This is a genomic window from Megasphaera vaginalis (ex Bordigoni et al. 2020) (assembly GCF_900240295.1).
In the GTDB taxonomy this organism is placed as follows: Bacteria; Bacillota; Negativicutes; order Veillonellales; family Megasphaeraceae; genus Megasphaera; species Megasphaera vaginalis.
The window spans coordinates 1-52,555 of record NZ_OEQB01000009.1 but is presented as its reverse complement, the minus strand read 5'-3'; the positions used below and the strand labels follow the sequence as shown (position 1 = coordinate 52,555).

44 protein-coding genes, 1 rRNA gene and 1 riboswitch are annotated in these 52,555 nt (G+C 49.0%); of the genes, 39 read left to right on the top strand and 6 right to left on the bottom strand.

The window, feature by feature from the left end; translation table 11 throughout:
- Nucleotides 1–8 precede the first annotated feature (8 nt).
- The 3 genes from rrf to C0977_RS10220 all read left to right on the top strand — a co-directional run bounded on the left by rrf (nt 9) and on the right by C0977_RS10220 (nt 3,591).
- A 5S ribosomal RNA gene (gene rrf / locus C0977_RS10230) occupies nt 9–125 on the top strand.
- A gap of 210 nt (nt 126–335) precedes the next feature.
- On the top strand, nt 336–2,699 hold the full coding sequence (locus C0977_RS10225; RefSeq protein ID WP_101913318.1) for a glycyl radical protein: 2,364 nt from the start codon (nt 336–338) through the stop codon (nt 2,697–2,699).
- Nucleotides 2,686–3,591: a glycyl-radical enzyme activating protein gene (locus C0977_RS10220; protein WP_101913317.1), complete on the top strand. Its 906-nt coding sequence runs from the start codon at nt 2,686–2,688 to the stop codon at nt 3,589–3,591. The genes C0977_RS10225 and C0977_RS10220 overlap by 14 nt, the downstream gene beginning before the upstream one ends.
- Nucleotides 3,592–3,834: 243 nt before the next feature.
- Here the strand turns inward: C0977_RS10220 and C0977_RS10215 are convergent, their stop codons facing one another.
- Nucleotides 3,835–5,142 carry a hypothetical protein gene (locus tag C0977_RS10215; protein ID WP_101913316.1) on the bottom strand — a complete coding sequence of 436 codons (1,308 nt, stop codon included), beginning with the start codon at nt 5,140–5,142 and terminating at the stop codon, nt 3,835–3,837.
- 282 nt (nt 5,143–5,424) lie between these two features.
- On the opposite strand from C0977_RS10215, the gene C0977_RS10210 reads away from it, so the two are divergent.
- The 6 genes from C0977_RS10210 (at nt 5,425) to C0977_RS10185 (ending at nt 10,425) form a co-directional block, all read left to right on the top strand.
- Nucleotides 5,425–6,072 carry a nucleoside recognition domain-containing protein gene (locus C0977_RS10210; RefSeq protein ID WP_101913315.1) on the top strand — a complete coding sequence of 216 codons (648 nt, stop codon included), beginning with the start codon at nt 5,425–5,427 and terminating at the stop codon, nt 6,070–6,072.
- A 2-nt stretch (nt 6,073–6,074) separates the two neighbouring features.
- Complete coding sequence (locus C0977_RS10205) at nt 6,075–6,572, top strand: nucleoside recognition domain-containing protein (protein WP_101913314.1); 498 nt, start codon at nt 6,075–6,077, stop codon at nt 6,570–6,572.
- A gap of 13 nt (nt 6,573–6,585) precedes the next feature.
- A complete protein-coding gene (locus C0977_RS10200) occupies nt 6,586–7,764 on the top strand; it encodes a M20/M25/M40 family metallo-hydrolase (RefSeq protein WP_101913313.1) in 1,179 nt (392 codons plus the stop codon).
- Between the two features lie 32 nt (nt 7,765–7,796).
- Nucleotides 7,797–8,498: a DUF5058 family protein gene (locus tag C0977_RS10195; protein ID WP_101913312.1), complete on the top strand. Its 702-nt coding sequence runs from the start codon at nt 7,797–7,799 to the stop codon at nt 8,496–8,498.
- Nucleotides 8,499–8,519: 21 nt separating this feature from the next.
- Nucleotides 8,520–9,203 (top strand): hypothetical protein, encoded by a 684-nt coding sequence (locus C0977_RS10190; protein WP_200814265.1) that lies wholly within the window; start codon nt 8,520–8,522, stop codon nt 9,201–9,203.
- Nucleotides 9,204–9,852: 649 nt separating this feature from the next.
- On the top strand, nt 9,853–10,425 hold the full coding sequence (locus C0977_RS10185) for a helix-turn-helix domain-containing protein (protein WP_036242523.1): 573 nt from the start codon (nt 9,853–9,855) through the stop codon (nt 10,423–10,425).
- Nucleotides 10,426–10,898: 473 nt separating this feature from the next.
- Here the strand turns inward: C0977_RS10185 and C0977_RS10180 are convergent, their stop codons facing one another.
- Genes C0977_RS10180 through C0977_RS10170 form a run of 3 tightly spaced genes read right to left on the bottom strand, consistent with a single transcriptional unit; the run spans nt 10,899 to nt 14,271 of the window.
- Nucleotides 10,899–12,332: a VWA-like domain-containing protein gene (locus C0977_RS10180; RefSeq protein WP_101913311.1), complete on the bottom strand. Its 1,434-nt coding sequence runs from the start codon at nt 12,330–12,332 to the stop codon at nt 10,899–10,901.
- A 5-nt stretch (nt 12,333–12,337) separates the two neighbouring features.
- The gene (locus C0977_RS10175; RefSeq protein ID WP_101913310.1) at nt 12,338–13,453 is read right to left on the bottom strand and encodes an ATP-binding protein; all 1,116 of its coding nucleotides are present in this window, start codon (nt 13,451–13,453) and stop codon (nt 12,338–12,340) included.
- A gap of 8 nt (nt 13,454–13,461) precedes the next feature.
- Nucleotides 13,462–14,271: a hypothetical protein gene (locus C0977_RS10170; protein ID WP_101913309.1), complete on the bottom strand. Its 810-nt coding sequence runs from the start codon at nt 14,269–14,271 to the stop codon at nt 13,462–13,464.
- A 152-nt stretch (nt 14,272–14,423) separates the two neighbouring features.
- Here C0977_RS10170 and C0977_RS10165 point away from each other — a divergent pair, with 152 nt between their 5' ends.
- The 17 genes from C0977_RS10165 (at nt 14,424) to C0977_RS10085 (ending at nt 31,984) form a co-directional block, all read left to right on the top strand.
- A complete protein-coding gene (locus C0977_RS10165) occupies nt 14,424–15,017 on the top strand; it encodes a DNA-3-methyladenine glycosylase I (RefSeq protein ID WP_101913308.1) in 594 nt (197 codons plus the stop codon).
- A 98-nt stretch (nt 15,018–15,115) separates the two neighbouring features.
- Complete coding sequence (locus C0977_RS10160; protein ID WP_200814264.1) at nt 15,116–15,631, top strand: hypothetical protein; 516 nt, start codon at nt 15,116–15,118, stop codon at nt 15,629–15,631.
- A gap of 447 nt (nt 15,632–16,078) precedes the next feature.
- Complete coding sequence (locus C0977_RS10155; protein ID WP_101913307.1) at nt 16,079–16,582, top strand: hypothetical protein; 504 nt, start codon at nt 16,079–16,081, stop codon at nt 16,580–16,582.
- Between the two features lie 146 nt (nt 16,583–16,728).
- A complete protein-coding gene (gene pyrF / locus C0977_RS10150; RefSeq protein ID WP_101913321.1) occupies nt 16,729–17,442 on the top strand; it encodes an orotidine-5'-phosphate decarboxylase in 714 nt (237 codons plus the stop codon).
- Nucleotides 17,443–17,445: 3 nt separating this feature from the next.
- Nucleotides 17,446–18,033, top strand: coding sequence for an orotate phosphoribosyltransferase (gene pyrE / locus C0977_RS10145; protein WP_023053234.1), 588 nt, complete (start codon nt 17,446–17,448; stop codon nt 18,031–18,033).
- Between the two features lie 18 nt (nt 18,034–18,051).
- Entirely contained in the window at nt 18,052–18,990 is a 939-nt protein-coding gene (locus tag C0977_RS10140; RefSeq protein ID WP_101913306.1) for a hypothetical protein, read from the top strand.
- Between the two features lie 99 nt (nt 18,991–19,089).
- Nucleotides 19,090–19,989 carry a DMT family transporter gene (locus tag C0977_RS10135; protein ID WP_234987646.1) on the top strand — a complete coding sequence of 300 codons (900 nt, stop codon included), beginning with the start codon at nt 19,090–19,092 and terminating at the stop codon, nt 19,987–19,989.
- Nucleotides 19,990–20,000: 11 nt separating this feature from the next.
- A complete protein-coding gene (locus C0977_RS10130) occupies nt 20,001–20,609 on the top strand; it encodes a sugar O-acetyltransferase (RefSeq protein ID WP_101913305.1) in 609 nt (202 codons plus the stop codon).
- Between the two features lie 266 nt (nt 20,610–20,875).
- Entirely contained in the window at nt 20,876–21,823 is a 948-nt protein-coding gene (locus C0977_RS10125; RefSeq protein WP_101913304.1) for an aspartate carbamoyltransferase catalytic subunit, read from the top strand.
- The gene (locus tag C0977_RS10120; RefSeq protein WP_101913303.1) at nt 21,807–23,096 is read left to right on the top strand and encodes a dihydroorotase; all 1,290 of its coding nucleotides are present in this window, start codon (nt 21,807–21,809) and stop codon (nt 23,094–23,096) included. Before C0977_RS10125 ends, C0977_RS10120 begins: the two co-directional genes overlap by 17 nt.
- Complete coding sequence (locus C0977_RS10115) at nt 23,093–24,151, top strand: carbamoyl phosphate synthase small subunit (RefSeq protein WP_101913302.1); 1,059 nt, start codon at nt 23,093–23,095, stop codon at nt 24,149–24,151. Before C0977_RS10120 ends, C0977_RS10115 begins: the two co-directional genes overlap by 4 nt.
- A 1-nt stretch (nt 24,152) precedes the next feature.
- Nucleotides 24,153–27,359 (top strand): carbamoyl-phosphate synthase large subunit, encoded by a 3,207-nt coding sequence (gene carB / locus C0977_RS10110; protein WP_101913301.1) that lies wholly within the window; start codon nt 24,153–24,155, stop codon nt 27,357–27,359.
- 195 nt (nt 27,360–27,554) lie between these two features.
- On the top strand, nt 27,555–28,499 hold the full coding sequence (gene argC, locus C0977_RS10105; RefSeq protein ID WP_101913300.1) for an N-acetyl-gamma-glutamyl-phosphate reductase: 945 nt from the start codon (nt 27,555–27,557) through the stop codon (nt 28,497–28,499).
- A gap of 17 nt (nt 28,500–28,516) precedes the next feature.
- A complete protein-coding gene (locus C0977_RS10100; RefSeq protein WP_101913299.1) occupies nt 28,517–29,200 on the top strand; it encodes a hypothetical protein in 684 nt (227 codons plus the stop codon).
- Between the two features lie 28 nt (nt 29,201–29,228).
- A complete protein-coding gene (gene argB, locus C0977_RS10095) occupies nt 29,229–30,134 on the top strand; it encodes an acetylglutamate kinase (protein ID WP_234987645.1) in 906 nt (301 codons plus the stop codon).
- Entirely contained in the window at nt 30,134–31,303 is a 1,170-nt protein-coding gene (locus tag C0977_RS10090; RefSeq protein WP_101913319.1) for an acetylornithine/succinylornithine family transaminase, read from the top strand. The genes argB and C0977_RS10090 overlap by 1 nt, the downstream gene beginning before the upstream one ends.
- 204 nt (nt 31,304–31,507) lie before the next feature.
- Complete coding sequence (locus tag C0977_RS10085; RefSeq protein WP_159459059.1) at nt 31,508–31,984, top strand: FMN-binding protein; 477 nt, start codon at nt 31,508–31,510, stop codon at nt 31,982–31,984.
- A 151-nt stretch (nt 31,985–32,135) separates the two neighbouring features.
- On the opposite strand, the gene metF is transcribed toward C0977_RS10085, so the two are convergent.
- On the bottom strand, nt 32,136–32,996 hold the full coding sequence (gene metF / locus C0977_RS10080) for a methylenetetrahydrofolate reductase [NAD(P)H] (RefSeq protein WP_101913296.1): 861 nt from the start codon (nt 32,994–32,996) through the stop codon (nt 32,136–32,138).
- A gap of 100 nt (nt 32,997–33,096) precedes the next feature.
- Nucleotides 33,097–33,930: a MetQ/NlpA family ABC transporter substrate-binding protein gene (locus tag C0977_RS10075; protein ID WP_101913295.1), complete on the bottom strand. Its 834-nt coding sequence runs from the start codon at nt 33,928–33,930 to the stop codon at nt 33,097–33,099.
- Nucleotides 33,931–34,010: 80 nt separating this feature from the next.
- A riboswitch (SAM riboswitch) is annotated at nt 34,011–34,105 on the bottom strand.
- Nucleotides 34,106–34,244: 139 nt separating this feature from the next.
- On the opposite strand from C0977_RS10075, the gene rhaD reads away from it, so the two are divergent.
- The 13 genes from rhaD to C0977_RS10010 all read left to right on the top strand — a co-directional run.
- The gene (rhaD, locus tag C0977_RS10070; protein WP_234987644.1) at nt 34,245–35,096 is read left to right on the top strand and encodes a rhamnulose-1-phosphate aldolase; all 852 of its coding nucleotides are present in this window, start codon (nt 34,245–34,247) and stop codon (nt 35,094–35,096) included.
- Between the two features lie 451 nt (nt 35,097–35,547).
- Nucleotides 35,548–36,366 (top strand): energy-coupling factor ABC transporter ATP-binding protein, encoded by an 819-nt coding sequence (locus C0977_RS10065; protein WP_101913293.1) that lies wholly within the window; start codon nt 35,548–35,550, stop codon nt 36,364–36,366.
- Nucleotides 36,363–37,049, top strand: a complete 687-nt coding sequence (locus tag C0977_RS10060) for an energy-coupling factor transporter transmembrane component T (RefSeq protein ID WP_023053634.1) — start codon at nt 36,363–36,365, stop codon at nt 37,047–37,049. Before C0977_RS10065 ends, C0977_RS10060 begins: the two co-directional genes overlap by 4 nt.
- Before the next feature lie 12 nt (nt 37,050–37,061).
- Nucleotides 37,062–38,531, top strand: coding sequence for a tryptophan transporter (locus C0977_RS10055; protein WP_101913292.1), 1,470 nt, complete (start codon nt 37,062–37,064; stop codon nt 38,529–38,531).
- A gap of 59 nt (nt 38,532–38,590) precedes the next feature.
- Nucleotides 38,591–39,205 carry a GDSL-type esterase/lipase family protein gene (locus C0977_RS10050; RefSeq protein WP_101913291.1) on the top strand — a complete coding sequence of 205 codons (615 nt, stop codon included), beginning with the start codon at nt 38,591–38,593 and terminating at the stop codon, nt 39,203–39,205.
- A 129-nt stretch (nt 39,206–39,334) separates the two neighbouring features.
- A complete protein-coding gene (tyrS, locus tag C0977_RS10045) occupies nt 39,335–40,588 on the top strand; it encodes a tyrosine--tRNA ligase (RefSeq protein ID WP_101913290.1) in 1,254 nt (417 codons plus the stop codon).
- Nucleotides 40,589–40,817: 229 nt separating this feature from the next.
- A complete protein-coding gene (gene rpoB, locus C0977_RS10040; RefSeq protein ID WP_101913289.1) occupies nt 40,818–44,525 on the top strand; it encodes a DNA-directed RNA polymerase subunit beta in 3,708 nt (1,235 codons plus the stop codon).
- Between the two features lie 56 nt (nt 44,526–44,581).
- On the top strand, nt 44,582–48,790 hold the full coding sequence (gene rpoC / locus C0977_RS10035) for a DNA-directed RNA polymerase subunit beta' (protein ID WP_419177928.1): 4,209 nt from the start codon (nt 44,582–44,584) through the stop codon (nt 48,788–48,790).
- A 279-nt stretch (nt 48,791–49,069) separates the two neighbouring features.
- Nucleotides 49,070–49,312, top strand: coding sequence for a ribosomal L7Ae/L30e/S12e/Gadd45 family protein (locus C0977_RS10030; RefSeq protein ID WP_023053651.1), 243 nt, complete (start codon nt 49,070–49,072; stop codon nt 49,310–49,312).
- An 82-nt stretch (nt 49,313–49,394) separates the two neighbouring features.
- On the top strand, nt 49,395–49,766 hold the full coding sequence (rpsL, locus tag C0977_RS10025; RefSeq protein ID WP_023053658.1) for a 30S ribosomal protein S12: 372 nt from the start codon (nt 49,395–49,397) through the stop codon (nt 49,764–49,766).
- A 53-nt stretch (nt 49,767–49,819) separates the two neighbouring features.
- A complete protein-coding gene (gene rpsG, locus C0977_RS10020) occupies nt 49,820–50,290 on the top strand; it encodes a 30S ribosomal protein S7 (RefSeq protein WP_023053645.1) in 471 nt (156 codons plus the stop codon).
- 36 nt (nt 50,291–50,326) lie between these two features.
- Nucleotides 50,327–52,399 (top strand): elongation factor G, encoded by a 2,073-nt coding sequence (gene fusA, locus C0977_RS10015; RefSeq protein ID WP_023053641.1) that lies wholly within the window; start codon nt 50,327–50,329, stop codon nt 52,397–52,399.
- A 32-nt stretch (nt 52,400–52,431) separates the two neighbouring features.
- A partial coding sequence (locus tag C0977_RS10010) for a GTP-binding protein (RefSeq protein WP_234987620.1) occupies nt 52,432–52,555 on the top strand: 124 nt, incomplete at its 3' end.

The following is a 52,555-nucleotide window of genomic DNA, read 5'->3' as shown; positions in this document are numbered from 1 at the left end:
GAGAGGAATTCAGTGACGATAGCTGTAGGGATCCACCTGTTCCCATACCGAACACAGCAGTTAAGCCTACAAACGCCGAACGTACTTGGGGGGAGGCCCCCTGGGAGGATAGGAAGTTGCTGATTACGAAAAAAGAGAGACACACAATCGTGTGTCTCTCTTTTTTTGTCACCAATGGGGTGTTGATCGTTACTATCGTGTCGATTCGATGGGATGCTATAACATATTATTTATGCAATAATTATTGACATATATTATATGCAATGGTATATTGAACGAAACACATAGTCATATGTGGGTTTAAGCGTAGAATTATATGTCAGGAGGGGATACTCATGTTGACGGAAAGAATTCGGAAAGCTAAGGATGCGTATGTAAACGATATGCCTGCTATATCTTACGAACGAGCACGCATATGGACCGAATCGTATAAAAAGTCTGAAGGGCAATCAGCAATTATGAGAAGGGCAAAAGCGTTTAAAGATGTTTGCGAACAAATTGAAGTCCATATTTTTGAAGGAGAACTCATTGTCGGCGCGATTGGAGAGTTCAGAAAGTGTGGTATTTTAACTCCGGAATTCTCTTGGACTTGGGTGGAGAAGGAAATGGATAATTTTTCTACCAGAGAGCAGGATCCTTATCAAATGAGTGCTGAACAAAGAGATTTTGTTCGTAAAGAGATATTTCCCTATTGGAAGGGGAAATCGGTAGAAGAAGCATTTCTGTCGCAAGTATCTCCTGAAACGGCAAAAGTAGGCGTAGATACGGGAATTGTTGACACCGATTCAAAATGGAGACAATCGGTTGGCGAAATAACACCGGACTATCAGGATGTGCTTTTTAAAAAAGGTTGGCAAGGGATTATCGATGAATGTAAGGATAAGCTTAACCAAGTTAAATTCACCAGTCCTGATGGACTGGAAAAGCGTGATTTCTATCAATCTGTGATTCTTTGCGGTGAAGGGATGATTACGTTAGGAAAGAGATATGCGTTAGAAGCGAAGCGACTTGCTGCGCTTGAAAACGATCCCGTACGTAGAGCTGAGCTAGAACAGATTGCACAAATTTGCGATAAAATTCCCGCAGAAAGACCGACTACCTTCCAGGAAGCTCTCCAAATGATTTGGTTTTATCAATGGGGAGGGATTATCATGGAAAATCCCTTGTCTCTCAATCCGGGTAGATTTGATCAATATATGTATCCGTATTATCAATATGATATGGTTCATAAACTTCACGATAAAGAGGGAATTCTGGAATTAATAGAATGCTATTGGTTAAAATTGTCTGAATGGGTTTGGACCATATCCGCCAATACGGCAGATTTTTTCGCCGGTTACAATCAGTTTCAAAATTTAACCGTCGGCGGCTGCGATCGTTCCGGTAAAGATGCCACCAATGAATTGTCATATCTTGCCTTACAGGCGACAAGTGAAGTCAAGACGCATCAACCGGGGTTATCCGTAAGAATTTCTCACGACAGCCCGAGAGAATTTGTCGATAAAGTCATGGAACTCGTTGCACAGGGGACTGGTTTTCCTGCCATTCATAGTGATAAAACCGGATATATGATGTTGAAAAATTTAGGGTATGAAACGGAAGATGCCCGTGATTGGAACAACTGCGGGTGTGTGGTCCCGCACTTCCGTAAGACTTTTGAATGGACAAGTACCGCTAATGTCAATTTCAGTGCGGCAATGGAATATGCGACAAACTGTGGGAAAAGCCGTCTGGATGGCAAACAGATGGGTATTCCTATGGATAGAAATTTTAAATCGTATGAAGAATTGGCTGATGCTTATTACAAACAGTTTGATAATTTAATCGCTGTAGCTGTAGAGTCTTCTATACTTGCCCAAAAATTACAACGCGCGTATATTCCTCGGCCGTTCTTCTCGGCTTTGTCCGAGTCTTGCATCAGGCAGGGCAAAGATATCGTCGATGGTGGTGCCAAATATAATATCGGACCTGTTCTTACGGGGATAGGATTGGCCGAGTCGGCAAATAGCTTGGCGGCAATTAAAAAACTTGTTTTTGAAGATAAGGTGTGTACTATTGAAGAACTCTTCGATGCTTGCGATAAGAACTGGGACGGATATGAATTATTGCAGAAGCAGGCGCTGGATTGCCCGAAATATGGAAATGATGATGATTATGTAGATGATATTGCGAAACGGATAGAAAATCACTATTATGAAGAAACCATAAAATATCGTGATTACTATGGAAATTCGTTTACGACGGCCTTTATGGGGATTTCCAATTTTATTCCAACCGGTAAGGTTTTGGGGGCATCGGCGTCCGGCAGAAATGCGATGGATCCGATCTCGGAAGGGGTATCCCCTGTGGGAGGGACTGACACCTCCACCCCATTGGCAGCGATGAAATCTTGCGCCAAAATGAATCAAGATATCCATTCTGGCGGAACTCTTTTAAACTTGCGATTAAGTCATGATTTAGTGGAAACAAAACGGGGACGTAGTAATTTGGCGGCGGCAGTACAATCGTTTTTTGATATGGGCGCCTTCCATGTACAATTTAACACTTTATCTACGGAAACATTACTTGACGCACAAAAAAATCCGGATAATTATAAGGACTTATTGGTTCGTGTAGCGGGATATAGCACACAATTTGTGCATCTATCTAAGCGACTTCAGGATTCCATTATCAGGCGGTCAGTTCATGATGCCTTCTAACGGGAAAATTTTGCAACTCCAGAACTTTTCCGTCAATGATGGCGAAGGATTAAGGACAACGATATTTTTTTCCGGTTGTCCTCTTCGCTGTCAGTGGTGTGCGAATTCAGAAGGGTACACTTCTGGGAATAAGATTCTGTATATCTCTTCCCGTTGCGTTTCCTGTGGACGGTGTAAGGAGGTATGTCCGGAAGGTGTAGGAATTGATTTGAATACTCCTGACGAACGCAAGAAATGCACCGCTTGCGGAAAGTGTACCGCAGTTTGTTTGGAAAAGGCCAGGAAAAATACAACTACTGAGGTTACGGTAGAAGAAGTAATTAAACAATTGGAATCGCAAATGCAATTTTTTTACGGATCCAGAGGTGGAGTAACTTATTCTGGTGGAGAGTGTACGATGCAGCCCGTATTTTTGAATGAGCTGGTTAATGCCGTTTACGATTTAGGTTTAAACCAGGCAATAGAAACGAGCGGCTACTTTTCATTGGCTGAGATGGAAGAAACCTTTGCTAAACTGGATTTAGTTTTCATAGATATAAAATTGATGGATTCAGCTAAGCATAGATTTTTTACAGGTGTCGATAATGATCTGATCTTGAATAACATCTCGCGATTGGGGGAAAAAAGGAAAGGAATTGTGGTTAGAGTCCCTACTATTGTAGGTGTTAATGCGGATATTGATAATATCCGAGCAACCGCTAAATTTGTCAGAAATAATGTACAAGACCCTTGCATGGAATTGTTGCCTTACCATCATTATGGAGAAGATAAATTCAAACAATTAGGAATGGATCGTGATTTTTCTCGTTTTGATACACCGGATAGAGACTACATGAATTCCTTGGTTACAGTAATAGAAAATGAAGGAGTACGTGTCATCTCGTATAAATGACTCCTTTCTTTCTAAATAGGAGCGATCTAATCTGAGATGGATTGGCAGTGTATTCTGTTATGACAGTTAAAGCAGCGCCATATTGTGAACTTGTTGTTCGCAATATGGCGCTGCTTTTATTTTAGCTTACATGAGGAAATAATCGCAGAAAATTAATAGGTTCTGAAAGGTAAGCGAAAGTGGGGGCGCCATCAAGCCGATATTACGTTAAAGAAGAGGAATCTCTCAGGAGTTTTTTACAGATTATATTTTGAACTTTAAAATTCTGGAAGGTCTACCGGCTTTATGATGATATTGTCGGCCTATTTCGATGCAGTAGTTATTGTCCAGCAATTTTAAAACAATCCTATTAACGGCTCGTTTAGAAATCTGTAAATAATCGGAAAGCTGAGCTACTGTACATTCTTGAATTCCTCTTTCTGTTAACAATTTATGTATTTGGCTTAATGTAAATGGGCTGATACCGACTCTGCTGGAGATTTCTTGAAAATGGTCATAAATAATCGGGTCTAATTTAGGCGGAGTATTCAAGGGGCCACGAATCGTATTTTTATCGTATACGAGGAAAATTTGATTACCGCCTGATTCTTGAGATCTTTTCAAACCGATGTAGGCATGATTTTTGGCTTCAGTAGCGGTCTTTCCAAAGCCTAATCCGATACTGAGCGTTCTTGCCGTGTGTTTTTTTACATCATGCGCTAAAGTAAAATCATTAAATTTATTTGTCTGATGTTCAACAATTGAACGCGTAGAAAAAATCAAATATTCAGTTTCTCTGATTGCAAAAACGGCTCCTTGTATTTTTCGAGCAAACGAATAAATATATTTAGCGATATTTAAATTCTCCATTGCCATCTGGTATTCGTCTTCAATAATAGGCGAAAAGGTGTTGAGTTCATCTATGGCCGCATGAATAATAATAATTTGGCTTTCCCGGCTGGCATGTAATAAAAAATTTGTATGGGCCTTTTCAATACTGTTAGAGATATCTGTTAAAGAAGAACTGGCAAATAGAATTGGAATTCCTCGGTTTTGTAATTTTTTATATACATCGGAGTATATCGTTATATATGTGGAATTTGTATTATGTTTGTAATCATTTATATAGAAATCAGTTAAATGATTATAAAATACTTCATCAAAAATAAATGTAGGAGGTTGAATCAAGGTTAGCTTTTGGAGGGGAATATTTGATTCGCTATAGGCATCTTTTATGATGGTCAATTCATTTTCAGGCATATCCGTAACTAATCTGTATAAATTATAGCCTGTGAGAGAAATCTTAAAAAGAAGTTGGAGTAGGCTTGCCGTATCTCGGGGAATTACGTACCAGGGGATTGTCGGTGTAAGTTTCGAGGCGACGTAATTTAACGTTGTTTTTCCAAAAAATAATACTGCATCATATTCTTTTTGTTGGCCTGAAAAGATGTTGGGGATTTTGAAAACAGAAGAATAGAATATGAAATCCAATAATAATTCTGGGAATTTCTCTTTTAATAGCGTTATTTCCGTAGATAACATTTTTTCGGGGACCAATAGAGCTATGCGCATTGTAAGGCCTCTTTCTAAAAAAAATAGAGACGAAATAAAGAATGATAAAAGAATATAATTCAACAATTAAACACTATAAAAGACATAAGCCCTAATATAGAATGAGCTTAAGTAAAATCATAAATTACCTTGTATCATAAATAGGAATTGTTGAAAATATTTGTGAGAAATTACATTTATAAGTTATTTTATAATATTTTTGATGAATGATAAAGGGATAGAAATAGCTATTTAAGTGAGTTCTAAGTCCGGGATATTGATGCTAGTCGGGAGGTGATTCTGATGAATAAACAAGAGCGGAGTAAGTTAACATGGAAAAGTTGGTTCTCCCTTATGCTTTTGGTAGTCGCTTTTTCTGGTATTTTTACTCATTCTGATTCGCCGTTAAGAGCTGTTGACTTTCAGGTTCTTATCGGAAATTTTGGTCATATCGGACAAGGGGATACTTTCATTGGAAAGGGAGGAACAGGAGCTAGTGGCGGATTCCTTTTTGCATTAACATTATTTCCAACAGTGATGTTTTCTTTGGGGCTAATTAATGTTGCGGAACATTTAGGCGCATTGCTTGCAGCGGAAAAGGTATTTAAGTATATCCTAAAGCCACTGATGGGTATCCCTGGAACGACAGGGTTAGCATTCGTCAGTAGTTTTACTAGTACGGACGCAGCAGCGGTAATGACTAAAAATTTATCAGATAACAACTTGATTACAGATGACGAACGAGCCATTTTCGCTTCATATCAGATTGCAGGATCCGGGCTGATCAGTAATATTTTTGGTAGCGGCGCCGCACTTATTCCTATTTGTATTTGCCCTATTGGAATTGTTATTGCGAGCATTTTTATCGTTAAAGTTATTGGGGCCAATGTCGTCCGCGGTTATATTCTCATTAAAAAGAAGCATCAATTTGCCAAGAAAGGGGCGACATAATAATGGGACAGTCAGAGGGCATAGTCAATAAAGAACATAATCCCAATATAATAGGGCTGTTTATGGCAGGAGCTAAAAAGGGCTTTTATTTATGTGCAGAAATTGTGACGCCTGCGTTAATTTTGGCGTACGTTCTGGTTCAATTTTTAACTATTACGGGGTTAATGGTAATTATTGGGAATCTGGTGGCGCCGCTCATGGCTGTATTTGGATTGCCTGGAGAAGCAATTGTAGCATTAATAGCGGCCTTTTTTGCTAAGGCGGCAGGCGTCGCCACTGTAGCGACTATGGTTGAAACAGGACAATTAACAGCGCTGCAGGCGACTATACTGTTTCCCGCCGTTATCACCATGGGGACATTATTGGCAGGTTTTGTTCGAGTCATCATCGTAGCTGAGGTGAATGAAAAATGGCATAATCTTTTATTGTTTTTGCCTATTTTTGATGCATTTATATCTATGTGGCTTATGCGAGTGTTTTTGATGATGATAGGAATATAAGGAGGCTTTATAAATGGAAAAAGAAGTGTTAAACAGAATTGAGCAGTATGTTGATTCGCATCAAGATGAAATGATTGAAAAGTACCAGGAATTGATTAATCTTAAGGATTTTTGGCGAGATGCCGATGCTGTGAGTGCAGTGGCAGTCTGGTTGAAAAAAGAATTTGAAGATGAAGGGTTTCTTTGTGAACTTGTCGATGTTGCTCCGGAATACGGGAAATTACTGATGGGAACATTAGGCGAAAATCGGGATAAAGAAGCTATTTTATTTAGCGGACATATGGATACCGCATTGGCTTCTGATTTATACCCGGAGGAACCGTTTACGGTTAAGGATGGGAATGCATATGGACCGGGAGTATTAGATATGAAAGGCGGTATTTTAATTTCATTGTATGTTGTTAAAGCATTGAATTCCATTGGATATAATGAGCGACCACTAAAAATTTTATTTGCGCCGGACGAAGAGGGGCTACACCATTTTACAAATGTGGCAGATCTTATTAAGGAGAATTCAAAACATTGTCTTTTTGCATTGAATATGGAAACTGGTCTCATGGATAACGGTTTGGCAGTAGGAAGAAAAGGTCGTTTGGGCATTGACGTATTTGTCAAGGGAAGGTCAGCGCATGCTGGAGCAGCATTCTTGGACGGGATTAGTTCTATTGAGGAAATGGCGCATAAAGTACTTGCATTTCAATCATTAACAGATATTGAAAAAGGGACTACCGTTAATACCGGGGTTATAAAAGGCGGTACCATTCCCAACGCAGTCCCGGCAGAGTGTATGTGCCAATTAGATATTCGCTTTAAAACAGTAAAAGAATTGAATCGAGTTAAAGAGGCTGTAAGACAAATTTGCGAAAAGAACTACGTAGGAGGAACAAGTTGCACATATACGGAATTGAATTTATTTACTCCTCTTGAAACTGATCACAAAATTATGGCATTATATGATTTTATGGCTGATGTAGCCCGAAAATATAATTATCCCGATACAACACCTGTGCAAGTTGGTGGCTGTTCGGATGCTACCTTTATACAACAAGCGGGAACGCCTGTGTTGTGTTCTTGTGGCGTGAGAGGAAATTGGAACCATACGCTTCGGGAATTTGCTGTCGTAAGCTCTCTTTATGACAGGGTTAAGTGGTTTACAGCCGCTATTGTTGATGCAGGAGCTTTGAATTTTTAAATCATGAAAATTTTTGATAGGGAGTGAATTCAATGGAAGAAACGGCAATCCTGAATAGTCCTGGATTATGGGCAATTTCGAGTTTGATGATTATCGTTTTACTCATATCCGCTATAGTATATTTGAAGGTATCGTTTGCAGAGGCTGAAAAAATAGGATTAGAGAAAAGACGCTGTATAGCTGGTTTGAGATCGGCTATGATTACTGCCATTGGGCCGTCTCTATCTCCTGTTATTATCGCTTTTGCTTTAATTGCGGTGGTGGGAGCGCCAACCACATGGATGAGATTAAATGATGTTGGCGCAGCGAGGACCGAGATTGCTGCAATTTCTTTGGCTGCCGGGGTAGTGGGACTTGACCCACAGTCGGCTGGGTTCGGCATAAAAGGCTTTGCTTATGCGTTATGGGGAATGGCATTAAATAATTTTGGCTGGATTTTAGTTACACTTATTTTGACTCCAGGTATGAGTAAATATGTTACAAAGTTAAATAAGAAATACGATCCTGTTTGGGTGAAACTAGCTTTATCAGGTGCAACGGTGGGGCTTTTTGCCTATTTGACGTCTCGACAACTAGTTTCTCTAAAGCCGGGATTATGGTGTGCAACTGCAATATCCGCAATTTCTATGTTAATTATTTCGAAAATTTTCGCAAAGCATGCGAGACTGCAAGAGTTAGCGCTGGGATTATCGATGTTGATAGGAATGTTAGTTACGACGGCTGTTTTTGGATAGTATTAGAGGAGAGGATACTTCATGTCCGATTTAATTGGTATGAGCTATAATCAAAAGGCTATTCGTATTGGTACTATTGCCATGATTTGTTCGGGAATAGCAAACTTTGCTCCGGCACTGTATGTGTATTTAATATATGGAATTATGCCTCCTGCAGGAGATGTTTTAAAAATTTGGGCTGTTTTGGCTGTTACCTTTGGCGCATCTTGGTTAGTACAGCCAATTACCTATTTTAGCTTATTAGGTGTTAGTGGCTCTTACTTGGGATGGATTGCCGGCAGTAATGCTGATATTCGTTGTCCCAGTGCGACAATGGCACAAAAGGCCGCGAACGTAGAACCCAGTACGCCTGAAGGCGATGTCATTTCGACTATTGGGGTAGCTGGCAGTATCATTACGTCGGTTATCATGGTCACGATATTTGTGTTTGTCGGACAAGGAATATTAGATGTTTTACCTCCGTTCATTCAACATTCTTTTAAATATGTGTTGACGGCTGTATTTGGAGCCGTATATGTTCAACTGGCATGTAAAAATCTAGGGATGGGCGCTTGGACCATTATTTTTGCGATAGTGACGTCCTATCTATGGGAATTAGTGCAGTTACCAGGGTGGCTTCTGAATATTTTTATTATTGTAGGTGGGGTTATTATTGCGAGAGTTTATTTTAATCTGTCTATAAAGAATCCGTCTAAACAAAACTAGCAGCTATACTTTCAAGTCAGATAGGTTATAATTAAATATAGTTCAGAAAAGAGACAGCGAGCGGTGCGATGAAGAATAAGATTCTGAGCATCGCTCTGTTTTTATACAATTAAATTGTATTTTATTAAGCATCATGGGAAATATTGATTAAGTTTGCTGTGTTTTTTGTTATTTTCCATATCGTTTTATGGACGTGAGTATCTTTCATTCGATATACACGGAAAGAATAGACAATGCTTTAGGTACAGATGATGAATCGGCAAAGGGATATTAGTTACTCTATCCTTAGTAAAGGGGAACCAGAGTCATTATATATCTAAAGTTGTTTGCTTTTGCTTAATTTATGGGTTCCATAGTTGTTTTACAATGACGGGTATAGGAAGAAAAAATCATGCCCTTCTGAATAGGAGGAACGATCTTGCGCCGAATTTGTTTTGCGCCCCCATCAATTTATTCTTACTATTCTTGACGGCGTATTTCTGTAAGAGGTAAAATTAAAAAAGTATATCAACTGGCAATCTTTTTATAAACAAATGGCGTATATTGTTGAGAAGAATATCGTTAATTGTTCTTGTTTTAATTAGGTTGAAAGATAGGAAAAGAAAGGAACATGATAAGGTGTCTTTACTCGTTATCATGCATGTGGAAAATGGAAAAAAATCTTTTTATCGATGATGATCCTACCAGAGAAATAGGGAAGGTACTGAAGAAAATTCGCTTTGAGCGAGAGCTTACGCTGGACAATGTATCGGCTTTGACAGGAGTCAGCAAGGCCATGTTGGGTCAGATTGAGCGGGGCGTTTCCATTCCGACGGTTTCCGTTTTATGGAAAATTTCGAAAGGACTACAAATCTCTTTGTCTACCTTATTGAACGATCAAGTGCAAGATTATAAAGCCGTCGAGATCATGAAGGATTTAAAACCGGTTTATGATGAAAATAAACAGATGATTCTCTATACTGTTTTTCCCTTTAATCCGGTCAATGGCTTTGAGTATTTTTATATTATTTTGCAGCCGGGGGCAAAGCATCCGTCAGAGCCGCATCGCAGCGCTTCAGAAGAATACATCATCGTGACGGAAGGAACGTTAACATTGCAGTTGGAACAGCAAGTATTCACTTTAGCAGCGCCGGCAAAAATTAATTTTCACGCGAATATCTCTCATTGTTATGAAAATAGGACAGATAAAAACGTTGTATTTCAGAATATAATGAAATATTAATAGCAATATTATTAGGGCTGATAAATAAAATCCCCTAAGGTATTAGGGGATTTACGGTTGCAGGCAATGAGAAGAATGAGAAGGCGAATATGTTGCGCAAATATGCCAACAACGATGTTGTAATTCCGGATCCGGGAAGAAGGCCATAGGGGAAGAATGGCGGCATGGGGACTAATCTATGCGGCAGTATTGACGAACGGCGGTACCAATAGCGATAATTGTTTACGCGCGGGATCGTGTGGCAGTGGCGCTTGCAGTGGAACATTGCCAGGAAAAATGTCGTTAGGGAATTCGATGAAGATACTTACGGGAGTATTGATGCCAGCATGTATTCGCCTGCAGTCAGGAATGAGGCCGCAAGAGAACGGCTTGCCGACAGAAGCATATGGTGGACTTTCCATTTAGCCGAGAACTTGTTAACCGGTGGAGAAAAGACGACGGCAGATTGCTTTCGTTGCCGCGCTCAGGCTGTTTTATAACCGTCTGTCCATGGCGACGCTGATCCGTTCTTGATTGTTCATATCGAAGCCGCCTTTTTGAACATCGTCAAAGTTATAAAGGTCTTCGTCGTCAATCGGTTTGAGCCGTTTTACCATGCCGTAGGGCGTTGCGATGGATAGGGCGTCGCTGTGTCCGGAAAGGATCCAAAGCGGTTTATAGCCTCTTGGCTTCGTTTTCAGTGTCGCTTCGCCGACACCGTCCGTAAAGTAGACCAGAAGATCAATATGTTGACTGTTGGCGTATTCGAAGACGGGGGAGAAAGCGGTACTGCCTCTGATTTTCAGGCGCTCCTTCAGGTCATGGATCGTGTTCACCGCATAAACACGCCGGATATGATCGTCACATTCGACAATCGTGATTTCATGATTGCAGGAACGGACGATTTGCAATACTTCTTCCATTGCCTGTTTGAATTCACCGTCGCTGATGCTGCCGCTAATATCGAGGGCGATAAAGATTTTCGCCTTATGGCCTTTGAGCTGGCCTGGCAGATCAAGTCGTTCCGGCTGACGCCGGTTGCGTCGAGTCGTCGTCTTTTTTTTACCGGCTGTGACGGAGCCGACGAGCTTCTTCAAGTACCAGTCCCAGGGAAGGCCTTGATGATCCTCTTTCAGTGTTGCGAGCATGCTTTCCAAATAGTTAGGGAGTTCCCCCTTGCGGGCATTTTCGATGTATGTTTGCGTAAATGCTTTGATTATGTCTTCGTCCGCGTCATCTGATTCATCCCAGATATCGTGCGTGTCTTCGGGATCATATTTTTCTTGAATCATGTCGTTTCGGCTGCTGCCGGGATCGCAGGCATCTTCCGTCAATTTAAACTTATTTAGTTCTTCTTGGATACGTTCGGCGTACAATTCATACGTTTCGTATGGCGCCATCGGGGCGTCGCTCGTGTAGGCCATATTGACCCAGGCTAAGGTTGCCGAATCAGGCGGCACGTTGTCCAGATACATGTTGGCGGCAATATCCATAGCCAGATTGACGGCCAGCTTGCTGTATTTGGTGCGCATTTCTTTCGCCCGCATGAGATGGAGTGACAGAATATGAATAATTTCATGTTTTATGTCGCTTTCCATCTGTTCGATTGTCAGTGCCAGGAAAATATACGGATTAAAATGCATGACATATTTTCCGTTTTTGAAGGTGACGGCGGAAGGAGACGCAATATCAAAGCGAAAGCTTTTTCCCATTTGGAAGAGAAAATAGCCGTAAAAATTATCGCTGTCGTCCATGAGACGTAAGTTGATTTTGGCGAGGATTGCGTCAAATCGCTCGCTCATGTCCGGGGGCAGCGTTAATGGCGGCAAGGGCATATCCTTTTTATGTTCTGTTGCTTTATATTCGTCGACAAGGACGGCTACGTCTTGATACAACAGGAGAATGTCACTGAGCAGATTCGTATTCATAGGCGTTACCGAATTTTTTTATACGCCGCAAAATAGGCATTGATAAAGGCGTCGTGATCCAGTGCGGCAGCATATACGGCAGGCGCGTTGCTGCGCATATCTTTCATGACGCCGATCATCAGGTCGACAGGATAGGCTTGCAGAAAAGCGACAAGTCGGTCGAGCTTTTCAGTACGATCTTCCTGATGAACGGCAAGTACGTTTTCCAGGCGGCGCAAGATGTTTTTTGCCGTCAAGTAGAGGCGGGTATGACTTTCTTTTTCGATGCGTTCGGCTAATTCCCGGCTGAATAAGGACGGCGTGAAGACATCGTCATATGAGATCAGCGGCGTGCTGTCATTTTCGATAAAATGGACGAATTCTTCAGCGATCACCTTGCCGACATTCCCCTGAATAACGTTATAAAAGACGGCCTTGGAAATGGTGCCTCTATGTTCCGTATAGAGGCGGTATAAGCCGGAAATCCGCTCATAGCTGCGCGGCGTAGCGTTAATGTCATCTTCGTTTTTGCGGCACAGGTATTCCGGATAGGTGGAAATAAATTCCATGACCTTATCGGCAATGCCGGCTTGCGAAGCCCAATTCAGCCATTGGAGATAATCGGGTTCCATGTAAAGCCAGACAAAGCGGTTTTCCTGTGCCGCATCCATTTCCACCGTTTGGTAATCGTACGTTTGGGCAGGATTCATGGCGGCGACGATTTTGACATCATCATGAAGGACATAGCCGTTGATTTCGCGATTTAAGATGAGATTCATCAGTTCTTGCTGTACGGCATGCTCACAGCGGTTGATCTCGTCAATGAACAGGAGTACCGTGTTGCCGGCTTCCCGTTCTTTGTCGATTAGACGCAACGTGTGATGAACGGCGTAAACCGTCGCTTTTTCCGCCGATACGGTGCCGTCCGCTCCTTTTTTCCTATAGGTTTCCACTGTCGGCAAGCCGCCGATTTCTCCTTCTTTAAGAAGATTGCCGTCGATCGTGACCAGCGTCCAGTCGTTTTTCCGGGCCAACTCCCGTGCCAGTGTCGTTTTGCCGATACCGGTTTCGCCGACTAAGAGCGGTACTTCACGGGCGGCTAGCACCAGTTCTATGCTTTGCAACGTATCTGAAAAATTCATAAGATCACCTAGTTCGTTTTTAACCTTTCATCAACTGTTATTTTTTTTGTTTTTTTGCTTCCCGTCTCATAAATGAACATGAGCTTGGCGAGCGGCATCATGCCTGTAAAGGTGTCAATCGCTCCGGAATTGACGTAATTGCGGACATAATCTTCATCGACATCTTCGCGGGAAAGGACGCGTTGCAAGACTTCTTTGATTTCTTCCGTGGTAATGGCGATATTGCGAGGAATATATTTGATGACGAGAATGTTGATGCCCAGGAAGGTGAGAAACTGCTCTTTCGTCACGTTGGACATCAACTGTAACGCCTGTTCACTGGTCTTTACGGCTGTGCATTTCGTTTGCAACGTCGGCGACTGTATGTACTGCAATGCTCTATAGTTCAGTCGAGCGGCCGCATCCTGTACTTTTTGTGACGGGTTGTCAATGTATTTGATGGCGTCAAAATTTTTGGAAACGGCCAGCAGTTGCAGTTCTTCCGACGGGTCGGGAACATATTTAATGGCCCAGCCAGATTGAGTCAATGCCATCCGGATCAATTTATCTGACGGGTCTTTAATATATTCCAAGTTGTTCCAGCCCATGGAAACGGCCTTTTCCAGTAATTCCTCGGCAGGATCCGCAATGAATTGAATGGCCCGCGCCGTGTTGGCGACGGCAATTTCCTGCATCTGTCGCGACGGGGCATCAATATATTGCAAGACAAGACCGTTGCGGCTGACGGCGAGGAGTTTCATTTCCTCTGTCGGGTTTTCGATTGATTTGATTACATAAGGATTGATTTCTATCATTTTTTCATATTTTTTGCTGTCCATAGTGAGTTCCTTTTCGGTAATAGTATATGGAGAACTGTTATTAGTTATCATTATATCACAGATCAGGGCGTAAAGAGAAAGCCTTTTGGCAATTTCATCCGATATTGACGGAACGGCCGCTCATCGTCATACTTGTAGAAGGAGGGATTGATATGAGACGATGCTCGTGGAGCGAAATAAACGAAAAAATGCGTACCTATCATGATGAGGAATGGGGCGTACCCGTTTTTGACGATACGAAGCAGTTCGAGTTTCTTACGCTTGAAGTCATGCAGTGCGGTTTGAGTTGGAATACGGTTTTGCAAAAGAGAGAAATCATTCGGGCTGCTTTTGAGGACTTCGCGATTGACACCATTGCTGCTTACGATGAATGCGACATAAACCGCATCTTGGCGATCAATGGCATGATTCGTTCGCCGCGGAAAATTAAGGCCGTTATTGCCAATGCCGGTGCAGTACGGCAAGTGCAGCAAGCATTCGGCACGTTCAGCGAGTACCTTTGGCATTTTACGCAAGGAAATGTCGTAACCTACAAGGAACATGAAGAAGGCAGGATCCCGCCTAAAAATAAGCTCTCCGAACGAATTGCCAAGGATCTCAAAAGGCGGGGCTTTACTTATGTAGGGCCGGTGACCATATACTCGCATCTTCAGGCCTGCGGTATTATTAACGATCATAGCAAAGAATGCTTCCGCCGCGCCATTTTGACGAAAAACAGAAAACCGGTCAGGGTAAATGATGAGTAAAGGAAACCGTTTGCGCAATATTTTTTTATATTAGCGGTAAGGTGATCGGTTACGACTGATATGGTCGGGACGGCTATTGTCATGAAAGGAGAATTTTTATGAAAAAGTTGTTTCTCATCGCTTGGTTATACGTATGCTGTTTACTCCTTGCCGGCGGAAATGCCTTCGCCAACGAGAATCCTTACGGGGCCCATCTGGGCGGTAATGAGCGGTATATTCTTGTTGACGGTCATATGGGGACGGCCTGGTATTTGGATAAGGATTCGCTGTATGTTGAACGCTATGAGCCGCCGCAATGTATCATTATTGCCGATATCTGTACCGTGGAGAGAGCTGATCGGGGGAATACGGCTATCAGCAGGGTAGAGACGAAGCGGTTCTTCTATAACTGGGAGTTATTGGAAATGTATGTCGACAGAAACGGCGATGCCGATTGGCGGTATCTGGATCCGCAGGGGTCGTGGGCCGAGACGGGCATCGTTATGCCGGCGGGAGAAATGGCCTTCTATACGGTTTGTGGTCTGCGGTTCTACGGCAGCAAGAAAATATACGACAGTTATGGGGACTCGTATTATTCCGTGTTTACCGATGATTTTTATGCCAATGCCAACTGATGCGCATAAGAAAAAAAAGGCAGCCTGTCATGGCTGCCCTTTTTTTATCGGGCGTACGCGAGTTTTGACGGGCCTTTTGCAGTTGCTGTCGTTTATCGACCGAGTGCCTCCGGCGGTCTGCCGATTTGTTGTACGGTCATGTACGGCAAATAGCCGTTGCTTTGTAAGTTCGTCAGATATTGACGGGCAGCCTTGGTTACATCGCAGGCGTCGGTGCATAGGCGAAAACGGATAGCTTGTGTTAAGCTGTTTATGGAGAGTCTCCTTGGAGACGGTTTGGGATGAGCACGTAAATCACAGTACAAAGAAAGTGCTACTACTGGCGTAACATATGGCTTGTAATCCTGCACCGGAAGTTATGCGCCTTTGCTATATTGTCTAAATTTACGGGACATGATACACTGAAAAAATAAACGTGAGTATAGACAAGTAAAAGGAGCCGACACGATGAAAAAATTACGGGCTTTCATTTTGTTGATAGGATTTTTCGTCTTAGGGAGTGTACTGCCGTTGCAGGCAGCCTATGATTACCATCTCAATGGAGATCATAATTTTGTTTTCGTCGATGGGCACATGGGGACGGCTTGGTATTTGGATAAGAGTTCGCTGATCGTTGAACAGTACGCGCCGCCGCAGTACATCATTGCCGTTAATGTCTGTACTGTTCAGGCGGCAGACAGGGGCAATAAGACAATCAGTAAAGTAATGACGAAGCGATTTTTCTATAACTGGGATTTGCGGCAGATGTATGTCGACAGGGACGGTACCTCCAATTGGCGTTACTTGAAGCCGATGGGAAGCTGGGCCGAAACGGGGTTTTCTATGCCGGCAGGAGAAATGGCGTTTTATCTGGCCTATGGACGGCGTTTCTATGGCGGCAAACTCTGGTATAATTCCTTCTTACAGCGCAACGAACGAGTTTACCAAGATTCATTTTATCAAAGAATTTGAATGATTAGGCAGGGAGAACCGTCTCAAAGGGAGGGTTCTCTTTTTGTCAGTCTGTAGAGAGGAAGAACGGCGTATTTGACACCCGTTTTGAAACATGACATAATTATTTAGATATGCAATTTTCAATGACGTCAGGAGGCGTTATGGTGGCAGATGAAAGGATAATTGCGGCGTTGGATGTTCACTCGCTCGACGATATGCAAAGGTTGGTCGACAGGTTGGGCGACAGTATATCCTTTTATAAGGTCGGCATGGAGCTTTTTTACAGTGCCGGCCCCGAAACGATTCGTTATTTGAAAGGAAAGGGCAAACGCGTCTTTCTCGATCTGAAACTTCATGACATTCCCAATACGGTTGGGCAGAGCGTGCGGGCTTTGACTCGTCTCGGTGCCGATTTGATGACGCTTCATGCCGGCGGCGGCAGAGCCATGCTTGCGGCTGCCGCCGAAGCCGTTCGGTCGGAAGGGGCGGCCCGGGGCGGCGCCGTGCCGAAGCTATTGGCTGTGACCGTGCTGACCAGCATCGATGAAAAGTCCTGGCAGGAGACGGGCGCGAAATACGGAATTGCCGATTCCGTAAAGCGGTTGGCCGCGTTAGCGCATGAGTGCGGCATTGACGGTGTCGTTTCCTCACCGCATGAAGCATCGGCTATACGGCAGGCTGAGGGCGGCGGATTTCTTATCGTTACACCCGGTATCAGGCCGGCTTTTGCGCAGAGCAATGATCAGAAGCGAATTGCTTCGCCACAGCAGGCCTTGCGGGATGGCGCCGACTATCTGGTTATTGGCAGACCGATCACACAGGCTGACGATCCGAAGGCGGCGGCAGAAAAAATCTTAGCGGAAATTCAGGAGGCATAAACGATGATGACAGAAGCGGAAGTCAAGGCATTATTGGTGGAAACGAAGGCGGTCCTGGAAGGGCATTTTCTCTTGACCTCGGGGTTGCACAGCCCGCTTTATGTAGAAAAATTTAATGTTTTGCAGCACCCGGAATATACGGAACGACTCTGCAGAGACTTGGCGGAACGATTTCGCGATCAAGACGTACAGACTGTTATGGGGCCGATGACCGGCGGTATTCTTTTGGCTCACGAAGTGGGCAAAGCGTTGGGGACGAGGGCCATTTTTACGGAACGGGAAAAGGGCGTCATGACGTTGCGCCGCGGTTTTCGCATCGCGCCGGGCGAGCGGGTACTGGTCGTTGAAGATATTGTGACAACGGGCGGATCCGTTCAGGAAGTAGTCAACGTCGTCAAGGCTGCCGGCGGTATTGTTGTCGGTGTCGGGTTGCTCGTTGACCGCAGCGGCGGCAAGGCTGAATTCGGCGTACCGAAAGAACATGTACAGGCCTTGCTTCATTTGACCGTACCGACGTATGAGCCTTCTGCCTGTCCTCTTTGCAAGGAAGGTGTTCCGATGACGGAACGGGGCAGTCATCACATTAAATAACGTTTAGGAGATGCATCCATGGAGAGTCTATTTGCAGTATTGCCTTTTTTTAATGCCGGTCTGGCCGGCGCCGTTTTCGCCCGTTTTACAGGCGTCAATATGAGCGCGGCAGTGTTGTTGATCCTGTTGTACATGGGCGCAAAGCCTGTTGAAGCGGTTTCGGCAATGCTGATGTTCAATGCCTTCACCTATTTTACGATTTATACGCAGCGCCATGTAATGGGAATTAAAGATTTCGTTATTTTTCCCGGTTTTAAAATTATGATTCCCGTTTTGATTACGATTGCTGCTGCCGTTTTTAGCCCTTTTTTCGGTATTGTCTTCTTTGTGGCCGTTTTCTTGGCGGAAATCTTTGCCAAAATGTATCAAAGTATGGATGTCAAGGATAAGCCGGCTACCGCTTCATTGGCAAAGATGTGCGGTATCGCTGCCGTTTTGGCCCTTGGCGGCGTCGCCCTCGTTCGCTTCATGCCGGAAGATGGGTATTATATTTTTGTCGGGCTGGTCATTTTAGGCACGGCCGTGCTTGCCTGGCAGGGCGGCGATCGCCGTAAGTGGGAACGGGTTTGGGACCGACTTCTCTATGGCGGAGCCTTTCTTGTCGGTTTGGTTGGCATCGAGCTCACAGACTGGTTTGGAGCGCTTCAGCGATCGCGGCGGACGGAGCTTTTCAACGTGTATCCTATTGTCATCAATACGGCGGTTATAGTCGCCCTTGTTGGCGCGTATTTTCTTTACGGTTATTTTTCTCTGGGCGCGCTTTTTTCGACGATCGGTTCCGCCGTCGGCATCCGCCTCTTCGGGCTTTACGAGCACGGGACGAAAGGTCCGTTTTCGTATTTGGCGATTGGCCTGACCGTATTGGCCGTTCTGGTTTTCTGGCTGATTCAGCCGTCGCCGACAGGACTGCCGGAACTGCCGCTGATTGACAGTGAGCAACGTTTTTTCGATTGGTAGCGGACAGCAAGAAGGTATAACGCGGTGATTTTCGATGGAAAAGCGGAAATCACCGCGTTATTATGTTATGATAGGAAGGAAGTCAGGAGGTGTGTGCTGGTGAAAAATCATGATCTGCGCGGGTACTTGTGTGCCGGCGGCGGCGCCGTCATTTGGGGCCTTTCCGGCGTCGTAGGACAGTATCTGTTGGTCCATTACGATGTTACGGCATATTGGATCACGAGTGTGCGCATGGCCGGTGCCGGTGTTGTGCTCCTGGCCCTGACCGGCCGGCAGCTGCTGTCGCTGCGAAGTGCGGTGACTGAAGAACACCGCTTGCTGTTGCATTTGATCGGCTACGGAATTTTTGGGTTAATGCTCAGTCAGTTGGCTTTTTATTCGTGCATCCAATTTTCCAATGCCGGCACGGCAACGATCCTGCAAACGTTAAGCGTCGTCATGATGGCCGTCATCGTTTGCTTTACTGCCGGACGCCGTCCTTACGGCAGAGAGTCCCTTTCCATCCTGTTAGCTCTCGTCGGAGTCTTTCTGATATCGACACACGGGGACTGGCGGCAAGTCGTCTTATCGCCGTTGGCCCTGACGTGGGGACTGCTGGCCGCTGTCGGCTGTGTCTGTTATTCTTTTCTGGCTATTTCCCTGGTCAGGCGCTGGGGCAGCATCGTTGTTAACGCATTGGGAATGCTTATTGGCGGTCTGGCCTTGGCCGCCGTCATTCAGCCGTGGCGCTCATTGCCGTCTTTTGACGGGGCGGCATGGGGGCTTTTTGCCGCTATCATCCTGATCGGCACGGTACTGACGTATATTCTTTTTTTGCGTGGCGTCGGTGATATCGGTCCCATCAAGGCGACGCTTTTGGGGACACTTGAACCCCTTTCGTCAGCCCTCTGTTCGGCGATTTTTCTGGGGACCGTCTTTCAGCCTGCCGAACTGATCGGGTTTGTCTGTATTATACTGACTGTGTTTTTAGTTATGGCACAGAAGCGTGTCACCGGATAGGAGCGTAGAGCATGACGGAACGGGAACGGATGGAAGCGGGAAAATTGTATGTTCCGCAAGGCGAAGAACTGCGTCGGCTTTACGACAGAGCCAAAAAGCTGACGGGAGTGATCAATAATCCCCTGGAACACGATGAAGAGCGGCGTAAGGCGAATTTTCGGGAACTCTTCGGAGCTATTGGCGAGCGTTTTTGGATCGCGCCGCCTTTTTATTGCGATTACGGGTATACGATTCATATCGGCGACGGTTTTGCTGCCAATTACGGCTGCGTCATCATTGATGTCGCTGCAGTGACTATCGGGAACAATGTCCTGCTGGGACCGCAGGTCGGGATTTATACGGCAGGGCATCCGCTCGCGGCTGCCGTACGGCGACGCGGTCTGGAGTTCGGCAGGCCGGTCGTCATTGGCGATGATGTTTGGATCGGCGGTCACAGCACGGTCAATCCGGGCGTTACGATCGGCAGCAATGTTGTCATCGGATCGGGCTCGGTCGTTACCAGGGACATCCCCGATCAGGTTGTCGCTGCCGGCAATCCCTGCCGTGTTCTGCGCCCGTTGACGGCGGCGGACGAGGCGTATTGGCAGCAACTGGCTGACCGGTACGGAGCGGACGGATAAAAGTGAGAAAGGCGGCCGAGTAGGGCGGTGTCCCGGCTTTTATGTATTTGCCGACAGACAGTAAAGTTTTTCTTGACTTTAGTGACAGATATCTTTAAAATATAACGAGAATAGGAAGCAGTCCCGAGAGGCTGTTCGATTCGATCTTTACATGCTTGTACCTTTAATGTAGTCCAGTGAGGCTAAAAAGGGACATATTTTGTCGTGTCTGTTAATATGACCTTTGCCCAGGGCGAAGGTCTTTTTTTGTACAAAGGAGGATTTCCATGAGTCTGTTGCAAGGCAAGAGTCTGTTGGGATTGCAGGGTGCAACGCGAGAAGAAATCGAACTGATCTTGCGCGCCGCCGCCAGGATGAAAGCTGTCGTGAACAGCGGAAATAAGAAGTTGCCCCTCCTGCGGGGGAAGTCGGTCGTCAATATGTTTTTTGAACCGAGCACGCGGACGAGCGGATCCTTTGAAATGGCAGCCAACTATCTCGATGCCAGCGTGGTGAATTTTACGCCGTGCGGCAGTTCGCTGGTCAAAGGCGAAAGCTTTCGCGACACCTTGCTGACCGTTACGGCTATGGGCGTCGACGCTATCGTCATGCGTCACAAGCAGGAAGGCTCGCCACTTTTTGCGCATCAGTGCGTGGATCCTGTTATCATTAACGCCGGTGACGGCGCCCACGAGCATCCGACGCAGGCACTGCTGGATCTCTATACGATACAAGAAGTGAAAGGGCGCATTGACGGCTTGAAAGTCGTCATCGTCGGCGATATCGATCACAGCCGCGTGGCTCGTTCCAACGTTTACGGCTTGAAGACAATGGGCGCCGATGTTCACCTTGTCGGCCCGCGCACGTTGTTGCAGCCGGAACTGGCCGTGGCTCTCGGCGTCACCTTCCATTATGATCTGGACGAAGCCCTTGAAGGTGCTGATGTCATCAACGTTCTGCGGATTCAGAAAGAGCGGCAAGGCGCCGGCTTTTTCCCCAGCGATGGTGAGTATTACAGTCAATTCGGCATTAATGCGGTACGGCTGCAAACAGCGAAAAAAGACGTTCTCATTCTGCACCCGGGACCGATGAATCGCGGTTTGGAAATCGGTACGGACATTTGTTACGGCAGCCATTCGTCCATTCAGGAACAGGTCAAGAACGGCTTGTGCGTACGCATGGCGGTACTTTATTTAACGATTATAGGAGGAGACGAAAATGGCATTACTCGTTAAGAACGGCAGAGTGATCAATCCGGCGTTACAGACGGACGATATTTGCGATATCTTGATCGACGACGGCAAATTCCAAGCCGTCGGCAAACATCTTCAGGCTGACGGCGCCGTTGTTTTCGATGCATCCGGACTTGTCGTGGCGCCGGGCTTTATCGATATGCATGTTCATTTACGTCAACCTGGACAGTCCGGTAAAGAAACGATCGCCAGCGGTACGCAGGCGGCTGCCGCCGGCGGCATTACACGAGTTGTCACAATGCCGAATACGGATCCCGTTATTGACAAGGCGATTATCGTTGAAGGCTTGAAATACAAGGCGGAACGAGAAGGCGTCGTGAAAGTGGACGTCATCGGAGCGCTCTCGAAAAATCAGGAAGGAAAAGAACTGTCGGCAATGGGGGCTATGGCCGATGCCGGCGCCGTCGCTTTTTCCGACGACGGGCATTATGTGGAAAGCGCCGATTTCATGCGTAAGGCTATGGAATATGCCGATATGCTCCACAAGCTTGTCATTGACCATTGCGAAGACGGCAGCCTTGTTGCCGGCGGCTGTATGCATGAAGGCGCCGTCTCCAACGAGCTTGGCCTGAAAGGGCGTCCGGCTGTGGCTGAAGACATTTCCGTCGCCCGTGACATTCTTTTGGCGGAAGCGACGCATGCTGCCGTCCATATTGCGCACATCAGCACGAAGAACGCCGTCGATATGGTGCGTCGGGCCAAGGCGAAAGGGATCCGTGTCACGGCGGAAGCAACGCCGCAGCATATGATTCTTACCGATGAAGCGCTGCGCGGCTTTGATCCGCGTTTCAAGGTCAACCCGCCGTTGCGGTCGGAAGAACATCGTGCCGCTGTCGTTGCCGGATTGCTCGACGGCACGATCGATGCCATTGTTACCGATCATGCGCCGCATACGTGGGAAGAAAAGGACCGTTCGCTGAATTTGGCGCCGAGCGGTTTTGTCGGTTTGGAAACGAGCGTTGGCACGGTGCTGACCTATCTGTACCATACGGGCAGTGTCGATTTGACGACTATCGTCCGCGCCATGTCGACGGCACAAGCCGAGATTCTGGGTCTTGACGCCGGCGTCATTGCCGTCGGCAAAGCCGCCGACTTGACCATCCTTGATCTGCATAAAGAATGGGTTGTCGATTCGGGGACATTTTATTCGAAAGGCAAATCGACGCCTTTCGACGACATGATTTTGAAGGGGAAGGCTGTCGCAACGATTGTTGACGGTGAAATTGTCATGAAGGACGGGGAGGTATTGCGATGAAGGGAAGACTCATCTTAGAAAATGGACAGCAATTTTGCGGCGATATGCTGACTGCTGCCGCAACGGTCGGCGAAGTCGTTTTCAATACGGGCATGACGGGGTATCAGGAAACGTTTACGGATCCGTCTTATGCCGGGCAGATCATCACCTTGACGTATCCGCTTATCGGTAATTACGGCCTCTTTCATGAGATTGAACAGGCTGACAGACCGTATGCGGCCGGGTTTATCGTCAGTGAGCTTTGCGATGCGCCGAGCAATTGGCAGAATGAAGGTCCCCTGGCGACCTTTATTATGACCCATCACATTACCTGTCTCTACCATGTCGATACGCGGGCCATTACCCGAGCAATCCGCAGCCATGGCGTCATGAAGGGCGTTATCGTACCTGATACGATGATGGAAGAAGCGGTAAAGGAGCTGTTTGATACGCCGCTGGAAACGCAGCTTATCGCGCGAGTTTCGACGAAGCAGGTCAAACAGCGGGGGAATGGGCAGTATCACGTCGCCGTCATGGACTACGGTGCCAAAGATAATATTTTGCGTGATCTCATTAGAAATGATTGCCGCATTACCGTTTTTCCCCATGATACGAAAGCGGAAGACGTTTTAGCCGTCCGGCCTGACGGTATTTTCCTTTCCAACGGCCCCGGCGATCCGGCAGATGTGCCGCAGTGCTATGAGGAAGTAAAAAAAATGATCGGCAAAAAGCCGATTTTCGGTATTTGCATGGGGCTTCAACTTTTGGGGCTGGCTCTCGGCGGCCAGGCGAAAAAGCTGGCTTTCGGCCATCGCGGGTCCAATCATCCCGTTAAAGATGTGCAGACGGGACGGGTCTATATTACGTCCCAGAACCACGGTTATATCATTGACGAAACGACGTTGCCGGAAGGCGTTACCGTGACGCATCGCAGCCTTCACGACAATACCCTGGAGGGCTTTGTGTATCCGGAAAAACGGATCATGTGCGTCCAATATCATCCGGAAGCATCGCCGGGACCGACTGATAACTTGTATCTGTTTGGACAATTTATCCAGATGATGGAGGGAAACTAAGATGGCAGCTGAATTAAAGAAGGTTCTCGTAATCGGATCGGGGCCGATTATTATCGGTCAGGCCGCTGAATTTGACTATGCCGGCACACAGGCCTGCCGTTCGCTGAAAGAAGAAGGATTGGAGGTCGTCCTGATCAACAGTAATCCGGCGACGATCATGACTGACGAAGATATTGCCGACCGTGTCTATGTAGAGCCGATTTCCCTGGACTATGTTACGGAGGTCATTGAAAAGGAACGGCCAGATGGCCTTCTGGCAACGCTCGGCGGACAGGTCGGCTTGAATATGGCCGTTCAACTGTCCACTGCCGGCGTGCTGGAAAAATATAATGTCCGCCTTTTGGGGACCGATCTGAGCGCGATTCAGGAAGCGGAAGACCGGGAACTGTTCAAAAAAGCGATGAACGACATTCATCAGCCCGTGCCGGAAAGCGATATTTTTGAAGACGTGACTGCGGTTATCGACTTTGCCGACAAGATCGGTTATCCGATTATCGTGCGGCCCGCGTATACCTTGGGCGGCACCGGCGGCGGCATCGCTCATGACGAAGAGGAACTGTTCATGATCGCCACGCGAGGGATCAAGCTCAGCCCGATTAATCAGATCCTCGTTGAACGGTCCGTAGCGGGTTGGAAGGAAATCGAATATGAAGTCATGCGTGACAAGGCGGATAACTGCATTATCGTCTGCAATATGGAAAATATCGATCCCGTCGGCGTGCATACCGGTGATTCCATCGTCGTGGCGCCGAGTCAGACGCTGAATGATTTGCAGTATCAGATGCTGCGGACGGCGTCGCTCGACATTATTCGCCGCCTGAAGATTGAAGGCGGCTGCAACGTGCAGTATGCCTTGGATCCGAACAGCAATCAGTACTATGTTATTGAAGTAAACCCCCGAGTCAGCCGTTCATCGGCGCTTGCGTCCAAGGCTACGGGCTATCCCATTGCCAAGGTGGCCGCCAAGGTCGCGACAGGCAAAACGTTGGATGAAATCATGAATGCCGTTACGGGTAAGACGACGGCTTGTTTCGAACCGGCCTTGGATTACTGTGTCGTCAAATTTCCGCGTTGGCCCTTTGAAAAGTTCGCCCTTGCCGATCGCACGTTAGGAACGCAGATGAAGGCGACCGGTGAAGTCATGGCCCTAGACCGGACCTTCGAAGGAGCGCTGCTCAAGGCCGTCCGTTCGCTGGAAATCGGGGTCAATTACGTATCGCTGAAAAAGCTTGAAAGCAAATCGCTCATCGATATTGTGGAACTGCTGCAAAAGCAGGATGACGAGCGGATCTTTGTCGTGATTCAGGCGCTCCGCCTCGGCATTAGCGCTGAAAAAATTCATTTTATCACAGGGTATGACTTATGGTTCCTGCGCAAATTGATGAATATCGTTTCCTTGGAAGAACGGCTGAAAAAAGAAGGGTTGACGACGGAAGCCGTCGCCTTGGCAAAGAAATACAGTATGCCTGATGCCGTTATTGGCGCCTTTACCGGCAAGACGGAAGAAGAAGTGCGGGAGTTCCGCGTCGGCAGAGAGATTTGCCCGACCTTCAAGATGGTCGATACTTGCGCTGCCGAATTCGAAGCGGCGACGCCGTACTATTACTCGTGTTACGCCGGAGAAGATGAGGTCAAGCCGCTCGGCAGGAAGAGCGTCATCGTTATCGGTTCCGGCCCGATCCGTATCGGACAGGGCATTGAATTCGATTATTGCTCCGTTCACTCCGCCTGGGCCTTGCGCAACGCCGGCATGAACAGCATCATCGTCAATAATAATCCGGAAACGGTCAGTACCGATTTCGATACGTCGGACAGCTTGTATTTTGAACCGCTTACGGTAGAAGACGTCATGGCCGTTGTCGACAAGGAAAAGCCCGTCGGTGTTATTTGCCAATTCGGCGGTCAGACGGCGATCAATCTGGCGGCTCCGCTGGCGGCGCGGGGCGTTACCGTTCTCGGGACTTCCGTCGATGGGATGGATCGGGCCGAAGACCGGGAACGGTTCGATGAACTCTTGGCGAAATTGAATATTCCCAGGCCGGCGGGACGCATCGCTACGAGTGATACGGAAGCCCTGTCGGTTGCAAAGGAACTGGAGTTTCCGCTTATCGTCCGCCCGTCGTACGTTCTCGGCGGCAGAGCCATGGAAATCGTCTATACGGAAGCTGAATTGGAACGCTATCTTCGCGAAGCCGTCATCGCTTCGCCGGATCATCCGATCCTGATTGATGAATATATGGTTGGCCGTGAAGTGGAAGTTGACGCCATTTCGGATGGAAAAGACGTCTTCATTCCCGGTATCATGGAACAAGTCGAACGGGCCGGCGTTCATTCCGGCGATTCTATCGCCGTTTATCCGCCGCAGCATCTTTCTGCGGCTACAATCGACAAGATTGTCGATTATACGACGCGCATTACGCTGGAATTGGGTGTGAAAGGAAGCGTCAATATTCAGTTCGTCGTGGCCAAAGGGAAGCTGTATATTATTGAAGTCAATCCGCGTTCGAGCCGTACTGTGCCGTTCCTCAGCAAGGTTACTCACGTGCCGATGGTTGAACTGGCGACGCGCATTGCTTTAGGCGAAACGCTGCAGTCCATGGGGATCGTCGGCGGCCTTTTGCCGCCGCGCGGTCACGTTGCGGCGAAAGCTCCGGTATTCTCCTTCAGCAAAATCGGCTTGGCTGAAATCGCTTTGGGGCCTGAAATGAAGTCGACAGGGGAAGTCATGGGGATCGGCAAGACCTATTCCGAAGCGTTATACAAAGCCGTCAGCGGCGCTAAGATGAGAATTCCCGCAGGCGGTACGATTCTGGTGACCGTTGCCGACAGGGACAAGGAAGAAGCGTTGGCATTGGCCAAGGGATTCCGGGATCTGGGTTATCATATCATTGCCACGGAAGGGACGGGAAAGTATTTTAACGATAACGCCTTTACTGTGGACGTCGTCCGCAAGATTCATGAATCGGGACAGAATATTGCCAGCTTAATCCGTAACGGCAAGATTGATCTCGTCGTCAACACTTTGACGGCAGGTAAGCATCCTGAACGCGACGGCTTCAATCTGCGCCGTATGGCTGTTGAACTGGCGGTTCCGTGCCTGACGTCGCTCGATACGGCCAGAGAAGTTCTGCGCGTCTTTGCCAATAAGGGAAAAGGCGACGGTTATCACCGGGTTGCGGCATTGCAGGACTACGATCTGGATGAATAATTTAACAGAGTATGGTCTGGAGAACTCTTCACGGCAGCGTGGGGAGTTCTCGCCGTATGTACGATAATGAAACGGGTTAGTAACGGGTCTTGAAAAAAAGGTTTGACAAAAATAAAAAATGCAACTATAATGAATAAAAATTCAATATTAGCTAAAGGTAAAGCATGTATACTACAAGCGTGGAAGGAGCCGATAATGAAAACAAAGGTGTTTATCAACGGACATGAAGGGACGACGGGACTGCGGATTCACGATCGCCTGAAAAGCAGAGACGATATCGAATTGATTTCCATTGACGATGAACTGCGAAAGGATCCGAAGGCGGTTAAGGACTGTTTGGCTGCTGCCGACATCGCGTTTCTTTGCTTGCCTGACGGGGCGGCAAGGGAAGCGGCCGTATTGGCGGAGGATCTCTCGGTGCGCCTTATCGATACGTCGACGGCGCATCGGACGGCGGCGGGATGGATCTACGGGTTTCCCGAATTGTCGGCAACGCAGCGTGCGGCTATTGCCGCCGGCAAGCGCATCGCCAATCCCGGATGTCACGCCAGCGGTGTTATTGCCGCTGTGCAGCCGTTGATAGCAGCCGGTGTTATGGCCGCTGACTATCCTGTAACCGCCTATTCCCTTACCGGTTACAGCGGCGGCGGCAGAAAAATGATAGAACAATACGAAGGGCCTGACAGAACGGCAGCATTTTCGGCGCCGCGCCAGTATGGGCTCAATCAGATGCATAAACATTTACCGGAGATGAAAAAATTTTCCGGTCTCCAGTATGAACCTGCATTTACACCCGTCGTTGCCGATTATTACAGCGGCATGGAAGTAACGGTGCCGATTTTTACGAGACTGCTGCAAAAAAAGGTCGGCTGCCGGGATATTTGGCAGTTGTATAGCGAACATTACGGCGACAGTCCGTTTATCCGTGTCGCCGCTGTCGATGATGCCAAGAGACTTGTCGGCGCCAATGCGTTGGCGGGATACGATGATATGGAGATACTGATCAGCGGTAATGATGAACGAATCGTTATCACGACGTTGTTTGATAATTTAGGAAAAGGGGCGTCCGGCGCCGCTATCGAAAATATGAACTATATGATCGGAGCCGAGGCGACAACGGGGTTGAAGCTACATCGTTGAAGAAAGGTGGAATGAAGATGAACGGCATAGGTGCAACAAAGTTGCCGCAGGGGTTTCGTTCATCCGTTACGTACAGCGGGATGGACAGCAGGCTTAAGGTGGATACGGCCATGATTCGCAGCGAAAAGGAATGTTATCTTCTTCGTTCCGTCCATACGCGGATTTCCTGTACGATGACGAAGGTGCTTATCTGGCATCATGGGATTGCTTTGCCGCAGGGACGACGCGGCAGCGAGATTACCGGGCAGCTTTGTGCGGCGGCCGATGCTGCCGCCGGCGTGCATGGATCCGCTTTGCTTGCCAGCGGATCCGCCGCAGGGCACTTTCGGCCGTCCCGGCTTGTGGACAGTTTTCCTTCACTGGCTGCCGATCTGAACGATGACGGCGCGGAGGCGTTGGCCTCCATATCGGCAGGAAAGATATTGACCGTCAGCGGCTGCGGATCTCACGTCATGGCCGTCGTTGCGGCGCCGACTGTTGCCGGCAAAGGGGTTGCGCTCTTTTTGACCGATACGGGCTTATCGGGCGAAGAGGCGGGAATTGTCTGGCGAAATTTGACAGATCGCTATGACTTTCACGATTATGATGCGGTTTTGATGGCTGTGGCTGCAGAGCGGCAGCCGCACTTGTTTGCTGCAGACGCCTTGGCGTTGGCGCTGGAATCGATGGGTGTGAAAAGATGCTGCAGAACGGCAAGTTAAAAGCCGGCGGCGGAGCGGGGGGAAGAACATGACAATGAGTACAGGTGGTTCGACAATAACAAATGCGGATAAAGCGGCGATTTTAACCGATGCCTTACCGTATATCAAGCGGTATAACGGGAAGATTATCGTCGTCAAGTACGGCGGCAATGCCATGACGAACGATCCGTTGAAACAATCGGTTATGGGGGATTTGGTGCTGCTGAGTCTGATCGGCGTCAAGGTCGTTCTCGTTCACGGCGGCGGCCCGCATATAAAAGAAACGCTCGACAAACTGGGAATAGAGTCGAAGTTTCTTGACGGTTTGCGCGTAACTGATGAAGAAACGATGAAAGTCGTACAAATGGTATTGGCCGGACAGGTCAATAAAGATCTGGTCAACCTTTTGGGACTGATGGGCGGTAAGGCAGTCGGCCTTTGCGGTCTGGATGATCAAATGATACAAGTCAAGAAGCAAAGCGACGAACTGGGACTGGTCGGAGAAATCACGCATATTGACGTATCCCTGATTAAGGATAACCTGGAAAAAGGGTACATTCCCGTCATTTCCACGATCGGTACCGATCTGAAAGGAAAAGCGTATAATATTAACGCCGATACGGCAGCTGCGGAAATTGCCGGTGCGTTGCACGCGGAATGCATGATTTCCATGACCAATATTGATGGTGTTCTTGCCGATCCGCATGACGCCTCCACCTTGCTCAAAGAAATCACATTGCAGCAGGCGGCGGAATTAAAGCGAGACGGCACGATTGCCGGCGGTATGATTCCGAAAGTGAAGTGCTGTACCGACGCCGTGCAGGCCGGCGTAAAACGTGTTTTCATCGTGAACGGCACGGTTCCTCATGCTATTTTGATTGAGCTGCTGACGGCAGAGGGGCTGGGGACGATGGTTGTTGAGCAGCATGTTGATGACGGAGAGGGAGCGCTATGATGATGCGGAACTATAAGGAATTGGATAAGGAATATATCGTTAATGTGTACAATCGTCTGGATGTCGTCCTGGATCACGGTAAAGGCGCCGTATTGTATGATACGGACGGTAAAGAATATATCGATCTGAGTGCCGGTATTGCCGTCAACGTTTTCGGCGTCTCCGACGATGCCTGGCAGGCGGCCGTTATTGCGCAGCTGCAGAAATTAAGTCATATTTCCAATGTGTTTTATACAGAGCCGCAGGTGCTGTTGGCGGAAAAACTCTGCCAGCGGACGGGAATGAAAAAGGTGTTCTTTTCCAATTCCGGCGCCGAATCCAATGAATGTGCCATTAAAGCGGCGCGGAAGTATTCGCATGATAAGTATGGCGACGGCAGGCATACGATCATTACGCTGAAAAACAGCTTTCACGGCAGAACGATGGCGACGTTGTCCGCTACCGGTCAGGATTCCCTGCATCAGGATTTCGGTCCCTTTGTAGATGGTTTCGTTTATGCCGATGCCGACGATTTCAATTCCGTTAAAGCGCTGGCGGAGAAAAACGACGTTTGCGCCGTCATGATGGAGCTCGTTCAGGGAGAGGGCGGCGTCAGGGCTTTGGATCGGGATTTTGTCCAAGCTACGGCCGCTTACGCCAAGGTGCATGATATGTTACTGATTATCGATGAAGTACAGACCGGTAACGGCAGGACCGGCGCGCTGTATGCGTATATGAATTACGGTATCCAACCCGATATCGTATCTACGGCCAAGGCCCTCGGCGGCGGCTTGCCTTTGGGGGCGACACTGTTTGCCGCGTCGTGCGCCGCAACGCTTGACAGCCACAGTCACGGGTCCACGTTCGGCGGTAATCCGATCTGTGCCGCTGGCGCCTGCAATATTATTGACCGGATTGACGATGCGCTGCTGCAGGACGTAAAGGCGAAAGGCGCGTATATCAAGGAAGAACTGGCGCGTTGCAAGCATGTTCAGTTTGTTTCCGGCATGGGCATGATGATCGGCGTCAAGACGGACAAAGAGTTAACCCAACTCGTCAGCAACTGTATTGACGAAGGCCTTTTGGTATTGACGGCGAACGATTTGCTCCGGCTCCTGCCGCCGCTGAATATTCCTATGGACGTGTTGAAACGGGCTGTCGAGAAATTGAAGAAAATTATCGACGCGTAAATCAAAAGGGACAGGCAAGAGACTACTTGCCTGTCCCTTTTATGCGTTGCACCAGATCTTTGCTGCTGCGCCGGACTGTTTGCAGCGGCTTTTTATGCTGCACGGGAGTTGAAAATCGTTTCTCTGTGCAGTATGATCATACTATACTGGCGCGATTGCCTGCGCTATATACAGATCATCTGTAAAATAAAGGAGAGAATTGCGATGAAGGGAAAGCAGATAGGCTTATTCTGTTGTACCGTGGTGATGGCGGCAGTGTTGCTGGCCGGCTGCGGCACAACGGACGATGGCGCTAAAGCGTCGAAGCCGGGAGACAGTGCACAAACTGCTGTCGCCGATTTAGGCAAGAGTAAAGACGGCACGTATACGGCAGAAAGCTCCGCTGACGACAAGTTGGGTAAGACAGATGTGGCGATTACCGTGCGGAATCACAAGATTACCGGCGTTGTCGTTAAGGGGATAGATAGAGACGGTAAGATAAAAGATGAAACGTACGGTAAGAATTTAGGCGAAGATCGCTATAAACGGGCGCAAACAGCGTATCGGTCCATGAAAATGTATGGCGATGACCTCGTCAAAACGCAGTCTGTCGATGCCGTTGACGCTGTGGCTGGGGCGACCGTCTCGCATACGCAGTTTGTCGAAGCGGCGCGGAAAGCCTTAGTTGACGCACAGAAATAGAGGGGAAGATAGTGGCTAGCCGCGCTGCCGATTGCAGCGAGGGTCGGCGCTTGTTTTTGGCTTACTTTGCGCCGTTTTGCCGGACGGAAAAACGACACGCCGAACGTTGTTTAAACGTTCGGCGTGTCGTTTGTTTTCATAACGCTTTTTATCATAACAGTGATTGGATACGGTCCTTGATTTTTCGCGTAACATCAGGATTATTCATCGTATACACATGGATGCCGTCGACGTCGTTGGCCAGAAGGTCGGCAATTTGGTCGATGGCATAGGCGATGCCGATATCCTGCATGGCGGTCGGGTCGTCGCCGTACGCGTCGATGGCACGGCGGAATTTTTGCGGCAGCGATGCGCCGCAAAGTGCGATCATCCGTTCGATTTGACTCTTGCTTGTAACCGGCATGATGCCGGCTTCAATCGGCGCGGTTATACCGGCAGCGGCGGTTCGCTCGCGAAAGCGGTAGAAGATGGTATTATCAAAGAACAGTTGAGATAAAAATTTGCCGGCGCCGGCTGCTTCTTTTTCCTTCATATAATGAATGTCGTCGTCAAGGCTGGTAGCCTGAAGGTGCCCCTCAGGATAGCAGGCGGCGGCAATGTTGAATTCATCGCCTGTTTGTTCTTTGATGAAGCGGATCAGATCAATGGCGTGAGGAAAGACGGCGGCCGGTTCAAGTCCGGGAACGCTGTCGCCGCGGAGCGCCAGGAGATTGGTAATACGCCGTTGGCGATAATCATTGAGTACGGCAAGTACCTCTGCGGCGGTCAGGTTTAGGCAAGTCAGGTGGGGGACGGCGGTCAGCTTGCAGTCGGTTATGATTTTTTCTGCGACTTCCGCTGTTCGCGTTCCGCCTTGCCCGTTGGCACCGCAGGTGACGCTGATGAAATCGGGCTTTAATTCGCTCAGTTCACGCAGGACGGCGATCATCGGTTCAAGCGGCGAAGCCGCTTTGGGCGGGAAGACTTCAAGAGAAAATGTTTTTCTGTCAGGAAATGAGGGGCTGGCGGTCATAGGCTGTCTCCTTTATGATGAATTGAAACGACTGATTGTATGTACAGTATGAAAGAAAGACCGGAATTTTTCAAGAGAATTCCGGTCTTTCTGCGGCGCGTTAGAAACTCGGTAAAATGGCTCCCTGGTATTTGTCTTCAATGAATTTTTTCACTTCCGGAGACTGGAGCGCTTTGATCAATTTCTGGATTTCCGGCCGCGATTCATCGCCTGCGCGGATTGCCAGAATATTGGCGTACGGCGAATCCTTGGATTCCAGGAAAAGGGCGTCTTTCAGCGGATTCAAACCGGCTTCCATGGCGAAATTCGTATTGATAACGGCAATGTCGACATCGTCGAGGGAGCGGGGAACTTGTGCGGCTTCAAGTTCAAGGAATTGGAGATTTTTGTCGTTGCCGACGATATCTTGCACTGTAGACGCAATGTTGCCGCCGTCTTTCAAGGTAATCAATCCGGCGCTTTGCAGAATGAGGAGCGCGCGGCCGCCATTGGACGGGTCGTTAGGAATGGCCACCTTGCCGCCTTGCGGTACGTCTTTCAGATCCTTGATCTTATGGGAATACACGCCCATCGGTTCGACGTGGACTTTTCCGGCTGAGACGAGTTTTGTGCCGTGTTCGCTGTTGAATTTATCCATAAACGGCACGTGCTGATGGAACGTTGCATCGAGTTCGCCGTCGGCCAACGCCAGATTCGGTTTGACATAGTCCATAAATTCAACGATTTTCAAATCGATGCCTTCTTTAGCCAGAAGCGGTTTGATTTCATTCAGGATTTCGCTGTGCGGTACCGGTGTGGCGCCGACGGTGATCGTCGTATTCTTCGTGCTTTCCGTACCGCCTGCCGGTGTGCTGCTGCCGCAGCCGCCTGCTAATACTGCCAACGACAGAAGTGCTGCCGTCGCTAATAAAGATAATTTTTTGAAATGGTTCATTTAACGGATTCCCCCTTTGGTAATGTATAGCGGAAGTCAATAAAAAAGCCTCTTTCCGAAAGAAGAAAGAGGGTACCGTTTCTTTATCTCTCGGAATTGCTTCCGCAGGAATTGGCACCGTATTACCGGTTGCCGGGCTTCATAGGGCCAGTCCCTCCGCCACTCTGGATAAAATGTATGAACTTGTTCGCTTGTCATTCTACTAGGAAAAGGAATCATTGTCAAGAAAGAGGATAGATTTTTTGCGGCAAAATTGTAGACGCGGAGAAATCCCTGTGCTATTCTGAAAAGACATGAATGATGAGGAGGAACGAATGATGGAAGTATTGCACGAGTCCTTTGTGAGAGACTGCATTCATATGGCGGAAGAAGCGAATCAGCGCGGCTGGCATGAACGAAACGGCGGTAATCTCAGCTATCGTTTAACGGCGGCGGAAGCGGCTGCTTGCCGTGCGGGCTTCGGTACGAAACGGAACTGGCTGCCTTTGACGATGCCGCTTCCGGTGTTGGGCGGCGATTTCTTTCTTCTTACGGGCAGCGGCAAATACATGAGCAAGGTTGCTGCCGCTCCGGAAGAGTGCCTCGGCATTATTGAGCTGGCAGCCGACGGCGGCAGCTATGCCGTCCGTTGGGGGCTGGAAAAGGGCGGTAACGTGACCAGTGAGCTGCCGACGCACCTTCGGACACAGGCGTTGAAGAAGAGACGGGATGCAAGTCGCAACCGCATTGTTTACCATGCGCATCCGGCAAATCTGATCGCCTTGACGTTCGTCGTTCCCATTGACGATGCCGCCATTACGAGGGAACTGTGGGAAGCGGATATTGAAAATCCCCTCGTTTTTCCCGAAGGTATCGGTATCGTACCTTGGATGGTGCCCGGCAGCGAAGCGGTGGCGACGGCGACGTTGGCGAAAATGGAGCGATATCGGGCTGTCATCTGGGCGCATCACGGCACCTTCGTTTGCGGTGACGATTTTGATGACGCTTTCGGATTAATGGATTCGCTGGAAAAAGCGGCGTCCATTTGTGTGAAAATCCGCGCTATGGGCGGCAAACGGCAGGCGATGACGAATCAGAACTTGTCGGATCTGGCGGCGGCCTTCGGCCTGGTTCTACACGAAGGCGCATTGCGGCTAGGGGAAGAGACGTCAAAAGGGAAGACGTAAGGGCCGTGCCTTTTCCGCCGTTTTTGCGCGGAACAACTATGATGGTGTGCCGACGGCATTTGCAGGCATGTTTTGCCGTACAAAAAGATGCCCGTCCGTTGCTTGACAAGAACAGAGTGTGCAGTATATAATACTGTCCAAACATAAATACCAGATCGATGAACGAAACGAGTATATCCGAGTGGGGCAGTTACAGCGAGCTGATGGCAGTGGAAGTTCAGCACGGACCGGCGGGTAGAATGGATTCGGGAGATGCGGCCTGAACGATGTTTCCAGTAGGGTGCGCCGGTGTAGTTCCATCGCTATCAAAGAACCTTGTATCGCTTAGGCCGTACAAGTGAGCCGGGCATGGAACATGCCAATTGGGGTGGCACCGCGGAATGACAACCTTTCGTCCCTTTTTTGAGGGACGAAAGGTTTTTTTTTGTATGCAAAAGGGGAGAAAAACGCGATGTTGGAAATGAGAGATGTAAGTTTTTCCTATGACAATACGGCAACCGTGTTGGAGCATATTGATCTGCAAATCGGTACCGGGGAGTTCATCGGACTCGGAGGGCGGAACGGCTGCGGTAAGACAACGGTAACGCGTCTTCTCATGGGACTGGAAAAGCCGACAACAGGAAAGATCTGCTTGGACGGCAAAGATATTACGGCTGCCGATGCGGCGCAGCGCAGCCGTTACATGGGGTATGTCTTCCAACGGCCGGAGCGGCAAATGTTTCGCGCTACCGTAGCCGCCGAAGTAGCTTACGGGCCTCAGCAGCTGGGGTTGCGGGGTGAGGCGGTGCGGGAGGCGGTTGCCGCCGCTCTGGCGGCAACAAATCTGACGACTCTGGCCGAGTCGTATCCGCCGAATCTGAATCGCGGTGAAAAGCAGCGGGTAGCCATTGCGTCGGCGCTCGCCATGAAAACGAACTATATTATCCTTGATGAACCGACGAGCGGGCAGGACAGCGCCGACAAGGACCGGCTCATGCAGTTGTTGACGGCATTAAACCGGCAGGGGATTACGATCCTCCTGATCACGCATGATATGGACATATTGGCGGCATACTGTCACCGCGTCCTGGTTATCGGCAGGAAAACCAAGGTCTTTGACGGTACGCCGGAAGAATTGTTTACGCGGCGTGACGATCTGTATGATTTGGGCCTGGCCAGGCCGGAAGCGGTAACGCTTTCGCTGGCCCTGCCGGGCATGCCCTACTGTGCGACGATGGATGCCTTTAAGGATGCGTTGCTGAAGCGATTGGGAGGGGAAAAAGCATGTTGAAAAAATTGGTGCCTTTGACGAAATTAACGGGGACGCTGGCATTTTCATTCTGGGCTTTAGTCCTGTATCAGCCGCTGCCGCTGGTCATTCTGGTGCTCGTTGAAGTGGCGATATTGGCGAGCTGCGGTACTTTCGGCCGTAATGGCAAAGCATTGTTCAGTCTTTGTATCTTTGCCGTGTTTCTCGGTCTCGTGCAGCTTCTTGGCGGCGGTTCCGTTACCTCCGCGTACGTTACGGGGCTGCGCATGCTGGCGATGACCGTCGTCTTTATTATCTTGTTGACAACGACGCGCTTGCAGGATTTGACGGCGGCGCTGGTCAAGCAGATCAGAATCCCCTATGAATATGCTTTTATGTTTACGGCCGCGCTGCGTTTCGTGCCCGATTTCATTGCCGAAAGCAAGGCGGTGCAGGAGGCGCAGGCCTGTCGCGGCTTATCTACCAAGGGGAATATTTTTAAAAAGTTGAAAAACTATATGTCCGTCATTCAGCCGCTCATGCTGAAATCGCTGGGGCGGTCGGAAACGATGGCGCTCAGTTTGGAACTGCGGGCGTTTGGCAGCAGTGAACACAGCTTTGTGGCCAATGTCAAGCCGAAGGGAACCGACCGGTTGTTGATTCTTGGCATGATCGTCATCAGCATTATATTGGTATACAGCCGCATCAACGGCCTTATGGCGTAAGGGGGAAGCACAGTGAAAAAGGTAGAGAATATTGCTGCTTTGGAATTTCATCACCGGCAGGGAGGGCAATTTCGCTGGATCACGATCACGACTTTGATGCTGGCCATCGGCACGATCCTTCATCTCGTATCTCCCAGTGTGGCCGGCATTACGCCGAACTGGACGATCGCAACGTATTGCGTTGCCATTTGTCTGACCAAGCCGTCATACAAACAGGCCGTCGGCATCGGCCTTGTTGCCGCGCTCGTCAATGTCCTGACCTCGAAATCGGGATTTCCTTACGGCAATCTGATCAGTGAACCGATAGGGGCGGTGGCTTGTGCCGTTGTTGTCAAAAATTTTTCGTTCATTAAATTTAAGGGCCATTCCTGTTTGCCTGTGCTGACCGGGTTCATTGCCACCTGTCTCAGCGGCGGCGCTTTTGTCACAATACTGAAATTCGTCATGAACCTGCCGACTGTCGTATATCTCACGGGGATGCTTCCGCTAGTGGCTGTTATCGGTCTTCTAAATGCTGTCGTCACGCCGCTTATGTACTTTCCGGCGTTGCGGCTGTTCGTTTCCCGCGGTTATTTGGATTCTCTTGAAGAGCGGACGGTCACGTCCGATCACAGCGAGTATGACTTGCAGCCCGCTTCGGATGCCTTGCTGTCTGTTGAACATTTGACGTATATTTATAATAAGCGGAAGAAGCCTGTGCTGCAGGACGTGAGCCTGACAGTACAAAAAGGCGACTTTCTCGTCCTTACCGGGGAGAGCGGCAGCGGCAAAAGTTCGCTCTGCATGGCCCTTACCGGCGCAATACCGCACTATTTCGGCGGTGTCATGAAAGGGATGGTCTATGTAAAAGGAAAAGCGACGACACAGACGACGATTTCCGAATTGGCAGGCAGCGTCGGCACGATGCTCGACGATTATGACAGCCAGCTCGTTTCCATGACTGTCGAGGAAGAAATTGCCTTCAGTCTGGAGAATAAAGGGGAAGCGCCGGAAAAAATCGAAGCGGCTATTACGGAATCGCTGGCTAAAGTGGGACTCAGTGATTATCGCAAGCGCCTGCTGACGAATCTTTCCGGCGGTCAGCGGCAGCGTCTCGTTATTGCCGGCGTGTTGGCGACGAATCCGGAAATACTCATCTTTGATGAACCGACGTCGGCGTTGGATCCGGAAGGAACGCATGCTTTCTATGAACTGATCCACGATTTGAACGCAACGTACGGGCATACGGTCATCGTCGTCGAGCATACGTTGGAAGCGGTTTTGCCGTATGCCAATCGATTGGCTCTTCTGCACGAAGGAAAGCTTCTTTGTGACGGCGATTTGGAAACGACCTTGCGGTACATGTATGAGCACGACGTTTATAAACGTGCGATTCCCCAAGTCTTTGCCTGTCAGCGTGATCTGGAAAAGGCCGGTTATCGGATGCCGTCTACCTGGCTTTCTACGGAAGCGGCGCTGCAGGATCTGAAACAGTATGCATAGTTTTTGGGCAGGGGGCCGTACGGCAGTCCTGCCTTTTTGCGCAAAAGAGAGGGAGAAGAATGGATCTTCTATGTCTTGGCGACAGTCTGACCTACGGCTATCCCGGAGTACCGGCTGACAGTTGGCCGGCTCTGGTTGCACGGCATTTGGGTCTGACTGTCGCCAACCGCGGTGTCTGCGGCGAAACGACGCAGGATATTCGACTGCGACTTCCGGCTGCATTGGCAGAACTGCCTGGCGCCGTTTTTCTGATGGGCGGTTCCAACGATGTGTTGCAGGATATTGCTTTGACAGAGACAGAAAAACATATGCTGGCCATGATAGACATGGTGCAGGCCAGGGCATTGCCGCTTATCGTCGGGATTCCGCCGCTGACTTTGGCGGAAAGCGTTTACTTCGGCTGGCAAGCGCCGGCAGCCGTTGCGGCTCATCAGGCGGCGCTGACTGCATATGGTCGGTGGATCAAAGAAGAAGGCGGCAGACGGGGCTTGGGAATCGTTGATTTTGCCGCCGTGTTAGCAGGCAGCAAGGGATTGTACGCCGATGGTGTGCATCCCAATCAACGGGGATATGCAGCCTTTGCGGCGGCCGCCATTCCCGTTATTGCCGACCTCACAAGAAGAGAAAAGGGACGTCGGCTGCGTTCTGACCGCGTTAACCATTGCGTTGAATAATCTGCGGCCATGACTGTCGGCTGCTGCCGTCGGCAGTCTGTTTACTGGTTTGACGATGGAAACAGTATTATATATAATATGTTCAATAACTAAGTAAAGTTTACTGATCTGTAAAGGAGCGTTTGACCTATGAATATTATTGATGAATTGGCTTGGCGCGGCGCGGTCAACCAGATGAGCGACGAAGAAGGGTTACGGCAATTGACGGAGGAAAAAAGCGTTTCACTGTATTGCGGTGTTGACCCGACCGGCGACAGCATGCATATCGGTCACTTGATTCCTTTTATGATGCTGAAGCGGTTTCAGCTGGCCGGTCATCATCCGTATATCGTCTTAGGTGTCGGGACAGGGGCGATCGGCGATCCCAGCGGCAGAAAGACGGAACGGCAGCTGCAGAGCTTGGAAAAGATTCAAGCAAACGGCGAAAAATTGAAGGCTCAGTTCATTCATCTGTTCGGCGAAGATTCCAATATATCTATCGTCAATAACTACGACTGGCTCTCGAAAATCGATCTCCTCGGTTTTCTGCGCGATTACGGCAAACTTTTCAGCGTCAATGTCATGCTCTCGAAGGAAGTCGTAGCCAGCCGTTTGGAAGCGGGTATCTCCTTTACGGAATTCACCTATCAGATCTTGCAGTCCGTCGACTTTGATCATCTCTTTACGGCCAATGATGTACAGCTGCAGATCGGCGGCGCCGATCAGTGGGGCAATATTACGGCCGGTATCGATATGATCCGCCGCATTCACGGGCCGGAAGCCAAGGCCTTTGCCTTGACGATCCCGCTGATGCTGAAAGCGGACGGCACGAAATTCGGCAAGACGGCAGGCGGAGCGATTTGGCTCGATCCGGAAAAGACGTCGCCCTTCGAATTTTATCAATTCTGGCTGAACCAGGATGACGCCGACGTTGTGAAATACTTGAAATACTTTACCTTCCTGTCGAAAGAAGAAATCGACAGCTTGGCGGCGGCCGTTGAAAAGGAACCGGAAAAGCGGTTGGCGCAGCGCCGTCTGGCGGAAGAGGTAACGACCTTCGTTCACAGTGCGGCAGCACTGAAAGAAGCGCAGCATATTACGGAAGCGCTCTACCACGGCAGCATTGCCGATCTGTCTTGCGGCGAACTGGAACAGGCCTTCGGCAAGATGCCGACTGTCACTGTCAGTGCCGATGAAAAGAACGTTGTCGACTGGCTTGTCGATTCAGCCATTTGTAAATCGAAACGACAGGCCCGCGAAGATGTGCAGAATGGGGCGATTACGATTAACGGCAACAAAATCACGTCCCTTGACGAAACCGTCGCGCCTCATAAGAATTCGGACGGCAAATTCGTTATCGTTCGTAAAGGAAAGAAAAACTATACGTTGGCACGAATTGAATAAAAAGTCAAGTACAATCGCATAAAATATTGTTGACGGAGCATAAATGCTGTGCTATAATAACTCATTGCAGAATGTCCAGTAGAGTGTGCATATACAGGGAGGAAGCACTTCCGTCAAGAAAAAATTAAGCAAGGTTCACGTTTTGACAGAGCCTTGCTTTTTTGTCGCTTTATGTCTGCAGTTGTCACACTGTATGATGGTTTATATTTATAAGGGGTGAAGTAACAGCATGTTCAAACCTGTGCAAGTAGGGAAACGGACTCGATACACGTACGCCAAGATCAACGAAGTCTTGAAGATGCCGCATTTGTTGGATTTGCAGATCAAATCTTACGAATGGTTCCTGGAAAAGGGACTGAAGGATATTTTTAAGGATATCTCACCGATTGAAGATGCGTCTGGTAACTTGTCGTTGTCCTTTGAAGACTTCAAATTGGGCGAACCGAAATATGACATTCGTGAGTGCAAAGCACGGGATACGACATATTCGGCACCGCTGCGCGTCCAAATTCGCCTGGTGAATCATGAAACGGGCGAAATTAAGGAACAAGAAGTGTTCATGGGCGATTTCCCGCTGATTACCGATACGGGCACGTTTATCATCAACGGCGCCGAACGTGTTATCGTCAGTCAGCTTGTCCGCTCGCCAGGTGTTTATTACGGCCGTGAAATAGACCCCATGGGTATCCGGCTTTACAGTTCCACGATTATTCCGAATCGCGGTGCCTGGATCGAATTGGAAACCGATGCCAATGATATCGTTTATGCCCGTATCGACAGGAACCGCAAGATTCCGGCGACCGTATTGATCCGCGCTCTGGGCTGGGGAACGAATGCCGATATATTGGATCTCTTTTACGATGATAAGCGGCTCATGGCGACGTTTGAGAAGGATACGACAGAGTCGCAGGATGAAGCTTTAGTGGAAATTTATAAAAAACTGCGTCCCGGAGAACCGCCGACAGTGGAAAGCGCGCGTAACCTCTTCGAAGGTCTTTTCTTCGATGCCCGCCGTTATGACATGGCCCGTGTCGGGCGCTATAAGGCCGGCAAGAAACTCGGCTGGGAACGCCGCCTGTTCGGTCTGACCTTGCATGAACCGATCGTCAATGCCGAAACCGGCGAGGTGATTGTCGATGCTCATACGGAAATTGGCGCCGCCGAAGTACAGAAAATTAAAGATAGCGGCGTTTTTTCCGGTGACGGCTTAGTTTCCGCTTTCGTTGAAAAACAGGACGGCTCGACGTATAAAATTATTTGCAACAACAGTAATTTGCCTTACGGACATCGGACGATTACCCGTGAAGATATTATCGCCAATATTGATTATCTGCTGAATTTAATGGACGGATTCGGTAACGTCGACGACATTGATCATTTAGGAAATCGTCGTCTTCGCTGCGTCGGTGAATTGTTGCAAAACCAGTTCCGCATCGGTTTGACGCGAATGGAACGCGTTGTCCGCGAACGCATGACCGTGCAGGACACGGAAGCTATTACGCCGCAGGTACTGATCAATATCCGTCCCGTCGTCGCCGCGATCAAGGAGTTTTTCGGTTCCAGCCAGCTGTCGCAGTTTATGGACCAGACCAATCCCTTGGCGGAATTGACCCATAAGCGCCGTCTCAGCGCGCTCGGGCCCGGCGGCTTATCGCGTGAACGTGCTGGCTTCGAAGTCCGTGACGTGCATCATTCGCACTACGGTCGCATGTGCCCTGTAGAAACGCCGGAAGGCCCCAATATCGGCCTGATTTCTTCTCTGGCCTGCTTTGGCAAGGTCAATGAGTTCGGCTTTATTGAAGCGCCGTACCGCCGTGTCGACAAAGAGACGCATGTGGTCACGAATGACGTGCATTACATTACGGCCGATGAAGAAGAACAATATATTATTGCGCAGGCCAACGAACCGCTGACGGAGGACGGCCTTTTTGCCAACGAACGCGTTGCCTGCCGTCACGGTGAAGCAGTTTTGGAAGTACGTCGCGATCATGTCGATTTTATGGACGTATCGCCGAAAGAAGTCGTGTCCGTCGGTACGTCGATGATTCCGTTCCTGGAAAACGATGACGCCAACCGTGCGCTCATGGGCGCGAACATGCAGCGGCAAGCTGTGCCGTTGCTGCGTACGCAGGCGCCCCTTGTCGGTACCGGTATGGAATATAAGGCGGCTTGCGATTCAGGGGTCTGCATTCTGGCTAAACATGCCGGGGTCATCAGCCGTGTTACGGCCGATGAGATTGTCGTTACTGCCGATACCGGCGAACGCGATACGTACAAGCTGATCAAATTCATGCGTTCCAACCAGAGCACGTGTATTAATCAGCATCCGTTGGTCTATAAAGGGGAACGCGTTGAAGCCGGTCAGGTCCTTGCCGACGGCATGGCGACTGATGGCGGCGAATTGGCGCTCGGTTATAACATTCTCGTCGCGTATATGCCTTGGGAAGGGTATAATTATGAAGATGCCGTTCTGCTCAGCGAATATTTGCCGAAAAATGACTTGTATACGTCCATTCATATTGAAGAATACGAATGTGATGCCCGCGATACCAAATTAGGCGCCGAAGAAATTACCCGCGAAATTCCGAATGTCAGTGAAGACAGCACAAAAAATCTTGACGAACAGGGGATCATCATGATCGGTGCCGATGTGTACCCCGGTGATGTTCTCGTCGGAAAGGTAACGCCGAAAGGGGAGACGGAACTGACACCGGAAGAACGGCTTTTGCGGGCTATTTTCGGTGATAAAGAACGGGAAGTCCGCGACACGTCGCTCCGTGTGCCGCACGGTGAATCGGGCAAGATCGTCGACGTTCGCGTCTTTTCTCGTGAAAACAACGACGAACTGCCGCCGGGAGTTAATCACCTGGTCCGCGTCTACATTGCACAGAAGCGGAAGATTCATGAAGGTGACAAAATGTCGGGCCGCCATGGCAATAAAGGCGTTGTATCCCGTGTTATGCGGCAAGAAGACATGCCGTTTTTGCCGGACGGCACACCGGTTCAGATCGTCTTGAACCCTTTGGGCGTACCGTCTCGTATGAATATCGGGCAGATCCTGGAGACGCATCTGGGATGGGCTATGCACGAAATCGGCCTGCAGATCATGAACCCCGATGAAAAGCTTCGGGAAGAATTGAAAAAACGACTCGGCGCGGCCGGCTATGACTTCGACACTTACGGTATGCCGCAGCCGGATCAGGCAGGGATTCACATTGCCACGCCTGTATTTGACGGCGCCAGTGCGGAAGATGTCTTTGAAGCGCTGCGCATTGCCAGCCTTCCTGATGACGGTAAATCCGTGCTTTATGACGGCCGCACGGGAGAACCGATGGATCGTCGCGTTACCGTCGGCTACACGTACTTCCTGAAGCTGCATCATCTTGTCGACGATAAGATCCACGCCCGTTCGACAGGTCCGTACTCCCTGGTCACGCAGCAGCCTCTTGGGGGCAAGGCGCAATTCGGCGGCCAGCGTTTCGGGGAAATGGAAGTTTGGGCGCTGGAAGCGTACGGCGCAGCGTATACATTACAGGAAATGTTGACCGTGAAATCTGACGATGTTGTCGGTCGTGTCAAGGCCTATGAAAAGATTGTTAAAGGTGAAAATATACCGGAACCTGGCGTCCCTGAATCCTTTAAGGTCCTCCTCAAAGAATTGCAGGCCATCGGCTTGGACGTGCAAATTCTTAATGAAGACAGTGAAGAAGTCGTTATTAAGGAATTGGACGATGAAGATGATATGGAACCGGAACAGAATGATGACCTGCGTCATGTCATGGAAGGGGATGTCAGTGTCGATCCGATGGCTGCCGACATCGGAGAAACTGCCGATGAAGAGGCGGAACCGATCAATAACGGCGGCGAAGATGATTTGATCGCCATGAACTACGATGATATCACTGCTGACGGAACCGGTGAGAATGAAGATGACTAAGTGCAGGAATTGAGAAGGGAGCGGTATTAGTGCTGGATGTGAATGAATTTGATTCCATGCGAATCGGTCTGGCTTCGCCGGAGAAAATTCTGGAATGGTCGCACGGAGAGGTAAAGAAGCCGGAAACGATCAATTACCGTACGTTGAAACCGGAACGGGACGGTCTCTTTTGTGAACGTATCTTCGGGCCAACTAAAGACTGGGAATGCCATTGCGGTAAATATAAACGCATTCGCTATAAAGGTGTCGTCTGTGATCGTTGCGGCGTTGAAGTTACCCGCGCCAAAGTTCGCCGCGAACGGATGGGACACATTCAGTTGGCAACGCCTGTTTCGCATATTTGGTATTTTAAGGGCATTCCGAGCCGTATGGGGCTGATCTTGGATATTTCGCCCCGGTCCTTGGAAAAAGTACTCTATTTTGCTTCGTACGTCGTTCTTGACCCTGGCGATACGCCGTTGGCGAAGAAGCAGCTGCTGACGGAAACGGAGTATCGTCAATATCTCGATATGTATGGCGAAAAATTCCGTGTCGGCATGGGCGCCGCAGCCGTAAAAGAGTTGCTGCAGGAACTCGATTTGGAAGAACTGAACAAAGAGCTGCGCGAAGAATTGCGTGATTCATCGGGCCAACGCCGTGTACGCGCTATTCGGCGTTTGGAAGTCGTCGAAGCGTTCCGGCATTCCGGCAATAAGCCGGAGTGGATGGTTATGGATGTGATTCCTGTCATTCCTCCTGAACTTCGTCCGATGGTGCAGCTCGACGGCGGGCGTTTTGCGACGTCCGACCTGAATGATTTATACCGCCGTGTCATCAATCGCAACAATCGCTTGAGCCGTCTTTTGGAACTGGGAGCGCCGGATATTATCGTGCGCAATGAAAAGAGAATGCTTCAAGAAGCCGTTGACGCTTTGATTGATAACGGCCGTCGCGGCCGCCCCGTTACGGGCCCCGGCAACAGAGCCTTGAAGTCCTTGTCAGATATGCTCAAAGGGAAGCAGGGCCGTTTCCGTCAGAACTTACTGGGAAAACGTGTCGACTATTCAGGCCGTTCCGTTATCGTTGTCGGGCCGGAATTGAAAATGCACCAGTGCGGCTTGCCGAAGGAAATGGCATTGGAACTGTTCAAACCTTTTGTCATGAAAAAACTGGTGGAAAAGGGTTTGGCTACAAATATCAAGAATGCCAAAAAGAAAGTAGAACGCGTAACGAATGAAGTTTGGGATGTATTGGAAGGCGTTATCAAAGAGCATCCGGTTCTGCTGAATCGTGCGCCGACGTTGCATCGACTGGGGATCCAGGCTTTTGAACCGATTCTCTGGGAAGGACGCGCCATTAAACTCCACCCGTTGGTTTGTACGGCGTACAATGCCGACTTTGACGGCGACCAAATGGCGTGCCATTTGCCGCTTTCTGTTGAAGCGCAGTCCGAAGCGCGGACGTTGATGCTTTCGGCGCACAATATCCTTGCTCCGAAAGACGGCAAACCGGTTGCCGTACCGACGCAGGATATGGTTCTCGGCGCCTATTATTTGACGCTGGTCAAGCCCGGCGCCGTCGGTGAAGGAAAACTCTTTGCCAACTATGATGAAGTCATGTTGGCTTATGATGCCAAGGCTATCGATATTGACGCGTTGATCAAGGTGCGCATTCCCGAGCACGGGTTGATTGAAACGACGGCCGGCCGCCTGCTGTACAATTATCAGTTGTATAAGGAACTTCGCCTCTATCACACGGATCAGGTTATGGTGTTCTCCGATCCGGCGGATACGCTGTTTGCTTACGAAAATAATCTGATTACGTCGGATCATTTGATTAAGATCAAAAACGAAGACGGCCGTGTCCTTGATTACGGCTTTGCCGAACTTAAGGAAACGTTCGGCGTCGATCTTCTCGCAACGCGTCCGTTGCCGCCCCGTAAGGTTGACAGCGCGGCTGTCGCGGCTTTTAAAGAGGGCAAAGAATATGTCGCCGTCGACTGCCTCGGCGTCTTAATGAATAAAAAGCAGATCGGTAAGCTTGTCGATGCCTGTTTCCATCTCGTCGGCAACACGGATACGGCAGAACTGCTCGACCGCATTAAGAATATCGGCTATCACTATGCACGACAGGCCGGTATGTCCATTGCCATTTCGGATATCCAGGTGCCGTCCGAAAAGAAGGCGATTCTTGACACGGCCGATGCGCAGGTACAAAATGTCAATAAAATGTTTATGCGCGGCCTGATTACGGAAGACGAACGGTATCGTAAGACCATTTCCCTCTGGGAAAAGGCAACTGATGACGTTACGGAAGCCATGATGGATAATATGGATTCCTTTAATTCAATCTTTATGATGGCCGATTCCGGTGCCCGCGGTAATAAACAGCAGATTCGTCAGGTTGCCGGCATGCGAGGCCTGATGGCCGACCCGTCCGGTCGTATTATCGATCTGCCGATCAAAGCGAACTTCCGCGAAGGGCTGTCCGTATTGGATTACTTTACATCCAGTCACGGCGCGCGCAAGGGGTTGGCCGATACGGCTCTGCGTACGGCGGACTCCGGTTACTTGACACGGCGGCTGGTCGACGTGTCGCAAGACGTCATTGTGCGTGAAGACGATTGTGACGTGTTCGGACTTGATCTGGTTCGGGAACGGGCGCGCTTGGCCGGCTCCTGCCGCCAGGCGGTGGCGCTTTTGCGAGAAAAATTGATCGGCCGTGTCCTGGCCAGAGAGGTTGTCGATCCGGAGACGGGAGAAACCGTTTTCCCGCTGGAACACATCCTGACAACAGATGATATGGACACGATCGTGGCGCATAAGATACCGAAGCTTTCGCTGCGAGGCAGTCAGATGGACATCAATGACGACATGAATCATACGAACGTCATTGAAAATGTCATGCTCGGCGCGCCGGAAGAAAGCATTCGCGCTTCGTTGCGTCAGGCAATGGTGGAAAACATGCTGGCCAAAACGGTCGAAAAGGCCGTTATCGATACTCGCGGCATCGAAATCTGCCCTGCAGGTACGCCGCTTACGGAAGATGCTATTGAACGAATCCTTTCCAGCGATGTGGCGGAGGTAAAAGTCCGCAATAATGATATTCGCGGCGTTGAAGTGACGGCTATCGTTGAAGGAGACGGCGTTATCGAACCGCTTGAAGATCGGATTGTCGGCCGTACGGCGGCGGAAACGCTGGTTAACTCCGATACGGGGGAAATCATCGTCCCCATTAATGAAGAGATTATGGAAGATGCCGCTAAAGAAGTGGTCAAATATTATGATAAAGTGCGGATTCGTTCCGTGCTCACCTGTCACAGCCGCTACGGCGTTTGCGCCAAGTGTTATGGCCGCGATCTCGGTACGGGCGGTAAGGTCAACGTCGGCGAATCGGTCGGTATCATCGCTGCCCAGTCCATCGGTGAACCGGGTACACAGCTGACGATGCGTACTTTCCATACAGGCGGCGTCGCTTCAGCCGGCGATATTACACAAGGTCTGCCTCGTGTCGAAGAACTGTTTGAAGCGCGTAAGCCGAAGGGCAATGCCATCGTTACGGAAATCGACGGCGTCGTTTCCATTACGGACAAAGAAGACCATCAGGACATCCATATTGTTCACGTCATGGGAAAAGACGGTGACGAACGGAGTTACACAATTCTTTACGGTTCGCACATCGTTGTTCGCGAAGGCGACGTTATCGAGAAAGGCAGCCGTATTACGGCCGGATCCATCAATCCCCATGACATCCTTCGGATCCAGGGAGTGGAAGCGACGCAACGGTACTTGGTATATGAAGTACAGAAGGTATATAAGTCACAAGGCGTTGAGATCAACGATAAGCATATCGAAGTTATTGTGCGGCAAATGCTGCGCAAGATAAAGATTGAAGATGCCGGTGATTCCGATGTGTTGCCAGGCGACTATGTTGATGTCAATACGTATGAAGATGCGAACCGCCGCATCAAAAACGCCGACGGCAAGCCGGCGTTGGGCAAAGCGATACTCTTGGGGATCACGAAGGCCGCTTTGGCTACGGAATCGTTCCTTTCGGCGGCATCTTTCCAGGAAACGACGCGGGTTCTTACCGACGCGGCCATTAAAGGCAAGGTCGATCCGCTTCTCGGCTTGAAAGAAAACGTTATTATCGGGAAACTGATTCCTGCCGGTACCGGCATGAGCCGTTATCGCAAGGTCAAAGTAGTCAAACCGATTCCGCTTATTTCTTATGAATCTGAAGCGGGAACGGAAGAAATCTCTGAAGCAATGGAAAGCGCTGAATAAAGCGTTTTCGTTCTAAGAAACACCTCGGATGTCAATCGGCATTCGAGGTGTTTTTTATATCAATATATCCATTTTAAGAAACGCATGGACAGGCCGCCACAGTCGGGCGCGCCTTATAGAAGAAAGGATAAGATACGCAGGGAACTGTGTAATCATGAATATGATGGGCATGCAGTTTTTTTTGGAAATCAATTGACATATATGGGGCGGAATGCTAAAATGACTAAGTGTCGCAGTGTGTTCTCTGCGCCCAAATTACAGCGTAAGGAGTGATGTTTCGTGAGCCTGGACTTAAAAGCTGCGGCGAAGACGATCGGCGCCAAGCAGACTTTCAAAGCGATGAAGCGAAACGAAGTTACGCAGTTGTATCTGGCAAGCGACAGTGACCCCAATGTGATCTCGCCGCTTGAGAGCTATGCTGCAGAAGTCGGTATAGCCGTCGATAAATCGTATACGATGGAGGAACTCGGTGCGGCTTGCCGCATCAAGGTCAAGGCCGCCGCCGTCGGTTTATTGAAATAATTTCGGTAATATCATCTGTTCAGGGCCGGGCCCTGTTGATGATTACATTATAAATCTAATTGTTTGGAGAGGAGGTGCCCATATGCCAACAATCAGCCAATTGGTACGTAAAGGCCGTCAGGATTCCGTCTGCAAATCGACAGCGCCGGCTTTAAAAAACTGCCCGCAAAAACGCGGTGTCTGCACTCGTGTGTATACTGCCACACCGAAGAAGCCTAACTCTGCGCTGCGTAAAGTAGCTCGTGTACGCCTGACAAACGCTATCGAAGTGACTGCTTATATTCCCGGCATTGGTCACAATTTACAGGAACACAGTGTTGTTTTAATTCGTGGTGGTCGTGTCAAGGACCTTCCTGGTGTTCGTTATCATATCGTCCGCGGTGCTTTGGATACAGCCGGCGTTTCAGATCGTCGGCAGTCCCGTTCGAAGTACGGCGCCAAGAAAGCAAAATAAGATTTGCTTATGAACGATGAATTTGATGACCTGCATTTAAGGAGGAATTAGACATGCCAAGAAAAGGCCCTGTGCCGAAGCGCGATGTGCTGCCGGATCCGGTGTATCACTCGAAACTGGTTACGCGCTTCATTAATAAAGTAATGTTGGACGGTAAGAAAGGCGTTGCCGAAACGATCGTATACGACGCATTCGACATCATCCGTTCCAAAATGAACAAAGATCCCATGGAAGTTTTTGAACAGGCATTAAATAATGTTATGCCCGTATTGGAAGTGCGTGCCCGTCGTGTCGGCGGCGCAAACTACCAGGTTCCCGTTGAAGTGCGCGCCGACCGCCGTTTGTCTCTCGGTATCCGTTGGACCGTAGGCTATGCCCGTAAGCGCGGTGAACGCACGATGAAAGAAAAACTTGCCGCTGAATTGATGGACGCTTTCAACAATACAGGCGCTGCTATCAAGAAAAAAGAAGATACGCATAAGATGGCTGAAGCGAATAAAGCGTTTGCTCATTATCGTTGGTAATAGCTAATTATTAATAATTGAGGAGTGGAAATTATCGTGGCAAGAGAGTTTTCCTTGGAAAAAACGAGAAATATCGGTATTATGGCTCACATTGATGCCGGTAAAACCACGACGACAGAACGTATCCTTTTCTATACCGGACGTGTACATAAGATCGGTGAGGTTCATGACGGCGCCGCGACGATGGACTGGATGGCGCAGGAACAGGAACGCGGTATCACGATCACTTCGGCCGCGACAACGGCACAGTGGAAGGAACACCGTATCAATATCATCGATACGCCGGGGCACGTTGACTTTACTGTTGAAGTTGAACGTTCACTTCGCGTACTCGACGGATCTGTTGCCGTTTTCTCTGCAAAAGGCGGGGTAGAGCCGCAGTCTGAAACCGTATGGCGCCAGGCTGAACATTATAAGGTTCCCCGTATCGCTTTCATCAATAAAATGGACACGACAGGCGCTGACTTTTTGAACTGCGTGGAAATGATGAAAGACAGACTGCAGGCCAATGCCGTTGCAATCCAGCTGCCGATTGGTTCTGAAGCCGAATTTACCGGCATCATCGACCTGTTGACGATGAAAGCTGAAGTATATGGTGATGATCTCGGCAAACAAATTGATGTTGTTGAAATTCCCGATGACATGAAAGAAAAGGCTGAAGAATATCATCAGATCATGTTGGAAGCGGTTTGTGACACTGATGAAGAACTCATGATGAAATATCTTGAAGGCGAAGAAATCACGGTCGACGAACTGAAGAAGGCTATTCGTAAAGCCGTCGTATCAAATGCCATGTTCCCTGTTCTTTGCGGTTCCGCTTACAAGAACAAAGGAATTCAGATGCTCCTTGACGCTGTTGTCGACTATATGCCGTCGCCTCTTGATATTCCTCCCGTTTCCGGTACAAATCCGGATTCCGGTGAAGAAGATCACCGTAAAGCCGACGATAAAGAACCGTTTTCGGCTTTGGCCTTTAAGATCATGGCGGACCCCTTTGTCGGTAAGCTTGCTTTCTTCCGGATCTATTCCGGTACGCTGGAAGCCGGCACTTATGTGTACAATTCGACGAAGGGCAAAAAAGAACGTATCGGCCGTATCCTGCGCATGCACGCCAATCACCGTGAAGAAGTCGAAATCTCCTATACCGGTGATATCGGTGCTATTGTCGGGTTAAAAGACACGACGACTGGGGATACGCTTTGCGATGAAAAAAATCCGATTATCCTTGAAAAAATGGAATTCCCCGATCCGGTTATTTCTGTTGCCGTTGAGCCGAAAACGAAGGCTGACCAGGAAAAAATGGGTATCGCCTTATCCCGATTGGCTGAAGAAGATCCGACGTTCAAAGTCAAGACGGATGCCGAAACGGGTCAGACCATTATCTCCGGCATGGGCGAACTCCATTTGGATATTATCGTCGATCGCATGGCGCGCGAGTTCAAAGTAGATTGCAATGTCGGCAAGCCGCAGGTTGCTTATCGTGAAACGATTCGCAAGGAAGTCAAGGCTCGCGGCTTCTTCAAACGGCAATCCGGCGGCCGCGGTCAGTACGGTGACTGCTGGCTTGAATTGATTCCGCAGGAACAGGGCAAAGGGTACGAGTTTGAAAATAAAGTCGTCGGCGGCGCCATTCCTAAAGAATATATCAGCTCCGTTGAAGCCGGTGTTCGCGAAGCCATGGAAACGGGCGTCTTGTCCGGCTTCCCCATGGTGGATATTAAAGTCATCGTTTACGACGGCTCTTATCACGAAGTTGACTCATCGGAAATGGCCTTTAAGATCGCCGGCTCCATGGGCTTTAAAGAAGGTGCCCGAAAAGGGGAACCGGTTCTTCTCGAACCGTATACGAAGGTTGAAGTTGTCGTTCCTGAAGATTACATGGGCGACGTCATCGGCGATTTGAACTCCCGCCGCGGTCGGGTGGAAGGTATGGAAATGCGTTCCGGAGCAGAACATATCAACGCCTTCGTGCCGTTGGCTGAAATGTTCGGCTATGCAACGGATTTGCGTTCCCGCACGCAAGGCCGTGGTGTTTACACAATGACATTCGACCACTACGAAGAAGTTCCTAAAAATGTGGCTGAAAAAGTCATCAGTGATAAAGGCTAATAATTTTATTACATTATTGGAGGAATTTTAAAATGGCTAAAGAAAAATACGAAAGAACCAAACCGCATGTTAACATTGGAACGATCGGCCACGTAGACCATGGCAAAACGACATTAACGGCAGCAATTACCAAGGTATTGTCGAAGAAAGGCTTTG

Coding starts and splice junctions, on each gene's coding strand:
- C0977_RS10050 (WP_101913291.1), top strand. CDS start 38,591: ATGGATCTTCTATGTCTTGGCGACAGTCTGACCTACGGCTATCCCGGA.
- C0977_RS10130 (WP_101913305.1), top strand. CDS start 20,001: ATGACGGAACGGGAACGGATGGAAGCGGGAAAATTGTATGTTCCGCAA.
- C0977_RS10085 (WP_159459059.1), top strand. CDS start 31,508: ATGAAGGGAAAGCAGATAGGCTTATTCTGTTGTACCGTGGTGATGGCG.
- tyrS (WP_101913290.1), top strand. CDS start 39,335: ATGAATATTATTGATGAATTGGCTTGGCGCGGCGCGGTCAACCAGATG.
- C0977_RS10140 (WP_101913306.1), top strand. CDS start 18,052: ATGGAGAGTCTATTTGCAGTATTGCCTTTTTTTAATGCCGGTCTGGCC.
- C0977_RS10180 (WP_101913311.1), bottom strand. CDS start 12,332: ATGAATACGAATCTGCTCAGTGACATTCTCCTGTTGTATCAAGACGTA.
- metF (WP_101913296.1), bottom strand. CDS start 32,996: ATGACCGCCAGCCCCTCATTTCCTGACAGAAAAACATTTTCTCTTGAA.
- C0977_RS10065 (WP_101913293.1), top strand. CDS start 35,548: ATGTTGGAAATGAGAGATGTAAGTTTTTCCTATGACAATACGGCAACC.
- C0977_RS10200 (WP_101913313.1), top strand. CDS start 6,586: ATGGAAAAAGAAGTGTTAAACAGAATTGAGCAGTATGTTGATTCGCAT.
- C0977_RS10125 (WP_101913304.1), top strand. CDS start 20,876: ATGAGTCTGTTGCAAGGCAAGAGTCTGTTGGGATTGCAGGGTGCAACG.
- rpoB (WP_101913289.1), top strand. CDS start 40,818: ATGTTCAAACCTGTGCAAGTAGGGAAACGGACTCGATACACGTACGCC.
- rpsL (WP_023053658.1), top strand. CDS start 49,395: ATGCCAACAATCAGCCAATTGGTACGTAAAGGCCGTCAGGATTCCGTC.
- pyrE (WP_023053234.1), top strand. CDS start 17,446: ATGATGACAGAAGCGGAAGTCAAGGCATTATTGGTGGAAACGAAGGCG.
- C0977_RS10170 (WP_101913309.1), bottom strand. CDS start 14,271: ATGGACAGCAAAAAATATGAAAAAATGATAGAAATCAATCCTTATGTA.
- C0977_RS10185 (WP_036242523.1), top strand. CDS start 9,853: ATGGAAAAAAATCTTTTTATCGATGATGATCCTACCAGAGAAATAGGG.
- C0977_RS10090 (WP_101913319.1), top strand. CDS start 30,134: ATGATGCGGAACTATAAGGAATTGGATAAGGAATATATCGTTAATGTG.
- C0977_RS10165 (WP_101913308.1), top strand. CDS start 14,424: ATGAGACGATGCTCGTGGAGCGAAATAAACGAAAAAATGCGTACCTAT.
- C0977_RS10205 (WP_101913314.1), top strand. CDS start 6,075: ATGGGACAGTCAGAGGGCATAGTCAATAAAGAACATAATCCCAATATA.
- rhaD (WP_234987644.1), top strand. CDS start 34,245: ATGATGGAAGTATTGCACGAGTCCTTTGTGAGAGACTGCATTCATATG.
- C0977_RS10155 (WP_101913307.1), top strand. CDS start 16,079: ATGAAAAAATTACGGGCTTTCATTTTGTTGATAGGATTTTTCGTCTTA.
- C0977_RS10160 (WP_200814264.1), top strand. CDS start 15,116: ATGAAAAAGTTGTTTCTCATCGCTTGGTTATACGTATGCTGTTTACTC.
- argC (WP_101913300.1), top strand. CDS start 27,555: ATGAAAACAAAGGTGTTTATCAACGGACATGAAGGGACGACGGGACTG.
- C0977_RS10195 (WP_101913312.1), top strand. CDS start 7,797: ATGGAAGAAACGGCAATCCTGAATAGTCCTGGATTATGGGCAATTTCG.
- C0977_RS10220 (WP_101913317.1), top strand. CDS start 2,686: ATGATGCCTTCTAACGGGAAAATTTTGCAACTCCAGAACTTTTCCGTC.
- rpoC (WP_419177928.1), top strand. CDS start 44,582: ATGCGAATCGGTCTGGCTTCGCCGGAGAAAATTCTGGAATGGTCGCAC.
- argB (WP_234987645.1), top strand. CDS start 29,229: ATGACAATGAGTACAGGTGGTTCGACAATAACAAATGCGGATAAAGCG.
- C0977_RS10215 (WP_101913316.1), bottom strand. CDS start 5,142: ATGCGCATAGCTCTATTGGTCCCCGAAAAAATGTTATCTACGGAAATA.
- C0977_RS10210 (WP_101913315.1), top strand. CDS start 5,425: ATGAATAAACAAGAGCGGAGTAAGTTAACATGGAAAAGTTGGTTCTCC.
- C0977_RS10115 (WP_101913302.1), top strand. CDS start 23,093: ATGAAGGGAAGACTCATCTTAGAAAATGGACAGCAATTTTGCGGCGAT.
- rpsG (WP_023053645.1), top strand. CDS start 49,820: ATGCCAAGAAAAGGCCCTGTGCCGAAGCGCGATGTGCTGCCGGATCCG.
- C0977_RS10100 (WP_101913299.1), top strand. CDS start 28,517: ATGAACGGCATAGGTGCAACAAAGTTGCCGCAGGGGTTTCGTTCATCC.
- C0977_RS10075 (WP_101913295.1), bottom strand. CDS start 33,930: ATGAACCATTTCAAAAAATTATCTTTATTAGCGACGGCAGCACTTCTG.
- C0977_RS10225 (WP_101913318.1), top strand. CDS start 336: ATGTTGACGGAAAGAATTCGGAAAGCTAAGGATGCGTATGTAAACGAT.
- C0977_RS10190 (WP_200814265.1), top strand. CDS start 8,520: ATGTCCGATTTAATTGGTATGAGCTATAATCAAAAGGCTATTCGTATT.
- C0977_RS10120 (WP_101913303.1), top strand. CDS start 21,807: ATGGCATTACTCGTTAAGAACGGCAGAGTGATCAATCCGGCGTTACAG.
- carB (WP_101913301.1), top strand. CDS start 24,153: ATGGCAGCTGAATTAAAGAAGGTTCTCGTAATCGGATCGGGGCCGATT.
- C0977_RS10175 (WP_101913310.1), bottom strand. CDS start 13,453: ATGAATTTTTCAGATACGTTGCAAAGCATAGAACTGGTGCTAGCCGCC.